At 62.6% G+C, this 57,179-nt stretch carries 51 protein-coding genes and 1 tRNA gene (1 of these 52 running past the window's edge); 25 read left to right on the forward strand and 27 right to left on the reverse strand.

From position 1 onward, the window contains the following. Positions 1 to 208 precede the first annotated feature (208 nt). Positions 209 to 282: transfer RNA gene (locus NKH05_RS22825), tRNA-Gln, on the forward strand. Positions 283 to 547: 265 nt separating this feature from the next. On the opposite strand, the gene NKH05_RS22830 is transcribed toward NKH05_RS22825, so the two are convergent. From NKH05_RS22830 to NKH05_RS22840, 3 genes are all read right to left on the reverse strand, one after another. Next, a complete protein-coding gene (locus NKH05_RS22830; protein ID WP_352999664.1) occupies positions 548 to 979 on the reverse strand; it encodes a YybH family protein in 432 nt (143 codons plus the stop codon). Positions 980 to 1,216: 237 nt separating this feature from the next. After that, positions 1,217 to 1,441: a hypothetical protein gene (locus tag NKH05_RS22835; RefSeq protein WP_352999663.1), complete on the reverse strand. Its 225-nt coding sequence runs from the start codon at positions 1,439 to 1,441 to the stop codon at positions 1,217 to 1,219. Between the two features lie 150 nt (positions 1,442 to 1,591). Continuing rightward, positions 1,592 to 1,978: a hypothetical protein gene (locus tag NKH05_RS22840; RefSeq protein WP_352999661.1), complete on the reverse strand. Its 387-nt coding sequence runs from the start codon at positions 1,976 to 1,978 to the stop codon at positions 1,592 to 1,594. 303 nt (positions 1,979 to 2,281) lie between these two features. Here NKH05_RS22840 and NKH05_RS22845 point away from each other — a divergent pair, with 303 nt between their 5' ends. Further along, positions 2,282 to 3,544: a HEPN/Toprim-associated domain-containing protein gene (locus NKH05_RS22845; RefSeq protein WP_352999660.1), complete on the forward strand. Its 1,263-nt coding sequence runs from the start codon at positions 2,282 to 2,284 to the stop codon at positions 3,542 to 3,544. Positions 3,545 to 3,977: 433 nt separating this feature from the next. On the opposite strand, the gene NKH05_RS22850 is transcribed toward NKH05_RS22845, so the two are convergent. From NKH05_RS22850 to NKH05_RS22865, 4 genes are all read right to left on the reverse strand, one after another. Continuing rightward, positions 3,978 to 4,682, reverse strand: coding sequence for an Abi-alpha family protein (locus tag NKH05_RS22850; protein ID WP_352899799.1), 705 nt, complete (start codon positions 4,680 to 4,682; stop codon positions 3,978 to 3,980). A gap of 231 nt (positions 4,683 to 4,913) precedes the next feature. Beyond that, the gene (locus NKH05_RS22855) at positions 4,914 to 5,306 is read right to left on the reverse strand and encodes a hypothetical protein (protein WP_352999659.1); all 393 of its coding nucleotides are present in this window, start codon (positions 5,304 to 5,306) and stop codon (positions 4,914 to 4,916) included. A gap of 240 nt (positions 5,307 to 5,546) precedes the next feature. Then, a complete protein-coding gene (locus NKH05_RS22860) occupies positions 5,547 to 6,221 on the reverse strand; it encodes an acyl-homoserine-lactone synthase (protein ID WP_352999657.1) in 675 nt (224 codons plus the stop codon). Between the two features lie 83 nt (positions 6,222 to 6,304). Continuing rightward, entirely contained in the window at positions 6,305 to 7,027 is a 723-nt protein-coding gene (locus NKH05_RS22865; RefSeq protein WP_352999655.1) for a LuxR family transcriptional regulator, read from the reverse strand. A gap of 152 nt (positions 7,028 to 7,179) precedes the next feature. Here NKH05_RS22865 and NKH05_RS22870 point away from each other — a divergent pair, with 152 nt between their 5' ends. The 3 genes from NKH05_RS22870 to NKH05_RS22880 are packed head-to-tail and all read left to right on the forward strand — an operon-like array spanning position 7,180 to position 9,913. Beyond that, positions 7,180 to 7,827, forward strand: a complete 648-nt coding sequence (locus NKH05_RS22870; protein WP_353026123.1) for a cysteine hydrolase family protein — start codon at positions 7,180 to 7,182, stop codon at positions 7,825 to 7,827. Then, positions 7,824 to 9,137, forward strand: a complete 1,314-nt coding sequence (locus NKH05_RS22875) for a type I glutamate--ammonia ligase (protein WP_353026125.1) — start codon at positions 7,824 to 7,826, stop codon at positions 9,135 to 9,137. The genes NKH05_RS22870 and NKH05_RS22875 overlap by 4 nt, the downstream gene beginning before the upstream one ends. Next, on the forward strand, positions 9,137 to 9,913 hold the full coding sequence (locus NKH05_RS22880) for an N-formylglutamate amidohydrolase (RefSeq protein ID WP_031193477.1): 777 nt from the start codon (positions 9,137 to 9,139) through the stop codon (positions 9,911 to 9,913). The genes NKH05_RS22875 and NKH05_RS22880 overlap by 1 nt, the downstream gene beginning before the upstream one ends. A 60-nt stretch (positions 9,914 to 9,973) precedes the next feature. Here the strand turns inward: NKH05_RS22880 and NKH05_RS22885 are convergent, their stop codons facing one another. After that, entirely contained in the window at positions 9,974 to 10,756 is a 783-nt protein-coding gene (locus tag NKH05_RS22885; protein ID WP_023717223.1) for a hypothetical protein, read from the reverse strand. Positions 10,757 to 10,905: 149 nt separating this feature from the next. On the opposite strand from NKH05_RS22885, the gene NKH05_RS22890 reads away from it, so the two are divergent. From NKH05_RS22890 to NKH05_RS22915, 6 genes are read left to right on the forward strand one after another with little or no spacing between them, the layout of a single operon-like run. Beyond that, on the forward strand, positions 10,906 to 11,532 hold the full coding sequence (locus tag NKH05_RS22890; RefSeq protein WP_353026127.1) for a DUF4129 domain-containing protein: 627 nt from the start codon (positions 10,906 to 10,908) through the stop codon (positions 11,530 to 11,532). Next, the gene (locus tag NKH05_RS22895) at positions 11,529 to 12,728 is read left to right on the forward strand and encodes a DUF4350 domain-containing protein (protein WP_353026129.1); all 1,200 of its coding nucleotides are present in this window, start codon (positions 11,529 to 11,531) and stop codon (positions 12,726 to 12,728) included. The genes NKH05_RS22890 and NKH05_RS22895 overlap by 4 nt, the downstream gene beginning before the upstream one ends. Then, complete coding sequence (locus tag NKH05_RS22900; RefSeq protein ID WP_353026131.1) at positions 12,715 to 13,671, forward strand: AAA family ATPase; 957 nt, start codon at positions 12,715 to 12,717, stop codon at positions 13,669 to 13,671. Before NKH05_RS22895 ends, NKH05_RS22900 begins: the two co-directional genes overlap by 14 nt. Then, positions 13,668 to 14,975 carry a DUF58 domain-containing protein gene (locus NKH05_RS22905; protein WP_353026133.1) on the forward strand — a complete coding sequence of 436 codons (1,308 nt, stop codon included), beginning with the start codon at positions 13,668 to 13,670 and terminating at the stop codon, positions 14,973 to 14,975. Before NKH05_RS22900 ends, NKH05_RS22905 begins: the two co-directional genes overlap by 4 nt. Beyond that, on the forward strand, positions 14,972 to 16,003 hold the full coding sequence (locus NKH05_RS22910; protein WP_353026135.1) for a stage II sporulation protein M: 1,032 nt from the start codon (positions 14,972 to 14,974) through the stop codon (positions 16,001 to 16,003). Before NKH05_RS22905 ends, NKH05_RS22910 begins: the two co-directional genes overlap by 4 nt. Beyond that, entirely contained in the window at positions 15,990 to 16,856 is an 867-nt protein-coding gene (locus NKH05_RS22915; RefSeq protein WP_353026137.1) for an RDD family protein, read from the forward strand. The genes NKH05_RS22910 and NKH05_RS22915 overlap by 14 nt, the downstream gene beginning before the upstream one ends. Before the next feature lie 668 nt (positions 16,857 to 17,524). Here the strand turns inward: NKH05_RS22915 and NKH05_RS22920 are convergent. Beyond that, positions 17,525 to 18,211 (reverse strand): D-lyxose/D-mannose family sugar isomerase, encoded by a 687-nt coding sequence (locus NKH05_RS22920; protein WP_352481262.1) that lies wholly within the window; start codon positions 18,209 to 18,211, stop codon positions 17,525 to 17,527. A 145-nt stretch (positions 18,212 to 18,356) separates the two neighbouring features. Here NKH05_RS22920 and NKH05_RS22925 point away from each other — a divergent pair, with 145 nt between their 5' ends. Next, positions 18,357 to 19,415: a D-TA family PLP-dependent enzyme gene (locus tag NKH05_RS22925; protein ID WP_352587891.1), complete on the forward strand. Its 1,059-nt coding sequence runs from the start codon at positions 18,357 to 18,359 to the stop codon at positions 19,413 to 19,415. Positions 19,416 to 19,657: 242 nt separating this feature from the next. On the opposite strand, the gene NKH05_RS22930 is transcribed toward NKH05_RS22925, so the two are convergent. The 9 genes from NKH05_RS22930 to hutI all read right to left on the reverse strand — a co-directional run bounded on the left by NKH05_RS22930 (position 19,658) and on the right by hutI (position 39,298). Further along, entirely contained in the window at positions 19,658 to 20,422 is a 765-nt protein-coding gene (locus NKH05_RS22930; RefSeq protein ID WP_352587893.1) for a heme ABC transporter permease, read from the reverse strand. Between the two features lie 263 nt (positions 20,423 to 20,685). Then, positions 20,686 to 21,348, reverse strand: coding sequence for a glutathione S-transferase family protein (locus tag NKH05_RS22935; RefSeq protein WP_352588442.1), 663 nt, complete (start codon positions 21,346 to 21,348; stop codon positions 20,686 to 20,688). A 596-nt stretch (positions 21,349 to 21,944) separates the two neighbouring features. Next, positions 21,945 to 23,714, reverse strand: a complete 1,770-nt coding sequence (locus NKH05_RS22940) for a glucan ABC transporter ATP-binding protein/ permease (RefSeq protein ID WP_023717211.1) — start codon at positions 23,712 to 23,714, stop codon at positions 21,945 to 21,947. A gap of 364 nt (positions 23,715 to 24,078) precedes the next feature. Then, complete coding sequence (locus NKH05_RS22945; protein ID WP_353026140.1) at positions 24,079 to 32,649, reverse strand: glycoside hydrolase family 94 protein; 8,571 nt, start codon at positions 32,647 to 32,649, stop codon at positions 24,079 to 24,081. A gap of 268 nt (positions 32,650 to 32,917) precedes the next feature. Then, positions 32,918 to 33,505 (reverse strand): HutD/Ves family protein, encoded by a 588-nt coding sequence (locus NKH05_RS22950; protein ID WP_023717208.1) that lies wholly within the window; start codon positions 33,503 to 33,505, stop codon positions 32,918 to 32,920. Positions 33,506 to 33,512: 7 nt separating this feature from the next. Then, positions 33,513 to 35,183: a urocanate hydratase gene (gene hutU / locus NKH05_RS22955; protein ID WP_352481266.1), complete on the reverse strand. Its 1,671-nt coding sequence runs from the start codon at positions 35,181 to 35,183 to the stop codon at positions 33,513 to 33,515. 32 nt (positions 35,184 to 35,215) lie between these two features. Continuing rightward, positions 35,216 to 36,025: an N-formylglutamate deformylase gene (gene hutG / locus NKH05_RS22960; protein WP_352481267.1), complete on the reverse strand. Its 810-nt coding sequence runs from the start codon at positions 36,023 to 36,025 to the stop codon at positions 35,216 to 35,218. A gap of 490 nt (positions 36,026 to 36,515) precedes the next feature. Beyond that, complete coding sequence (gene hutH / locus NKH05_RS22965; RefSeq protein WP_352481268.1) at positions 36,516 to 38,051, reverse strand: histidine ammonia-lyase; 1,536 nt, start codon at positions 38,049 to 38,051, stop codon at positions 36,516 to 36,518. After that, positions 38,048 to 39,298, reverse strand: coding sequence for an imidazolonepropionase (gene hutI, locus NKH05_RS22970; RefSeq protein WP_352481269.1), 1,251 nt, complete (start codon positions 39,296 to 39,298; stop codon positions 38,048 to 38,050). The genes hutH and hutI overlap by 4 nt, the downstream gene beginning before the upstream one ends. Before the next feature lie 98 nt (positions 39,299 to 39,396). Between hutI and NKH05_RS22975 the strand changes: the two genes are divergently transcribed. Both NKH05_RS22975 and hutC read left to right on the forward strand, forming a co-directional pair. Continuing rightward, positions 39,397 to 40,749, forward strand: coding sequence for a formimidoylglutamate deiminase (locus NKH05_RS22975; protein WP_353026143.1), 1,353 nt, complete (start codon positions 39,397 to 39,399; stop codon positions 40,747 to 40,749). After that, the gene (gene hutC, locus NKH05_RS22980; protein WP_352481271.1) at positions 40,746 to 41,507 is read left to right on the forward strand and encodes a histidine utilization transcriptional repressor HutC; all 762 of its coding nucleotides are present in this window, start codon (positions 40,746 to 40,748) and stop codon (positions 41,505 to 41,507) included. Before NKH05_RS22975 ends, hutC begins: the two co-directional genes overlap by 4 nt. Positions 41,508 to 41,688: 181 nt before the next feature. Here hutC and NKH05_RS22985 read toward each other — a convergent pair whose 3' ends face one another. Continuing rightward, positions 41,689 to 42,033 (reverse strand): RidA family protein, encoded by a 345-nt coding sequence (locus NKH05_RS22985; RefSeq protein WP_352481272.1) that lies wholly within the window; start codon positions 42,031 to 42,033, stop codon positions 41,689 to 41,691. Between the two features lie 224 nt (positions 42,034 to 42,257). Here NKH05_RS22985 and aztA point away from each other — a divergent pair, with 224 nt between their 5' ends. From aztA to NKH05_RS23005, 4 genes are all read left to right on the forward strand, one after another. Further along, a complete protein-coding gene (gene aztA, locus NKH05_RS22990) occupies positions 42,258 to 43,073 on the forward strand; it encodes a zinc ABC transporter ATP-binding protein AztA (protein WP_352481273.1) in 816 nt (271 codons plus the stop codon). Next, complete coding sequence (gene aztB / locus NKH05_RS22995) at positions 43,073 to 43,948, forward strand: zinc ABC transporter permease AztB (protein WP_352481316.1); 876 nt, start codon at positions 43,073 to 43,075, stop codon at positions 43,946 to 43,948. The genes aztA and aztB overlap by 1 nt, the downstream gene beginning before the upstream one ends. A 22-nt stretch (positions 43,949 to 43,970) precedes the next feature. Continuing rightward, a complete protein-coding gene (gene aztC, locus NKH05_RS23000) occupies positions 43,971 to 44,897 on the forward strand; it encodes a zinc ABC transporter substrate-binding protein AztC (RefSeq protein ID WP_023717198.1) in 927 nt (308 codons plus the stop codon). A 186-nt stretch (positions 44,898 to 45,083) separates the two neighbouring features. Beyond that, positions 45,084 to 45,422, forward strand: a complete 339-nt coding sequence (locus NKH05_RS23005; RefSeq protein WP_023674411.1) for a protein tyrosine phosphatase family protein — start codon at positions 45,084 to 45,086, stop codon at positions 45,420 to 45,422. Between the two features lie 12 nt (positions 45,423 to 45,434). Here NKH05_RS23005 and NKH05_RS23010 read toward each other — a convergent pair whose 3' ends face one another. Continuing rightward, the gene (locus NKH05_RS23010) at positions 45,435 to 45,902 is read right to left on the reverse strand and encodes an Lrp/AsnC family transcriptional regulator (RefSeq protein WP_023717197.1); all 468 of its coding nucleotides are present in this window, start codon (positions 45,900 to 45,902) and stop codon (positions 45,435 to 45,437) included. Between the two features lie 153 nt (positions 45,903 to 46,055). Here NKH05_RS23010 and hppD point away from each other — a divergent pair, with 153 nt between their 5' ends. The 3 genes from hppD to NKH05_RS23025 all read left to right on the forward strand — a co-directional run bounded on the left by hppD (position 46,056) and on the right by NKH05_RS23025 (position 47,839). After that, positions 46,056 to 47,171, forward strand: coding sequence for a 4-hydroxyphenylpyruvate dioxygenase (hppD, locus tag NKH05_RS23015; RefSeq protein WP_023717196.1), 1,116 nt, complete (start codon positions 46,056 to 46,058; stop codon positions 47,169 to 47,171). Positions 47,172 to 47,240: 69 nt separating this feature from the next. Beyond that, complete coding sequence (locus tag NKH05_RS23020) at positions 47,241 to 47,465, forward strand: type II toxin-antitoxin system Phd/YefM family antitoxin (RefSeq protein WP_023717195.1); 225 nt, start codon at positions 47,241 to 47,243, stop codon at positions 47,463 to 47,465. Next, a complete protein-coding gene (locus NKH05_RS23025) occupies positions 47,462 to 47,839 on the forward strand; it encodes a type II toxin-antitoxin system VapC family toxin (protein WP_023717194.1) in 378 nt (125 codons plus the stop codon). The genes NKH05_RS23020 and NKH05_RS23025 overlap by 4 nt, the downstream gene beginning before the upstream one ends. Here the strand turns inward: NKH05_RS23025 and NKH05_RS23030 are convergent, their stop codons facing one another. From NKH05_RS23030 to hmgA, 5 genes are read right to left on the reverse strand one after another with little or no spacing between them, the layout of a single operon-like run. Continuing rightward, positions 47,840 to 48,394: a DinB family protein gene (locus tag NKH05_RS23030; RefSeq protein ID WP_023717193.1), complete on the reverse strand. Its 555-nt coding sequence runs from the start codon at positions 48,392 to 48,394 to the stop codon at positions 47,840 to 47,842. Between the two features lie 4 nt (positions 48,395 to 48,398). Beyond that, on the reverse strand, positions 48,399 to 48,692 hold the full coding sequence (locus tag NKH05_RS23035; protein WP_352495266.1) for a hypothetical protein: 294 nt from the start codon (positions 48,690 to 48,692) through the stop codon (positions 48,399 to 48,401). Next, complete coding sequence (locus tag NKH05_RS23040) at positions 48,689 to 49,711, reverse strand: fumarylacetoacetate hydrolase family protein (protein ID WP_353026146.1); 1,023 nt, start codon at positions 49,709 to 49,711, stop codon at positions 48,689 to 48,691. Before NKH05_RS23040 ends, NKH05_RS23035 begins: the two co-directional genes overlap by 4 nt. A 47-nt stretch (positions 49,712 to 49,758) precedes the next feature. After that, positions 49,759 to 50,658, reverse strand: coding sequence for an MBL fold metallo-hydrolase (locus NKH05_RS23045; protein ID WP_352856170.1), 900 nt, complete (start codon positions 50,656 to 50,658; stop codon positions 49,759 to 49,761). Positions 50,659 to 50,668: 10 nt separating this feature from the next. Further along, complete coding sequence (gene hmgA, locus NKH05_RS23050; RefSeq protein WP_352856172.1) at positions 50,669 to 51,982, reverse strand: homogentisate 1,2-dioxygenase; 1,314 nt, start codon at positions 51,980 to 51,982, stop codon at positions 50,669 to 50,671. A gap of 137 nt (positions 51,983 to 52,119) precedes the next feature. On the opposite strand from hmgA, the gene NKH05_RS23055 reads away from it, so the two are divergent. The 3 genes from NKH05_RS23055 (at position 52,120) to NKH05_RS23065 (ending at position 53,874) form a co-directional block, all read left to right on the forward strand. After that, positions 52,120 to 52,569, forward strand: a complete 450-nt coding sequence (locus NKH05_RS23055; RefSeq protein WP_023717189.1) for a MarR family winged helix-turn-helix transcriptional regulator — start codon at positions 52,120 to 52,122, stop codon at positions 52,567 to 52,569. 212 nt (positions 52,570 to 52,781) lie between these two features. Next, positions 52,782 to 53,123, forward strand: a complete 342-nt coding sequence (locus NKH05_RS23060; protein ID WP_353026149.1) for a transposase family protein — start codon at positions 52,782 to 52,784, stop codon at positions 53,121 to 53,123. A gap of 34 nt (positions 53,124 to 53,157) precedes the next feature. Further along, the gene (locus NKH05_RS23065; RefSeq protein WP_352858562.1) at positions 53,158 to 53,874 is read left to right on the forward strand and encodes an ISAs1 family transposase; all 717 of its coding nucleotides are present in this window, start codon (positions 53,158 to 53,160) and stop codon (positions 53,872 to 53,874) included. Between the two features lie 69 nt (positions 53,875 to 53,943). On the opposite strand, the gene tdh is transcribed toward NKH05_RS23065, so the two are convergent. Then, a complete protein-coding gene (gene tdh, locus NKH05_RS23070) occupies positions 53,944 to 54,978 on the reverse strand; it encodes an L-threonine 3-dehydrogenase (protein WP_023717188.1) in 1,035 nt (344 codons plus the stop codon). Between the two features lie 68 nt (positions 54,979 to 55,046). After that, positions 55,047 to 56,234: a glycine C-acetyltransferase gene (locus tag NKH05_RS23075; protein ID WP_352548954.1), complete on the reverse strand. Its 1,188-nt coding sequence runs from the start codon at positions 56,232 to 56,234 to the stop codon at positions 55,047 to 55,049. Positions 56,235 to 56,499: 265 nt separating this feature from the next. Between NKH05_RS23075 and NKH05_RS23080 the strand changes: the two genes are divergently transcribed. Next, positions 56,500 to 57,179, forward strand: the beginning of a protein-coding gene (locus NKH05_RS23080) for a putative bifunctional diguanylate cyclase/phosphodiesterase (RefSeq protein ID WP_023717186.1). Its footprint extends 1,393 nt past the window's final position; only the first 680 of its 2,073 coding nucleotides appear in the window; its start codon is at positions 56,500 to 56,502; its stop codon lies off the right edge, out of view.

Consider the following 57,179-nt stretch of genomic DNA (forward strand, 5'->3'; position numbering starts at 1 on the left):
AATCGGTGATTGCAACGTCACCACCGTGCCATGGCCGCTCGCCCTTCAGAGCAAGCGCCGTTCTCTCTCCAAAACTTTTTGCAGAACCTTCAGGACACTATCCCGATTGAAATGCCTACGGCAGGGTTGACTATTTTCCGGCGGCGGCTACAAGGCACGCGCGGCGACATCGCCGCCCTGCCGCGTGGTTTTCAACAGCCGCGCCTGCTGGGGAATAGGTTAACGGTAGACCCACGGACTCTGACTCCGTTAGTCCTGGTTCGAATCCAGGTTCCCCAGCCAAGCAATTTCAATTACTTAGCTGCCGAACCCGCTCCTCCAGGAATAACTTCCGTCGAATTACGGTGGTCGAATTACGGTGACAGTGCACTTTTCCCGTGTCGCCCTCTCCAGTATTGCCGCGTCGCCGATGTTACGATTTTGATGCACCCCTTGGGACCGAGATCGGGCAAATCGGCAAAGCCGTGAGAACCCGGGAACAAGGCAGGCGGCGAAAAAAAATTAGTGCACTGTCACGGTAATTCCTAAAACCTCTCCGGCAACCCTTCTACTCCCCGACAATGGACGTCGGCGGGCGTGCCGAGGTTATCGAATCGGCATGACGAAGGACGATCCTCCACGCGCCTTCCTCGCGCCGGAATATGGTGGTGACTCGAAGCGCAATCGGCACCAGTTTGTTGCCACCACCGACCTTGGATTGGAACCGCTCGACCTCGATGATGTATCCCAAGTCGGCTGTCGCATACTCCGAGATGCGCTCAAAGCCGATGGCCTTGCCGTGCCGGTAATTGGTGGCGGCCCGTTCCATGGTCTCAGCGGCCTTTCTCCATCCCTTCGCCGGCGGGCCAAAGGGATTGGCGATAATGACGTCGTCCTGTCGCGAGTAGAGGTTTTTCAAGGGCTCAGGATCGCCGTTTACGAAGGCATCCAGGGCCAGATGATCCTGCTCGATAAATTTCGTCAGGTCGGAGGCTAACATCTTGACATCGCCACATGACTAAAAAGAGAACTCTATCAAGCGGTTCGTCCGCCCTTCGCCTAGGCGTTCGGGCTGCTGTCCGCAGTATAGATCAGAATTACGGTGAGTGCACTTTTTACCATGTCGCCCCCGCCGCATGGTGCACCTTGCCGGCGTTCCCGGTCTGCCGCATCCCCCGGCACCGTACGGGTGAGCCAAGGCATTTCATGGCGTCATTCGCGCCATGTCACCGCCGCATCAAAAGCTCCGCCCCGCCACCGTTCCGAACCCGTTGTTTTCCCGCGCCCATCCCGCCGACGCCAGCAACCCGCGAACAATCCCGGTCGCCGTGACCGAATCGGCAATCACCATGCTGGCCTCGCGCGGCACGCCCGACGCCGCGCAGATAAGGGCGGCAACGCGGTTCCGGTCATTGCCGGCAAGGATAAGCGGCAGCGCAGTCGCGGCCGATATGTTGCGCATGAGCCTCGACGATCTCGCTGGGCTGTGGGGCATGACGAACTCCGCGTGAGGGGATCGCCTTGCTGGCAAGGCTTCGCAGGGTCCTATCAACCGGAATCTTGTCGATCATCGTCCGTCCTCTCCGTTGCCACAGAGGACCGGTTTAGGCTTCTATTCGTTGTAATTGATGAGCTCTAAAACACCCTCTACGTAGGAATGGATATCAATGACGATCTTCCACTGGTCGCGCCGTGTACCCTCCAGTTCGACCGTCCCGTTCATTCCCCACATTGCCTCCGGATCATCTCGCTCATCTTGCGTTTCGTAAACTGGGCGAACATCCTCCGCATGAATAATTTTGTTGCCGCACTCTCTGATCGTCTTGGTGACGTCCGGAGACCCTTCGTAAACACCGCCAAAATCCTGTTGCTCATCCTCTATGCGTTTGAGGTGTTTCTTATAGTCGACAGAGTCTTCCGCCCTGCTAAACGTGTCATCAAACGTTCGGACCAACAGCGCAAGTCTCAACAGCCGTTTCGACAGTTCTGCTTCAGCCATCGTGAAGCAAAGGATGTCGATTTCCGGAAACTGTGGGCCTCGTGTCCATTCAAGCCTGTCCCCTGTCGGCTCATGCTGGCGGTTACGATGTTGTAGATTTCAAAGCACAGCAGGCGAATTTCGCCTCTGTCCGTTAGGTGCGGCTTGAAGGCGTCATGCCAATATGGATTCGTCATCGCTTGCCTCCTTATGACCGGCCACCACTATCAGCATATTTGTGCTTGACGAGGGCCGACTGACGCCGGATGGCAGTTGACCGGTTCTAATTTCGGTCCGGGAGTGTGGATTTCTAGGTTCGCTGTCATGGGCTCGATGATTCAATTGGCTATCGGCCGCCTCGAAATCGAGTGGGGCAAAAACAGCGGTTTCACCGACTACTCCGCCCTGTTCCAAGGCGAGACAGACGTGGCAGATGTTCCCTACTACTACGCAGGTGACGAAGACGACCCCGACTTTGAAGGCGAGATGCGGTGGAAGCCCATCGTCGAATTCAAAGAAGGGTTATCTAAGCCCCTCGTGCAGGTGATCGCCCGTCTCAATCTGCTGGGGCATACCTATGCCCAGTGCGAACCGGAGTTTGCCTTTCTTGCAAAGCTCGTTGGATTTGACGTCACCCGTTTCACTTTCGGGCACCTGCGCGACGCGCTGGCAAATGTCGATGTAAATACCGTTTCAGCCGACTATGGCGAGGGCGGTGAGGACTTCGGAAAGTTTTTCCGCCGCGAACTGGCGCCACGCCTAGGCTTGGTCAAACACTTCGAGGATGACCCGGTTGAATATGGCGCGGTGTCGCATGCAATGGAGAATTTGAGCGCTTATACCGTCATGCATTTGCTGGCGCGAAACCCCTGGGCGAGCGAACTGCACGTACAGTGGGCGTTCAATGATGTCGAGCAAGGTGGATATGCGTCCCGCGAAGACTTCGTTCGCCCGCTTGATCCTAGCAATCGCTTCCTGATCGTAACCGAGGGCAGTTCGGACGCCGCAATCCTGCGGCATGCCCTGAAGATCTTGCGCCCGCATGTCGCGGACTTTTTTGATTTCGTCGACATGGAGGAAGGCTACCCATTCTCGGGCACTGGCAACGTGTTTCGCTTTGTACAGGGACTGATTGGCATCTCCGTCCAAAATAAGGTTTTGGTCCTTTTCGACAACGATGCAGAAGGTGTTGCCAATTACCAACGGTGCAGGGAGCTTAAGGCCCTGCCAAACATGCGAATCCTCAAACTCCCCAATCTTCCCGCCTTCGGTTCGTTCGAGACGATTGGACCGAACGGGGAACAAATAGCGGATATCAACGGGCGCGCGGCCGCAATCGAGTGTTATCTGCATCTGGATCCGGGGGCGAGAGTGCGCTGGACCAGCTATAACGCAAAGTTGGAGGTGTATCAGGGCGAACTTGAAGAAAAGACGCGGTACATGCGCGACTTCCTCGGGCAGCGCGTCAGGCAATCCTCTTACGACTATTCCCGCATAGAAGCCGTCTTGGACACGATCACCGAGAGTGCCGTCGCGATGCGCGAGCCTGAGGTGGCAAAGAACTGGGCGCGCGAATTCGATGCATAAAGCCATGTCCTTTCTTGGCGCTGCTGATCGCTGCGTCTCGATAGAATGAGTTTTTCGGCGTCGGTGGCCATGGGCTATTTCCCCGGCTGTGCGGCGGCGGACCGATATCTCGGAACTTCGATAGATCCTATCGAAGTCGCATCCGCCTCGATGCCGGCCAGTTCGAATTCATGCGTGCCATCCATGGGTTCGCTTGGCGGTGGCATTCTCTTTTAGACTAGCTTCCGCCTGAAAGGTAGCGCTTGGTTACGGCCAGCCGTGGCGCAGAGCCGGATCACAGACGAATCTCGTTTATCCACGGACTGTAAAAACCCCACTGCCCAGTTTTTCGCCGGCAGAAAAAATTACGTCCGTTGGGGCGCCGCGGGCCTGTAATTGTGCAGCTTTGACAAGTTTGCGCCCGCCCCCTTCTAACGTCTGGTCGTTGAAGGCTTTACCCGGCCCCAGGTTCCTCGATCGCGGCTTTTAGCATCATCAACAGCGGCATCGCGGCGAACTCGCCTAGAGACGTTTCTATGATGAGCCTACATGGCCGCCGATGGTCTTCGTCTTCGTCCCACCCTATGGGGTCAGGACCATTTTCGAACGCGAAAAGGCCGAGTGCCGTAAGCCGCGACAAACTCTGGTTGAGCACTGCCTCTTCACCAAAGAAGTCCGCGGGTTTCTTAATGAGCGGGTCAGCGCGGCGTTGGCTCAATTCCTGGGATGATATTCCAGAAAGGATATTGAGGTCGTCGGGTTCAAGGTACCGGATGATGCCGATCAGCTGGCGGTTTGCAGTGACTCTTGGGTTTGCAGGATTCAGCGCATTTGCGAAATACGTCGCCCAAACATCCTGCAGCGTTTCGTCGGATTCATCTGAAATCCCTTCCAGCAACGGCACACCGTTGCGGAAATCGATCGCCTTAAAGTTGGAAACACCGAGCTGCTTTAAACGCGCCTGCGTTTTGGCGACAACATTAGCGCGATTCATGACACGATAAGCAGCCGCCTTGTCGGCCATTGCCTCGGAAATATGATCGATTGCCTTCCCAAATGTCTTGGCAAAAAAGCCGCCGGCTTCGCTTGCAGCGTCAATGCCTTTTTGGCCGAGCTTCGCAATCTCCTGTGCCGCTTTGGCCTGTTCGTCGGCGATCATGGTGCTTCCCCCGCTTGTGCGCTCGAATTACGGTGACAGTGCACTTTTTACCATGTCGCTCCCGCCGCATGGTAAAAAGTGCACTGTCACCGTAATTCCTCTTTTGTCAGGCACAACGAACGTGGTCATTCGATACGCTACGTCGTTGAGCGAATGGAGCCAAGCCAAGAGCTGCTTGGCCCTACCAAATCAGCGACACGAAACGAATGCTCCGGCTAGCAAAGCAGCGAGCTACGCGTTGTATCTTATTGTGTCAAAATATGCCGTCCCATCCGGACGGCGCCCGCCAGCTGTTACCACTAGGGCTGATGCTTCTACAGCCCGCCTATAGCCTGCGACGGTCACTCCGTCCTTGGTGAACCATCCGCCTGTTTCGTTGCTGCCATCCTTGAATATGGTAATCGAGTCGACATCGTCGCGACCCTCTACTTTGTGCGGCTTACCATCATAGAACGCAGTGTATTTCCACTGGTAAGGCTTTCCTCCTTCAGTGCCCTTTACAGCCAACGTGTAGCCATTCTCGAGCTCGTCATACTTTCGCGTCTCGGTATTTGGGCTGAAGCCACCGGTAAATATGCTTTTTCTAGATTCTAGCTTCCATTCGGTTCCGAATAAATTAGGCATTGTTTTCTCCTCCACTATTTAAGCGCGTAATAGCGCGTTCACCTACATATTGGCCTTCTTCTTGTCTTTATGTGTTCATTTATCGCTCCTTGTCCGGCGAAAGCTGCATTAAAGCATCGAAAGTATATCACAGTATACCTTGACCAGTGCAATTTTGGCCACCATACTCTTGGCAAACTTTAAACTTCTGGTCTGCAAACGATCCTGATGCGTTTCCTCCCATTTTTGAGAAACGCCAGTCTATAGAAGTCTGATTCCCTGCTCATGAAGCGGCCTGCCACAGGGTTCTTCGATAAACCGCACCTGCGATCCACGCCTCACCAGCAGCGAATGCTCAATCCCAAGTATCTTCCGCACACTCGCCAGCGCCGCCTCATTCACATCGATATACGCGACGATGTACCACTCGCCGTTTTCTTCCCTGGCCATGCCCATCGGCTCGGCGCGCCACTTCAGCGCGCCGTGGTGCGGCATGAAGTAGGTTTCCTGGATGCCGCCGACGGCGCTGAGGCCCTCGTCGAGAGCGTATTCCATCACCGCGCAGCACAGCTGCGTCAGCGTGCCCCTCAGTCCGGCAGTGCGTTTGTCGGGAACGACGAATGTGCGCGTCCATTCGGCCCAATCGGGACGCCTCGGGACGCCCGATTTTTCGCACATGTGAGAAAAAACCTCCGAGACCATGTGCGGCTCGCTCGTTGGGATCAATCGAGCCGAAGTCACTACGCGACCGTCTTCAATACCAAGCAGGTAAGTCGCCGCGTCGGTATCGAATTGGTCCAGCTCGCGACCGTCCGGGCTCGGAGGGCGCCAATGTTTCTGGTGCACGAAGAAGTCGTGCCGGCGGCGCAGAAACTCGTCGAATTCGTTTTCATAGAGATGCTTGTTATGCGCATTGACTACGTGGGCCGTTATCATGGCGCGATCCCCCGATCGTTATCGCAGGGATACTCGCAGTCGCGCTAATATACGTCACCTGTCCGATGGGACAGTAGACGCGCTTAGGGATGGATCAGGCGCCGGCGCACCGCCTCGACGACCGCTTGCGTGGTCGTGCCGACGCCGAAAGCTTCCCTGGCTCGTGTCGAGTGCCATTTGACCGTACGCTCGGTCAGGCCGAGGATCTGTGAGGTTTCCGATGAGGTCTTGCCGGCCGCGGCCCACAAGAGCACCTCTTTTTCCCGGTCGGTCAGCAAGCCTTCATCGTCATAGTCGTCATTCGCCAATGCCTGGATCGACATGCCGGCATAGACCGCCATGGTCACCAGTTGCACCTGATGGCGCGGCGACAGGGTGCAGGCCTTCGCGGAAGAGGCAAACGACAGCACGGATTGCCAGTGATGAACGCTGAGCATCGGTACGGCGAAGCCGCTACAGATGCCGAACTCCGTCGCCTCGCCGGCAACGCGTCGTGAGCCTTCCGTATCCGACCACTTTGCCGGGACTTCGGACCACAGGAACGGCTTCAGGGTCTTTGCCGAGTAAATGCAAACACCATCAGCCGCGGCATGCTCGGCCTCGACATAGCGTTCGAACCAGCCGGCCGGCCAGCCATTCAGTTCGACCATCGGTGCAAGCTTCTGCCCACCGAGCGGCACCCCGCTCAGGATAAGGTGCTCGAAGCCGAGATTCCTCACGGTTTCAAGCAGGTCGCTCAGCAGCGGCCCGGTGGCTGTGTGTTTCCTGCAGCGTTCGACAAAGTCGAACACGTCTGAATCGATCATGACAGAGACCCCCGTCTCCACGCCCGAAAACAAAGCTTACCTTAAATTAGAGACTTCGAATACTCCCAATAAGTGTGTCCGCCACGCAGGACGCGTGGACCAAAATCAGCTAAATCAGCCGGATTGTGATCAGCAACACAGGACCAAAAAGCATGACGCCATCATTGCCGAAACGAAACGAGCCGTTCCGGGCCGGCGAAACCGCGCTGCTGCTGGTCGACTTGCAACGGGTCTGGCTGGAGCCGGGTGCCGATCCGGCGCATCCGGAGCGCGGTCCCGACCACTATTTCTACCGGCAGACGGCGTCGCAAACGATCCCCAACCAGGAACGCCTGCTGGCGGCGGCGCGGGCCAACGGCGTCGAGGTGATCCATACCATCATCCAGAGCCTGACCGAAGACGGCCGCGACCGCTCGCTCGACCACAAGCTGACGCCGATCCATATCGCGCCGAGCCGGCCGGAAGGCCTGCCGGTGCCGTCGCTGGCGCCGGTCGGCGACGAGATCATGCTGCCGAAGACGTCGTCGGGCGTCTTCAACTCGACCAACATCGACTATGTCCTGAAGAACCTCGGCGTGCGTTATCTGATCGTCGCCGGCATCATGACCGACCAGTGCGTCGACATGGCGGTGCGCGATGCCGCCGATCGCGGCTACCTCGTCACCTGCGTATCGGATGCCTGCGCCGCCGCCTCGCAGGAGCGCCATGATGGCGCGCTAAAAGCCTTCGGCGGCTATTGCTGGGTCACTGATACCGCCACCGTTACGGGCCGTTTCGAAGCCTTGGGAAAAGCTGCATGACCGTCGAACCGCTGGTTGCCGTCGTCACCACCGACCTTTCGGCGATCACGCGCGGCCGCTCGGTCGTCGAAAGCAAGCTGCAGAAGATCGCCGCGACCGGCGTCGGCTGGCTGCAGGCCAATCTGTCGCTGACGCCGTTCAACTCCATCGTCGACCCCAATCCGTGGGGCTCGTCCGGCGATGTGCGGCTCATTCCCGATCTCAACGCGCGGTTTCGCACGGCGCTGACCGGATCGGCGACGCCTTTCGACATGGTCGCCGCCAACATCGTCGAACTCGACGGCAGCCCGTGGGTCGGCTGCACGCGGACCATGCTCAAGGATGCGCTGGCGGAGTTGAAGGCGGCGGCCGGACTTTCCGTCATCGCGGCGTTCGAGCATGAATTCCATATCGAGGGCGACTTCGGGCCGGCTCATTCGATGTCGTTGGCAGCACTGCGGCGCGCCGACCCGTTTGCCGCCAATCTGATGGCGGCGCTGGCGGAAGCCGGCGTCGCGCCGGAAGTGGTGATCGCCGAATTCGGCACCGACCAGTTCGAGGTGACGTGCGAGCCGGCCGATGCGCTTGCCGCGGCCGATCGCGCCGTCGCCATCCGCGAGATCACGCGCGAAGTCGCGCGATGTGCCGGCTGGCGGGCGAGCTTCGCGCCCAAAACCGCTCCCGATGCCGTCGGCAACGGCGTCCACATCCATTGCAGTTTCGTCGACGAGGTCGGCAACCCGGCGACCTACGACCCGGCCCAGCCGGGCGGCCTTTCCAGCCGTGCCGCTTCGTTCTGTGCCGGCGTGCTGCGCCACCTGCCCGCGATCACCGCCATGACGGCGGCGAGTGTGTCATCCTACTACCGGCTGAAGCCGCATAGCTGGAGCTCGTCCTACACTTGGCTTGCCGATCGCGACCGCGAGGCGAGCCTGCGCATCTGCCCGACGGTGACGATCGGCGGGCGCGATCCGGCGCGGCAGTACAACATCGAATACCGGGCAGCCGACGCCACCGGCAATCCCTATTTGTCGCTGGCGGCGATCGTGCGCGCCGGGCTGGAAGGGCTGAAGGCCAAGCTGCCGGCGCCGCCGCTGGTCACCGGCGACCCGACGCAGATGAGCGCCGCCGAACGCAAGAAGCTTGGCCTCGTACGGCTGCCGGAAACGCTGCCGGCGGCACTCGACGCGCTCGTTGCCGACAAGACCGTGACAGGATGGTTCGCGCCGGTGTTCGTCGAGACCTTTGTCGGCCTCAAGCGGCATGAGACCGAGCGCCTTGCCGGGCTTGATCCAGTGGCAGTCTGCGACCTTTACCGGACGCTGTATTGATGGCTGAGCCGCTTGCCAACGCCATCCTACCGGAAGGTTGGCCACCCGCGGTCGACGCAATCAACGAAACGGGGCGTTCCGATATCGTTCTGATATGCGAGCACGCGTCAAATCACATCCCGGCCGAGTATGCGCGGCTTGGTCTCGACAGCAGCCATTTGCAGCGCCATATCGCCTGGGATATCGGCGCCGCCGAAGTGACCCGCCTTCTGTCGAAGCTGCTCGATGCTCCGGCCTTCCTCAGCTCCTATTCGCGGCTTTTGATCGATCTCAACCGGCCGCTTGGTTCCAGCGGCAGCATTCCGGTGCTATCGGAGGACACTGAGATCCCCGGCAATGTCGGCCTCGATCCGGAGGAGCGAAGCCGGCGCGCCGAGATCATGTTCGCGCCGTTTCATGACCGCGTCGCTGCCCATCTCGACGAGCGGGCGAAGCAGGGCAGAGCGACACGGATCGCGACGATCCACTCCTTCACGCCGGTCTACCTCGGTGTTGGCAGGCCCTGGCATGCCGGCGTGCTTTACGACCGGGCAATCGATTTCGGCCAGGCAATGCTTGCCGGCCTGGGCGCCGGCATCGGGCTCAACGTCGCGGCAAACGAGCCTTACGTGATCAGCCGCGAGGGCGACTACGCCATACCGGTCCATGGCGACGATCGCGGCATTCCAGCCGTCCTCGTCGAGATCAGGCAGGACCTGCTGGCGGGCCGCTCCGGCATCGAGGAATGGGCGCACCGCCTGGCAGCAGCGTTGCCGGCACAGACAAAGGCGTTGTGACCGAGCTCGGCTGCTCGACCGCAACGCAAGATGCCAGCCCGTGAAAAGCCTCCACCGTCCTCAGGAGAAGATTTGCGACAGTTCTTCGACGCTGGTGCCTTCCTTGACCTGCCGCAGCTCGACATAGCTGACCGCCGTGGCGACCGACAGCACCATCGACAGCACGGTCGACACCAAGGCTGCCGCCACATCGGCAATGATCCCGCCAAACATGACGATGACTGCCAGCATCACCCACTGGATGACCATCGCGATGACCATCAGAATCAGGAAAAGGCCAAATAGCGGCCAGCGGTTGCCCTTGGTCAGGACACGGCTGCGCGACATCGAACCGAACACGCCAAGCCGCTCCTGGATCAGAACCGGCACCGCCACGCACCATCCGAGCCACAAGATGATGCCGGGAACCAGCAAAGCTATCGACGCCAGGCCCGCACCCAGGCCGACGAGCAGGCCAATACCAAGGGTCGGCAGCAAATTGCGGATGGCTATCTGAATGCAGTCGCCAAAGGTCGGCCGCTTGCCGTTCAAGTCCTCGATCGTTGCCCGCACCAGCGCCGACTGGAGCAGCAGCGCGAAAACGAAGGATAGCAATCCCGCAATAACCGTAATCCATGAATTCTGAAACATCATCGAGGGATCGGCCGCGGCGCCGGGGTCGCCCTGCAGAACCGCATCTAGTTGCGGTTGGCTCCACAGCCGAAGAATAATCGCCGGCAAGCCTGAAAACAGCAGCGCGAGCCCAAGGCATAAGCCGATGTTGCGGCCGATCACGGCGAAGCTGTTGTTGAACACTCTGCCGATCTCGAATTTCTCAGGCCGTTCCAGTGTCGTTGAAGCCATGATTCCCCCCGTGTTTCGCCGTAACAGTATCACGGCGCCCTAATAGCAATTCTGCCAAGATTAACCGTGGGCGTCCAGCCCACTTGCAATTCTTGTGCTGCATTGTCAGTGTCGGCTGGGAACTGCAGGTTGCAGGGGAGCGGGTGACGGTGGCACAGCCAGGCACAGCGGAAGCCGAATGGCTGACCAATCTGCACAAGCAGCTGATCGCCGATGAGTCGATCCAGTTCGACCTGCCGGCCTATGTGCCGCCCCAGCCGCCCGACTGGCTGAAGCCGCTGCTCGATCTTTTGTCATCGCTCGGTCCCTACATGATCTATCTGTTCTGGGGGGCGGTGATATCGGGCGCCGCAATCATCCTGCTTTTGGTCTTCCTCGAGGTGAAAGGCATCGCCTGGCACCTGCCGTGGCAGCGCGCGCGGCCCGAGGCCGAGGCCGAAGAGACCTGGCGTCCCGACGCGGGCGCCGCGCAGATCCTGCTGTCGGAAGCGGATGCGCTGGCCGCACGCGGCGACTATGACGAGGCGGTTCACTTGCTGCTTCGGCGCAGCGTCGCCGATATTGCCGGCCGGCTGCCGGACTTCCTGCGCCCGTCGCTCACCGCGCGCGACATCGCCAATGCTCCTTCCCTGCCGGGAAGGGCACGCCATGCGTTTACCGAGATCGCCCGCATTGTCGAGACGGCGCTGTTCGCGCGCCGGCCGGTCGGCGCGGAAGGCTGGCGGCAAGCACGCGGCGCCTATGAACGTTTCGCCTTCCGGGATGCCTGGACGTGAGCGCACCGGCGGTCGAGGCGCAGGAGCCGTTCAATCGAAAGACACTGTTTTGGGGGATTTTCGCCAGCCTGCTTGCGGCTGCCGGTTTCTTCCTGCTGTCCACCTATGCCCCCGATTTCCGGCAACCCGGCAATGGCGGCGCCACGCCGCTGTCGAAAAGCGGCGTCGGCTACGCCGGTCTGGCGGAATGGCAGAAGCTGACCGGCGAACCGCCCTTCATGGCGCGGACCGAGGACGATCTCGGCACCGACATGCTGCTGATCGTCACCATCTCGCCCGACAGCGATCCGGAGGCTCTCGACCACATCCTCAACCTTCGTCAGGACCAGAACACGCTCTTCGTGCTGCCCAAATGGCAGATCCTGCCGCTGCAGGAGCACAAAGGCTGGAATATGAAATTCGGGCGATTGCCCGGTTCGGTGGTGAACGAATGGCTTGGCCGGATCGCCGATGCAAAGATCGGTGCTGGCCAGAGTACGCCAAAGCAACTCGACATCGAGGGCCAGCTCGTCAACACCCCGGACGAATTGCAGTGGGTAGCGGACGAACACCCGGTCATTGCAGCCGGCAAAGGCCAGGCCGTCCTGACGCAAGTGGAGAACAAGCCGTTCTATATCCTGACCGACCCCGACCTGATCAACAACGCCGCCCTCAAGGATCCCGACAAGGCGGCAGCGGCGCTCGGGCTGATCGCCTTGCTCCAGCCGGACGACGGGCCGGTGATGTTCGATCTGACGCTGCACGGCGCGGGGCGGAAGTATGATCTGGCCAAGCTTCTGGTCGAGCCGCCCTTCCTGGCGCTGACACTGACGATCCTGGTCGCTGCGGCGCTGGCGTTCCTGCATGGCCTCGGCCGATTCGGCCCGCCGCGTGCCGACCAGCGTGCAATTGCTTTCGGCAAGCGTGCGCTGGTCGATACGACGGCGATGCTCATGCGGCGTGCCGGCCGGCTGGACGAGCTGGGAAGCCGCTATGCGGCCTTGATGCGGGTGCGCGCCGGCGCGCTGCTCGGGGCACCGCAAGGGTTGCAAGGCACAGCGCTCGACCACTGGCTCGACTCTCGCGATAAGGAGCAAGCTGGCGGCTTCACGATGCGCTCGCAAGCCGCCGGCGAGGCCAAGAACTTGGCGCAGATGCAACAGGCAGCTGAGCGGCTGCACGACTGGACAGCAAGGAGGCTCGGTGAACGTCGATGATGTGAAGGCCCTGGCGACACGGATCAGGGAAGAAGTGGCCAAGGCGATTAGCGGGCAGCACGATACGGTCGACCTGATGCTGACCGCCTTGTTTGCAGGCGGGCATATCCTGCTCGAAGGCCCTCCCGGCACGGCCAAGACAATGACCGCGCGCTGCTTCGCCCGAGCGCTTGGGGTCGCCTACGGGCGGATCCAGTTCACACCGGACCTGATGCCCGGCGACATCGTCGGGTCGAACATCTACAACTTCCAGACCGGGCAGTTCACGCTGACGCGCGGCCCGATCTTCTGCGATCTCCTGCTTGCCGACGAAATCAACCGCACGCCACCCAAGACGCAAGCCGCACTGCTCGAGGCGATGCAGGAACATGCGGTCACGTTCGACGGCACCACGCATTCGCTCGGCCGCAACTTCATGGTCGTCGCGACCCAGAATCCGATCGAGCACCAGGGCGTCTACCCCCTGCCCGAGGCGCAGCTCGACCGCTTCCTGTTCAAGCACCGCGTCAGCTATCCCGGCCCCGAGGAAGAACGAGCCATCATCGTCCATCACGGCGGCGGCTCCGCCTCGCACGACATCGCGCAATATGGCATCGAGGCGCAGACGGACCGCGAGACGCTGCAGGAGGCACTTGCAACCGTCGGCTCCGTCACCCTCGTCGACGATGTCATCGGCTATATAGCGGCGCTGGTTCGGGCTACGCGCGAAAATGCCGATCTGGAAGTGGGGGCCAGTCCACGCGCGGGCGCCATGCTGGCGCGGGCGGCGCGTGCCCGGGCGGCGCTGGACGGACGCGCCTATGTGATCCCCGACGACGTCAAGGCGCTGGCAGTGCCGGCGCTGCGCCATCGCGTCATCCTTTCGCCTGCCGCCCAGATCGACGGCCGCCTGGTCGAGCAGATCGTCTCCGACCTGGTCGACCAGACGGAAGCACCACGTTGATCTATCCCAGCGGCCGAGCAGTGTGGGCAGCAGCGGCCGGCGCGGTGCCGGCCTTCCTGGTCGCGCTGGCACTGCCGTCATTCTGGTATCTGGGATTGCTGTGGAGCTGCCTGCTGCTTGCCTTCCTGGCGGTGGATGCCGCGGCCGGACGCGGGCGGGCATCGCTGAATGCCAGCATCGATGCGCCGCAGCAGGTCGGTGTCGGCGGCGAGTTCAGCGTGCAAATCGCCGCCCGTCACTCGGGGCCGCGCGCCGCGGAGGCTCGCGTCGGCCACGATGCGCGTCTGGCGCCGGTGAGCGACAGCGGTGGGACATTGCTGCCAACCCCCGGAGGCGGGTCGCTCGACCTTCGCTTCCAGGCGCTGCGGCGTGGGATCGCCAGCTTCGACCGTCTTTGGGTGCGCTGGCGCGGGCCGTTCGGGCTGGTCTGGAACCAGGTCGTGCTGCCGGTGGAAAGCAAGGTTGCGGTGCTGCCCGACGTCAGCAGCGCCCGCGGCGAGGCGCTCACGCTGCTGCAGCGTGCGACCCTCGCTGAAGGCCATGCGCAGCGCCGCGCCGGCCAAGGCCGCGAGTTCGACGCGCTCAAGGATTACCAGCCGGGCATGGGCCGGCGCATGATCGACTGGAAGCGCAGCGCCCGCCACGGCAAGCTTTTGGCGCGCGAGTTCCGCATCGAGGAGAACAACAATATCGTGCTGGCCATCGATAGCGGACGCCTGATGTGCGAGCCGGTCGACGGTGTGCCGAAGGTGGATCGGGCGGTGACGGCCGCCCTGTTCTCGGCATTCATCGCGCTGAAGGGCGGCGACATGGTCAGCCTGTTCGGCTTCGATGCAAGGCCGCGCGTTTCGAGCGGCGCGGTACGCGGCCCCGCCAGCTTTGCGATGATCCAGAAACGGGCCGCCGAGATCGACTATTCCAGCGAGGAGACAAACTTCACCTTGGCGCTGACGACGCTGGCGGCGCGGCTCGACCGCCGTTCGCTGGTCATCATCTTCACCGATTTCGTCGATCCGATCAGTGCCGAATTGATGCTGCGCACCGTGGGCCGGCTCACCGAACGGCATCTGGTGCTGTTCATGCTGATGAAGGATACCGAACTGGAGGGCCTGGCCGACATGCCGCCACGCTCCGGCGAGGACGTTGCCCGCGCGGTCGTTGCCGGAGGGCTCTTGCGCGAAAGGCAGGTCGTCATCGGCCGACTGCGGCTGCTCGGGGCGCATGTCATCGAAGCCAACCACAACCGGCTGGGTCCCGCGCTGGTCGAGCGTTATCTGCAGTTCAAGCAGGAGGATCTGTTGTGACGGCGCCAGTACCCGGCAGTGCGGTACGTGGCGACGCGGTACGCCAGTCGTTGGCCAGCTTTCGCCGCGAGCGCGAGGCCGACTGGAAAGCATTCGAGGCACTGCTGGCGCGTGTCGAGAAGCGTGCGCCGCGCACGCTTTCCGAAGAGGAGCTGCTGTCGCTGCCCCTACTCTATCGATCGGCGCTGTCTTCCCTTTCGGTGGCGCGGGCGACCTCGCTCGACAACGCGCTGGTCGCCTATCTCGAAGCGCTGTCGCTGCGCGGTTATTTCTATCTCTACGGCGCACGTCGCGGGCTGCGGCAGCGCCTCGCCGATTTCTTCCTGCACGACTGGCCCGAAGCCATTCGCGACCTGTGGCGCGAGACATTAGTTTCGGTCGCGCTGATGGTGATCGGCATTGGTGCAGGCGCCTGGCTGGTGGCATCCGACAAGAGCTGGTTCGACGCGATCATCCCGTCCAGCCTGGCGGGGGGCCGCGGTCCCGATGCCTCGGCCGAACTGCTGCGCAGCATGCTTTATGATGGCGACAATGGCTTTCTCTCAGGCTTTGCCGCCTATCTGTTCACGCACAACGTCCAGGTCGCAATCCTGGCCTTCGCCCTTGGCTTTGCCTTCGCCGTGCCGACGGTGCTGCTGATGCTGTTCAACGGCTGCATGATCGGTGCGTTGTTCCAAGTCTATTGGTCCAAGGGACTTGGCATGGAGCTCGGCGGCTGGCTGGCCATCCACGGCACCACCGAATTGTTCGCAATCGCTTTGGCCGGCGCGGCCGGCATGCGCATCGGCACCAGCATCGCCTTTCCCGGCGAATTGACACGCATGGCGGCAGCGGCTCGTGCCGGACGCATCGCCGCGAATGCTATGGTCGGGGTCTCGGTCATGCTGCTGTTTGCCGGGCTGCTCGAGGGCATTGGCAGGCAGACCATCACCAGCGACGTCACGCGCTATGCCATTGGCGGCGGCATGCTGGCGCTATGGATCGCTTATTTCTACCTGTTCCGGGCGGTGCGGCATGGCGATCGGTAGGCGCGCCGCCTTCGCGGCTATACGGCCGCTGATCACGCCCGAAGGCGTCGATCTTCGGATAAAGCTGGCCGACGCCGGCACGCGGGCCTCCGCCTTCCTCCTCGACATCGTGTTTATCGCGGTGGCTGCAATCGTGATCACGATCGTCGCACTGTTCGGGGTGGGAGGCCTTGGCAGCGAGGGGTTTCAGCCGCTCTTCGTCGTCTGGATCATCCTGATCTTCTTTCTGCGCAACGCCTACTTCATCGTCTTCGAAGCGGGCCGGCGCGCGGCGACGCCCGGCAAGCGGATCGTCGGCATCCGGGTCGCATCGCGCAACGGAGACGGCCTGTCCATCGACCAAGTCATCGCCCGCAACCTGATGCGCGAGATCGAGGTGTTCCTGCCGCTGTCGATCATCGTCGGACGCAGCGGCACCGACCTTGCCGACACGCTGACGACGGTGTTCGGACTGGTGTGGACGCTGCTGTTTGCCTTGTTCCCGCTCTTCAATCGCGACCGCATGCGGATCGGCGACCTGTTGGCAGGGACCTGGGTGGTCGAGGCACCGAAGCGCGCCTTGCTTGAAGATCTGTCGGCACGGCAGGATCCGGCGGCCGGCGCGTTCCGGTTCAGCCACGCCCAGCTCGACGCCTACGGGATTGCCGAGCTCCACAAACTGGAGGAAGTGCTGCGCCGCGACGATTATTTCGCCCTGCGGACGGTTGCCGAGACGATCGGACGCAAGATCGGCGCGGCACCCCAAGCCCATGACGCGCGCGCGTTCCTGACGGCGTATTATGGGGAGTTGCGGGCACATCTCGAACGCAAGCTGCTGCTGGGCAACCGCAGGGCCGACAAGCATCAGCGGTAGGTTCGCTTTCGCAGCCCTTCTATTGGAGAACTACGATGGCTTGGGTTTGGTACGATCGATTGGATACGTCGTTTCAGCCGGCGACTTTTGACTACGGTTCTCCAGTAACCCCCGTTGATGCGATGACCTCCGTACCAATCGAGGAATCTCGTGGTCGGCCGGTGCTTCGTGCCAGATCCAATTTAATCAATTTTGAAAGCCTTCACTGCCCACCAACTGGCAACCCTCCGGCTGTTGATGATACGTGGCAGGAAATAATTTTGAAATTCGTGCCCCAAGAGTTTGTTCAATTTTATCCAATAACCTTAGTGGCCCGCGACGGAACGACTAACAAGTTTTCTTGGGTTCTGCCACTCAGCCGGGTTCGCTGCATAGATCCAGAACGATCTGATGTTGCCAGCGCGGTGGAAGGAGGTAACGTCTTACATATAATTTCTTGTAATTTTTACGTACACTTTGAGCACTGCTTAGGCAGTATTCATCTGGCAAGAGATGAGCAGCAGTTAAATCATATAGTTTTGTCCGAAGAATTGAGAACTGCACTCGCCGTAACAGGCGAGTCCTCAATGTTTTTTCGACCAGGCGACGTTCCCACGTTGATTAGGCGGAGGGTCCATTGACTAAAGATAGCGCAAACTTTGCCAACCGGCCAGACCGCCCGTCGCTTCTCACCCCACCCAGTTCTCATAATCAGACACCAACAGGTGCAGCGGCGCTGTGTCCTCGTCAATGTCCGCGAAGCGGCCGATTGGTTCGCGAAAGACATTGTCGGTGAGATCGTCGTTGACCGTCGAAACCTCGCCGATCAGCACGTCCTTGCCTTCGGCCCAGAAGGCGTGCCAGACGCCCGGCAGCAGCGTCACGCTCTGGCCTGGGTCGAGCTTCAGCAGCCCACCCGCAGGCAGCCTGTGGATGGTTCCGTCGACAGGCACCGTTACTTCGGCCTTCGGGTCGATGCCGCCATCGCGGTCATGCATGAACAGCTCCAGCACCAGCTTGCCGCCGCCACGGTTGATGATGTCTTCGGCCTTGATGTTGTGGCGATGCATCGGCGACAGCTGGTCCTTGCGCGAGATCATGATCTTCTCGGCATAGAGCATGCCCATGCCCTTCTTCATGTCTTCGTAGCGGCCGTTGCGGACGGTGAACAGGAACAGGCCGAGCTCGTCGAACTTCTCCTGGCCATAATCGGTGATGTCCCAGCCGAGCCGGGAGGAGAAGATCGCCGACGAATCCTGCCGGCGCGCCTTCATCTCTTCGGGGCTCCAGTAGGCGAAGGGCGGCATGATGTAGCCGAACGAGCGGATGAAGGCGTCGGCGTCGCGGATGATGTCGTTGATGGCGGAGCGTTTCATGATCGTGGTTCCTTCCCGTCGCTTTGCGAGCGCTAACGCAATAGCCGAACGTCAATTCGGTGTCGATGCAAACTGCTGTCGCTGGCCCCATGACATGCGGTCCGATCAGGGCCATAAGGTCAACCAATTTTCCGATGGTGAGACCATGCGCAGCATAGACGACCTCGATACGCCGGCGATCCTGATCGATGCCGGCCGCGCCGAAGCCAACATCGCGCGGGCGCAGGCCCATGCCGACCGGCACGGGCTGAAACTCCGGCCGCACATCAAGACCCACAAGCTGCCCTACTGGGCAAAAAAGCAGATCGCGGCCGGCGCCGTCGGCATCACTTGCCAGAAGATCGGCGAGGCCGAAATCATGGCCGACGCCGGCCTGACCGACATCTTTCTGCCCTACAATATCCTCGGGCGGGCGAAGCTGGAGCGCCTCAAGGCGCTGCACGGCCGCGTAACACTGTCGGTGACAACGGACAGCATGGACACGCTGATGGGACTTGCCGCCACCTTTACCGATCCCGGCCACCGCCTGCCGGTGCTGGTCGAATGCGACACCGGCATGGGCCGCTGCGGTGTGCAGTCGGCCGGCGAGGCAGTCGCGCTGGCGAGCGAGATCGACAAGGTCCGGGGGCTCGTCTTCGGCGGCTTGATGACCTACCCGGGGGCGGGCCGCGCCGCAGAGACCGAGGCGTGGCTCGCCGATGCGCAGCAAGCACTTGCCGCATCCGGCCTTGCCTGCGAGCGTATCTCCAGCGGCGGCACGCCCGACATGTGGCGCTCGGGCGAGCATTCCGTCGTTACCGAATACCGGCCTGGCACCTACATCTATCTCGACCGCTACCAAGTCGCCAAAGGCGTCGGCAGCCTCGACGATTGCGCGCTGACGGTGCTGTCGACGGTGGTCAGCCGTCCAACGCCGACACGCGCCATCCTCGACGCCGGCAGCAAGGCGCTGTCCAGCGACACGCTGGGGCTCGCCGATTTCGGCGAGCTGCTGGGCATTTCAGGCGCAAGGGTGACCAGCCTCAGCGAAGAGCACGGCAACGTCACGCTGTCAGGCGACGCCGAGCTTCGCATCGGCGAGCGCGTGCGCGTCGTGCCCGACCATTGCTGCGTCGTCACCAATCTGTTCGACGAGGTGCATCTGATCGAAGGCGACAAGGTGATCGAGACTTTGCCGGTCAAGGCGCGAGGACGGATGGGATGAACCAGGCCGGAGCGCGTGCGGAGGCTTTAATGTATAGAATTTTCCGGACGCCGGAGGGACAGCACCCCCCTCTGTCCTGCCGGACATCTCCCCCGCAAGGGGGGAGATTGGCAGCTCCGCCGCCCGCACCCACTTTGATACGTTGGTAATTGGCGAAAGCAGAAGCAACATCCGATCTCCCCCCTTGCGGGGGAGATGTCCGGCAGGACAGAGGGGGGTGGGAAGAAACTCGACGGATAAGATCAGCCGGGTTGCCGTTCAGCTTGCCTTGCCGCGACGCGGCGCATCGAAATGACACGGCGGCGGCGGATCTCGGTGCGCATTGCCATCAGATGCAGCGCGAAGAACAGCACGGTGAAGCCGAGTGCCATCACCAGCAAGGGCCACAACAGGCTTGGATCGATGGTCGGCCCGCCAAGCCGGAACACCGAAGCCGGCTGATGCAGCGTGTTCCACCAGTCGACCGAAAATTTGATGATCGGAATGTTGATGAAGCCGACCAGGGTGATGATGGCGGCGGCCCAGGCGGCGCGCCCGGCATCGTCGAGCGCTCGGGTCAGCGCGATGATGCCGAGATACATCAGGAACAGGATGAAGACCGAGGTCAGCCGCGCGTCCCACACCCACCAGGTGCCCCACATCGGCTTGCCCCAGATCGAACCGGTGATCAGCGCAAGGGCGGTGAAGACGGCGCCGATGGGTGCCGCCGATTTCAGCGCCACGTCGGCCAGCGGATGGCGCCAGACCAGCGTGCCAAGCGCCGAGACCGCCATCAGCGTGTAGCACATCATGGCAAGCCAGGCGAAAGGCACGTGGATATACATGATGCACACGGTGATGCCTTGCTGGAAATCCTCAGGCGCCGTGAAGCTCATATAGAGACCGACAGCGAGGATGATGGCGGCCACGCTCGCCAACCACGGCACGACCTTGTCGACCAGCCCGACGAACCGCGTCGGGTTGGCAAGGTCCATCCAGCCGGAGAGGCGTGAAGTCGTGTCGCTCATGCGGCTTTACATAGACCGCCGGCGGAGTTGCGGCAACCACGGCGCCGGCGGTCTCTCCTTCTCCCCTTTGTGGGAGAAGGTGGATCGGCGCGTGGCTCCGAGCCGGATGACGGCTCATGTCGAGCCTGAATCAGAACTCATCGCAATATGAAAGCCGCCAGTCGGTAAGCAACCCAATCGGGGCGTTTGATCGCGCCGAAGTCGACGCCAAAAGCGGTCAAGCTGGAAGCGTCGAGCATTGGTCAAACGCTCGGCGGCAGACTTCAAACCTGCTGTCGGCAGTTGGTTGATGGGGCGTTGATCGCAAATTGCGAGGCGAAAGCCCGGATATAGGCGGGCCGTGCTTCCCCGCGCGCTACATAGGCAGCCAAGTTTTGATATTCGTCCAAAATGCCTGACATTCTTAGTCGCAGCAGCACTGATACCATCAATAGGTCGCCCGCGCTGAACGCATCATCGAGCCAGTCGGCGACGCCCAAGTGAGCCGAGAGTTTGTCCAGCCGAGCGCGAACACGGTCCTTTACCAACGGCAAGCGCTCCTCGCTCCAAGGCTTGTCACCTTCGAATATTCTTGCCGTCGTTAATTCCAGGATCGGCGGCTCGACGGTGTTTAGTGCGGCAAACATCCACGTGATCGCGCGTGCGCGGGCATCGCGATCCTTCGGCAGCAGGCCCGCATGCTGCTCGGCAAGATGAAAGACGATCGAGCCGGTCTCGAACAGCGAGAGAGAACCTTCCTCATAGGTGGGGATCTGGCCGAAAGGATGGATTGCCAGATGGTCAGGCGCCTTCATCCCTGCGAAGGAAACAAGACGAACCTCATAAGGCTGACCCACTTCTTCGAGCGCCCAGCGAACGCGCGTATCGCGCGCCAGTCCCTTGCCGCCATCGGGTGATCGTTCAAATGCTGTGATAGTGATTGTCATCGTATCCGTTTCTTTGCTTGGGCAAATTTCTTCGGCTTCCTATCGTGAGACGAATGAGCCTCCCCGAAATCGACATCGGTCTTGACCTATTTCATTGCAGGGCGCCGCTTCCGATCAGAGGTCGTGATAGCGCGATGGGCCAATTCGGCGAGGCTGCGCGTAGGGGCTGCCTTGTTCCATCGACCGCTTTTGCGAGCTTGCGCCCTGAACGCAGACCGAGGCCCTTCCGGTCAATCCCGATTTACGGGTTCACATCCTGATCTGCAGTGCGCTTACATCTCCATTTTTGGATGAAGATTTTGCGCCAAGCTGGAGTTGCGGGATCTGAACGCCGTCTGCGACACAATTATCGCCTAGGTCCGCGATGAGAGCTTGCAGCCGTGGCGGTGACGCGGTCTCCCCTTCTCCCCTGTGGGAGAAGGTGGATTGGCGCGCAGCGCCGAGACGGATGAGGGATGCTGGACGGAGTAAGGCGCTACTCGGTGCGCCGCAGTCTGGATTTTGGATGAAGGTGTGCGCCGAGCTGGAGCGCACCTCATCCGTCGCCTACGGTGACACCTTCTCCCACAACAAGGGGAGAAGGTGAACCGTGCCACTCAGGCGGCTTCGTTCACCGGATGGCTGAGGCGGCGAACCTCCTCGTCGTTGAGCAGGCCGCCAGCACGCAGCAGGCTGGCGAAGCGGCCGTTGCGCAGCGACAGTTCGGTGAACCCGCCCATCTCGACCACCCGGCCCTTGTCCATGAACACGACCAGATCGGCATCGCGAACGGTGGTCAGGCGGTGGGCGATGATGAAGGTGGTGCGGCCGCGCCGCAATTCGTCGATGGCGTCCTTGACGCGGTCTTCCGTCTCGACGTCGAGCGCGCTGGTCGCCTCGTCGAGAACCAGGATGGGCGCGTCCTTCAGCACGGCGCGGGCAATCGCGATGCGCTGGCGCTCGCCACCGGACAGCTGTCCGCCGCGTTCGCCGACGACCGTGTCGTAGCCTTCGCTCTTCGACAGGATGAAATCCTGCGCGGCGGCGGCGTTGGCAGCGGCATGGACCTCGTCATAGGTCGCCTCCGCACGGCCGACGCGGATGTTGTCCTCGATCGAGCGGTTGAGCAGGCCGGCATCCTGGAACACGGTGGCGATCGAATGGCGCAGCGACTTGCGGGTCACCGTGCGGGTGTCGATGCCATCGATCAGGATACGGCCGCCGGACGGCGTGAAGACGCGCTGCAGGAGGTTGATGAGCGTCGTCTTGCCGGCGCCCGTCGGGCCGACGATGGCGACGGTCTGGCCGGCCTGGACCTCGAACGACGCGTCGTCGACGCCCTGCCCGGAATTGCCGAACTCGAAGCAGACATTCTCGAAACGCACATGACCCGTGACGTTGACGAGGTCGCGCAGCCCGTCGGGCTCGGCGGCATCGGAAGCGGAGTCCTCGAGATGATAGAATTCCTCGAGCTTGGCGCGTGCCTCGGAAATCTGGTTGGCGAAAGCCGACATCTGGTCGAGCCGGGCAATCAGCAGCGTGGCAAAGCCGGTAAAGGCGATGACGTCGCCGATGCGCAACTGGCCGTGCGTCACCAGATAGGCGCCAATCAAGAGCACCACCATCATCGAAATCGTCGACGACAGCCGGTGCAGCGCGTTGGCCATCGCCCACCAGTCGAGCACCGGGTTCTGCGCGTCGAGCAGGTTCTTGACGTAGCGCTTGAGCGCCTCGGTCTCGTGGCCGATGCGGTTGTAGCTCTGCAGGACCGCGACGTTGCTGACCGAGTCGGTCACATGCGCAAACACCTTGTGGTAATGCCGCTCTACGGCCGCCTGGCCTTCCTTGGTGCGCCGCATCACCAGCCGTCCGATGCCGACATAGAGTGCGCCAAGCGCCAGCAGCACCATCGACATGCGGATATCCATGCTGAGCGCCGTGGGCACCAGCAGAACCAGCGCGACCGCGGTCGACAGATGCTGCCGCATGAATTCGAGCCAGAGGCTGAACAGGGTCTCGACCGCGCGCAGGAGCGTGTGCAGGGAATTGGAGGTGCCGCGCTGATGATGCCAGGCAAGCGGCATGGTGATCACGCGCTCGAACGACTGGCAAAGAACCTCGCTACGCCGCTGGTGGGCAAAGCGATCGGCGCCGCGCGCCACCAGCACGAAGGCGATGATGTTGAACGCGCCGAGGCCGGCCCACATCGCCAGCGTCGAAAATACCGAGCCGCGGTCCGAAATGGCATCGATCACCCGGCCGAACATGATCGGCTCGAGAATGGCGATAATGGCAAGCGCGACATTCGCCCCGCAGATAAACGCAACGCGTTTCCTGTCGGCAGCGAGATAACCAAGGGCTCGCCAGTAGATTTGCAGAAGTGACACTTCAGCTACTCCGCCAATTATTTATGGTGCAGTGCGTCATTTTTTGACTCGTATCGGTTGACGCGTCGCAAAACAATGCTCGTCTACCTCTTCCGTTCCCATTCCGCGAACAAAAGATGACGACGCTTCGAAATTTGCCGTGATCGTCTAACAGTTTGAGATAAAAGGTGAAATGTCAGCGTTGCGGCAAAATCATGGCAGCTGGAAAGCACTGCCACAATTTTAATCAGCAAGACCCCGGGCACGACGTCTAAAGTCGTGTGCAGGCATTCAGCAAGTTCAAACGCAAATATAACCGGTAGAGGCACTTGGAGTGCCCGTGCGTTCCCTAGGGAAGCGCAAGGGACGCTCCAAGCCCTTGAATCTAGGCCGGTATTCTGACGATCACCTCGGCGTTGTCTCCGGCTTTTGGCTCGAAGGACGAAGATTTGGCCTTCGTGCCATTCACTTCAAGTGAGATGGCCCGAGCCTTTTTGTCGCGGACGACGCGTACCTTGATCTCGGCGCCCAGCATCTTCAGGGTCGCCGAATAACCGTCCCAATGGCTGGGAAGTCTCGGCGTGAATTGAATGCGCTGTCCGCGACGCTCGATGCCGAGAATGCTCTCGACCGCCGCGCGATAAAGCCAGCCCGCCGAACCGGTATACCAGGTCCAGCCGCCGCGGCCGCCCTTGTCCTGCCCGGAATAAACGTCGGCCGCGACGACGTAGGGTTCCACCCGGTAGCGCTCTGCCGCGGCTTCATCGAGTGCATGGTTGACCGGATTGAGCATCGAAAGGCAACGGTAGGCATCGTCGGTGCGACCCATCTCGGCGAGCGCAATGACGAACCATGTCGCCGCGTGCGTGTATTGGCCGCCGTTTTCACGGACCCCCGGCGGATAGCTCTTGATGTAGCCCGGGTCCTTTTCCGTCCTCGAGAATGGCGGGGTGAACAGCTTGACGATCTTGAGGTCGTCGTCGACGAGCGTTTTCAGCGCCTGCCCCATTGCCGTCGTCGACCGCGCCGGGTCGCCCTCGCCCGAAAGCACGCTCCAGGACTGGGCGATCGAGTCGATCTTGCACTCGTCCGATTTGCGCGAGCCGAGCGGCGTGCCGTCGTCGAAGCTGCCGCGCCGATACCACTCGCCATCCCAGGCGGTGCTTTCCAGCGCCCGCTTCAGCATCTCGGCGTGCTTTGTCCAGGCCTGCGCGCGCTTGGCATCGCTCTGCGCCTTGGCGACAGCGGCAAAGTCGCCCAGCGTCTTCAGCAGGAACCAGCCCAGCCACACGCTCTCGCCCTTGCCGTGCTCGCCGACGCGGTTCATGCCGTCGTTCCAGTCGCCGCCGAGGATCAGCGGCAGCCCGGCCGGGCTGCTGCGCTTGACGGCAAGATCGAGCGCCCGCGCGCAATGGTCATAGAGCGAGGCTGTCTTCTTCGAGATTTCCGGGATGAAGAAAGCATCGTGCTCGCCTTCGCCCAGCGCCTGCCCCTCGATGAAAGGCAATTGCTCCTTCAGGATCGCGGTATCGCCCGTCACCAGCAGGTAACGCGCCGTGGCGTGGGCCAGCCAGACCACGTCGTCCGAGATCATGGTGCGAACGCCTGCCTCTGTGCGCGGCAGCCACCAATGCTGCACGTCGCCTTCGGGAAATTGCCGCCGCGCCGCATTGAGGATCTGGTCACGCGCCAACTTGGGGTCATGCGCCAGCAAGGCCAAGGTGTCCTGCAGTTGATCGCGGAAGCCGAAGGCACCGCTTGCCTGATAGAACGCAGAGCGGGCACGGATGCGGCAGGCCAGGCTCTGATAGGGCAGCCAGTGATTGACCATGGCGTCGAGTGCCTTGTCCGGCGTCTCGACCTGGATGGTGTCAAGAAAGCCGCGCCATGTGCGCTCGTTGTCGGCCAGCCGCTGATCGAAATCCCTGGAGCGATGGGTCTGCACCAGCGCGCTGGCCTCCTCGGGCGAGGCCGCGTCGCCGAGCAGCCAGAGCAGCGTGACGTCGCCACCGGCAGCGACGTCGATGTCGCGTGCGATGGCCGCGCAGGGATCGTCGCCGGCCTCGACACGGCCCGACAGGCCGGCGCCGCTCAGCACGGCATGCGGAAACTCGCTGGAGCCCAGCCTGCCGATGAATTCGCCGCGGTCGGCGGTGACCGAATGCACCGCACCGTCGGCGGCCAGAAAGGCGATCCGTTCGCCAAAATCGAGCCCATAGGGATTTTGCGCCAGCAGAGCGCCGGTCGCGGCATCCCGGGACGGAACGATGCTTGCCGCGGTGCGCGAACGATGGCCGCCAAGAACCCATTCAGCATAGGCGTAGACGCGTAGCCGCATCGGCGCCGAACCCGAATTCTGGATGCGCAGCCGCGATATCTTCACCGGATCGACGGGATCGACGACATGGGTCAGGTCCATCGACAGCGGCCCGCGTTTTGAACGGAACGTCGAAAAACCCTGCCCGTGCCAGGTTTCGTAAGTCATTGTCGGGTCACGCACCACGGCAGCCAGCGGCGAGAACGCTTTGCCACTGGCATGATCGTAGATATAGATGCCCTCGCCCGGCCGGTTGGTGACCGGATCGTTCGACCACGGCGTCAACTGATAGTCGCGGCTGTTGCGGCTCCAGGTGAAGGCAGCGCCTTCAGCCGATATGTGGAACCCGAACGATGGGTTGGAGATGACGTTGATCCACGGTTGCGGCGTCGTGCGCCGGCCGGCAAGACGCACGACGTAGTGGCGTCCGCCGCCGTCGAAGCCGCCGAAACCGTTCCATTGGTCGAGCCCGCTGCCGTCGACGCGGGCCTCGATCAGTGCCTGGGCGGCAAACGCTTGCGCCGTCGGCACCGGCAAGGACGGCTCGCGAAGCGCTGCAAGTTCTGCCGGCTGGAGGGCGGCGTCTCGCGCCTGCAGTGCCGCGGCCTCGGCGCGCTCGATCTGGTCGAAGATTGTGCCGTTGCGCGTATGCAGCACCACCCGGGCGACGGCGAGCAAAGTCCTGTAGGTCGTTTCCTCCATCAGATCGCGGCGCACCGCGAAGATGTGCTGGCGGGGTCCAAGCTCCTTGCCGCGCAACCGGCTGTTTTCGCACAGCGTCTCGACCGCGCGCTGCAAGTCCTGCACGTATGACGAAGCCTGCTCGTTGACGACAACAAAATCGATCATCATGCCGCGGGCGCGCATGTATTCCTGGAAGCGAAGCGCCTGGGCGACGATCTCCAGATCGGCGACATCGGCGATCCTGACCAGGAAAATCGGAAAATCGCCGGATATGCTGGTCGGCCACAGGCTGGACTGCCTGCCGAGCCCGGAGGCGATGGATTCGCCGGGCAGGCGCAGGAACGGATCGGGATAGATCAGGTAGCGCGCCAGCTTCTGCACATTGGCGGCGTCGGACAGGCTGAGGCCGAGGTGACGGGTCTGCACCTGCGAGCGCGTCCAGGCGAGCATCGCCTGGCGGGAGAAGCTTTCGGGATGGTCGAGCCGTGCGATAGCGGCATCCAATTCGGCGCGATCGGCGCCGACGACGGTCCAGAACGTCAGCGAAATCTTCTTGTTGGCCGGCACGCGCACCTGCCGGCGAAGCGAGGCGATCGGATCCAGGGTGAAGCCGGAATGGCCGCCAAGCTTGGCGCCGGGATCAAAGGCAGCCGCGTCCGTGATGGTGCGGCCGCGGCCGATGAAGGCGCGCCTGTCGGTTTCCGCCTCGGCATCCCGCGCCGATCCAGACGGATCGGTGACGAAATGCACCATGGTGACATCGGGCTCGTCCTTTTCGCGCTTGCGCCTGGTGGCGAAGATCGCGCCGTTGTTCGGCGCGATCTCAGTTTCCACGAACATCTTCGAAAAGGCCGGATGCGCATTGTCCGACGGCTCGGAGCCCAGCACCAGTTCGGCATACGAAGTCACTTCGATGTGCCGGTCGGCGGCGCCGTCATTGTAGAGCGTTACTCGCCGGCCCTCGCCATTGCCTTCCGAGATGACGATGCACTCGACCTCCGAACGCAGCGACCCAATCGATTTGACGAAGCTCGCCTTGTCGTCGGAAAACAGCGTCTGCACACGCTCGTCGGCGGCGCGCTTCGGCTCGGCGGTGGCCGACCACCAGTCGCCATTGCTGGCGTCGCGCAGGAAAATGTAGGAACCAAGGCGGTCCTCGGTCGGATCCGGCTGCCAGCGCGTGACGGCAAGTTCGCCCCAGCGGCTGTAGCCCGAGCCAGTGGCGGTGGCCATGACCGAGTAGCGGCCGTTGGACATGACACTGGTCGAGCGCAGCGCCCTGAGCGGATCGAGCACGATACGCGTATCCGGGCTCTCGAGTTCGGTCTCGTCCTTGGAACGCTCGTCGGCCTCGGTCCTGACGGTCGCCGTCGGGATGTCGCGCGGCGCCCTTTCCTGCAAGAGCAATTCGGCCGACTCGATCACCGGATCGCTGTGGAAGCGGTCGCGCAGGCGCCCTTCGAAGATCGCATCGGCAACGGCGGCGATCGACATGCCCGAGTGGTGGGCCATGTAGTTCAGCACGACGGCGTGGTCGGTACCCTCGGGGACGCGTTGCGGCGTGAAATCCACCGCGTCGTAAAAGCCATGCCGGCCCAGTGCGCCCAGCCGCCTCAGCCTGGCCAAGTTCTGCACGGATTCATGCGGCGTGAACTGCGCTGCCAGCACGGTCGCGTAGGGCGCGATCACCGTGTTTTGGCCAAGGCCGCGCTTCAGCCCGAGCCCGGGCACGCCGAAATTGGTGTACTGATAGGTCAGTTCGCGGTCGCGGGCGTTGTAGGCCGCTTCCGAAATCCCCCAGGGAACGTTCTTCGACCGGCCATACTGGATCTGGCGCTTGATGATGAGCTTGCTGGTCTGGTTGAGAATGCTGCCTTGCGGCTCCTTCATCACCAACGGCGGCATCAGATACTCGAACATCGAGCCGGACCAGGACATCAGCGCGCCCTGGAAGCCGATCTCGACGATCGGCCGGCCGAGCCGGAACCAGTGCTCGGTCGGCAAATCGCCCTTGGCGATGGCGAACAGGCTGGTCAGCCGCGCTTCGGAGGCCAAAAGGTCGTAGCAGCTTTCGTCGAGCTGATGCTCTTCGACCCGGTAACCGATCGACAAGAGCTTGCGTTCGGGCCGCATCAGGAACGAGAAATCCATCTCGAAGGCGAAACGGCGCGTGCGCTCGCGCAAGGTCAGAAGCTTAGCCCGCAATGCCGCGACGGCGTTTTCGTCGCTGTGCGCGTCGTGGACATGCGCCTCGCAGGTGGCTTCGAGCCTGGCCGCCCAATCGGCGATGGTGTCGCTCTGGGTCGATGCGGCCTCGGTGTGGATGGCTGTCGCGAGCTTGCGTATCTCGCCGGCCAGGACGGCCAGGTTGATAGTGCGGATCGACGCCATCTCCGGCTGCGCCTTGATCAATTCCACCGCCCGCCGCATGCCGTCGAGACGGTCGGCGAGCCGCTGGCGCAAGGGCCGCAATTGACGGCGGTCGTCGGGCAACTCCTCAAGGCTTTCGTCGAGGATGGTGACGGTGTCGAGGATGCCTTCGAAGTCGCCCTGCACATGCACCGACGGCGCTTCCGCCCATTCGGCGCAGGCAGCGGCCACGGCCACCAGATGGCCGGCGAGATTGCCGCTGTCGACGGCAGAAATGTACAGCGGATAGAGCGGCTTCAACGTCGTGGTGTCGTACCAGTTGAAGAGATGGCCGCGATCGCGCGGCATGCTCTCGATGGTCGACATGGTCGCGTCGATGCGGTTGACGGCGTCGGAGAGGCTGATCCAGCCGAAATCGCGTGCCGAAATCACGGACAGCAGGTAGACGCCGATATTGGTCGGCGAGGTGCGGGGCGCCACCACGGGGGCCGGGCTTTCCTGGAAATTGTCCGGCGGCAGATGGTGATGCTCGGCCGTCACGAAGGTCTCGAAATAGTGCCACGTTCGCCGCGCCACGGTGCGCAGCGCGTGGATATCGGCGGCCGATATGCGCAGGCGATCCTCGGTTTCGGCCGAACGGCTGATCCAGCAGGCGATGGCGGGCGAGCCGATCCAGAACAAGGCAAAGAAGAAGGCGACGAAGGCGCCGGTGGAATCGGCCAGCACCGGCACAGCGAGGCCGACGACGCCAATGATCACCGCGCCGTACATGATGCTGTAGTAGGAGCCGAGATCGTTGTCGCCGCCCTTGTGTGCCTGCGAGGCGGTGCGCCATTCGAGCAGGTTCTGGCGGCTGACGAACAGGCGGTAGAGCGTGCGGATGATCGCGTCGCCCATCATCCAGGCAAGATGCGCCATCAGCACGATCTTCAGCGCCACCAGGGCGGTACCGAAGGCAACGTCGCGCGCCAATGCCGAGAAATGGCCGCGCGGCGTCTGGTCGCCGCTCTTCGGCAGGATGGCGTTGACGATGTCGAAAGTGGGCGCCATGAACAGCGTGAGGATCAGCAGCGCCTGCCATTGCGCCGCCTGCGTGAATGGCAGCAGCGTCCAGCCGGCGATCGCGGCCATCACCCAGAAGATCGGCGTCACCGAGCGGCGCAGATTGTCCACCATCTTCCAACGCGACAGCGCCGGCACGTTTGAGCGCGGGCCGAGGATGAAGCCCAGAAGCTGCCAGTCGCCGCGTGCCCAGCGATGGTGGCGCGATGCGTCGACCGAATAGCGGGTCGGATAGTCCTCGACCAGTTCGACGTCAGTGACCAAGGCCGATCGCGCCAGCGCGCCTTCGAGCAGATCGTGGCTGAGGATGGTGTTTTCCTCGATACGGCCCTTCAGCGCCGCCTCGAAGGCATCGACATGGTAGAGACCCTTGCCGGTGAAGGAACCGTCGCCGAAGATGTCCTGGTAGAGGTCCGACACGGCAAAGACGTACGGATCGAGCCCGCGATTGGCGGAAAAGACACGCTGGAAGAACGACGCCTCGTCGCCGCTGGTCAGCGACGCGGTGATGCGCGGCTGCAGGATGGAATAGCCGGCCGTGACCTCGCGCCGGGCCGCGTCGAAATGCGGACGGTTGAGCGGGTGGCAAAGCTTGCCGGCCAGCGCAGCGACGGCGTCGCGGGTTGTGCGGGTGTCGGCGTCCAGCGTCATGACGTGGACGACGCTCTCCGGCAAGGGCACTTCCAACGGCAGGAAGGTGGTGTCGCTGTCGCCGCGCAGCAAGAGGTTCAATTCGTGCAGCTTGCCGCGCTTGCGCTCCCAGCCCATCCAGACGCCTTGCGAGGCGTTGTAGAGCCGGCGCCGATGCAGCAGATAAAAGCGCGGCGCGCCATCCGAGGGATAGCGGGCGTTCAGTCGGGCGATTTCGGCGCGGGCGAATTCGAGGATTTCGACATCCGCCGTATCGATCTCGGTCTTCGAGTCCGGCCAGTCGGAAAGCAGCGCGAAATGGATCTCGCCCGCCGTGTTGGCGAGGTGATGCACTTCGATGTTGCGGATGTTCTCCTCAACGTCGTCGCGCGAGCCGATCAGCGACGGCACCACCACCAGCGTCCGTGCCTCGGGCGGTACACCATGCCTGAAATCATAGCCGATGAGACGCGTCGGCTTCAAAAACAGCGAGACGACGGTGTTGAAGAATGCGAGCGCGCCTTCGCTGGCCGGCACCGCGAACAGGGCCAGCATCAGGACGATCGACGGCACTGACAGGCCGAGATTGGCGAGCGCATTGCCGGAGACGACCAGAAGCAGGACGGTCAGCGCAAACACCGGCACGACGATGCCCAGCCATCCGGTCTTGCGGAACGTCCGGTTGATCGTCTTGCCGATGGTAGGCCGGTAGCCGATCGACCGCTCCAGTTCCATCCGGCGCGGACCGACCAGAAAGAAGCCGACGTCGGTGTGAGCGATCGGACCGGTTTCGGAGCCCGGCGCATCGGCAGCATGGCCGGCGAGTTCAATCGCCCGTTCGGCAACGCGAAATTCGGAAAGATCGGAACGGCGTGCCAGCTCCTCGATCGCAGTCCGGTATTGGTCGCGCGAAAAGAAATCGAGCGCCGCGAAATCGGTGCGCTCGCGCAGCAAAGTGTCGATGCGGCTGACGCCCTCGAACCACACCGTCCAGTCGATGTCATTGATGAGGCGCAGGCCGCGGATGATGTTGCCGGTGGTCACATTGCCGCTGGACAGCGTGCGGTGCTCGCTGAGGATGATTTCCTCGGCGTCGGAGCCCGTCCTTTCCAGCTCGCCCTCCAGCCATTCCAGCGCCCTGCCGGCATTTTGCGAGCCGTCGCGCAGCCGGTAGAGCAACTGGGTTGCGAAGGTGGTGTCCTGCGCATGGGCGCTGTAGCCGGAAAGTATCGTCTGCCGGTCGGCGCTGTCGTCCGTCGCCAGCACACGGTCGGCGACCTCGTTGGCGATCTGGCGCAACTCCCGCGTGCGATTGACGCGCACCGCGATCCGGCGAAGATTCTCGATCAGGACAAAGCGCAGCAGCGACGGCAGCGCCCATAGTTCGCCGATCTTCAGCGGCTCGACGGACTGGAAGCCTTCGACGATCGCCTTGAACATGGCCGACGAGACGGAACTGTCGGAATGCGCGACATAGGTCCATGCGACCGCCAACGCGCGCGGCACGCTGGATCCGTCGGACAGTTTCAGCGTCGGCAACTGGCGATAGAAGCGGCGCGGCAGGTCGCGCTTGACCTGGAAAATGGTCTCCTCGACCAGGTAGTTGTTGTCGAGCAGCCACTGTGCCGCGGGCGTGATCGTTTCGCCCCTCGCCTGGGCAGCGTTGGTGGAACGGTAGACATCGAGAATCTTCCTGGCGCTGTCGCGGATGCGCGCCTGAAAATCGAAAGGCGTCAGCCCGAACAAATCCTTGGCATCGCCATTGGCAAGGGCTGCGCCCAACGCGCGCAGCCGATCTTCCGTCAGGAAATGGGAGCGTATCGGCTCGTCGGTGACAGCCGGGAAGCTGGCGCTCGTCTTTTCGATCTGTGCGAGATTGGTCTGGATATTCATCTAAGGTTCCGTGTTGGGGACGCAGTGCGGCGTCACCGCCACGGCAATGTCCCTAAAACCGGTCCAAATGCAATTGGTTGCATCGCAACACTTGGCCGAATGTTTGTTTCCGCACCACGACAAGGTGTCGTCTTTCGACAACTTCCAGGCGAGCGCCTCCGAGCATCGTTTCGGCTTCTGATCGGCGGAAGATTCAGGCTTTTTCGTGATGCAGGGACCAGCTTACGCAATATTTGACCGGCGTCTCGATCATGTTTGGAAACAGGCGTTAATCGTTGCCGGCAATGCGATCGATGCGGATCACGAACAGCATCGCCGGCCGGACGGGATCAAGGCGCAGTTCCGGCGCTTGCGGCCCGAGCAACAGCGCATCGAGCGGCCCCAGTTGCACGGGCGCGGCGCCGGCCACCCTAAGCTCGCCGTCGAGGGACAGGATGAGTGTTTCATCGGCTCCAAACCGGATTTTCGTCGGAGCCGAAATCAACAGGCGCTCGATCTGGTGGATCGCCCGGGTCCGGCGGGTCATGACGTTGAGGTCGGTGATCGGACCGGCGATCAGCGTCGCTTGCGTTGGCACGTCGGCCGGAAAGGCAAGCGGTGCGGAAGCCTTGGTGATTTCGACCGGCGGCCGGCCGGCGATATCGAGGACCATGCCCTCGCCTTCCAGCAAGGCCAAAGTCCGGTCGACGCCGGGAAAGCCGGAAAACGGGCCGCCGCCCTCGACCAGCGCCATCGAGACGCGCCAGTCGAAATCGTCGAGCCCAGCACCTGCCGGCGAGACGGCAATCTCCGTCGTCACGCCGCCGCCGTTCTTCCACGGCATCGACCGGTATTCCGAGGCCCGAAGGATGCGCAAGGCGCGCTCAGCCCAATATGCCGGGCAGGTTGAGCTGGTTCTCCCTGGCGCACTCGATCGCGATGTCGTAGCCGGCGTCGGCGTGACGCATGACGCCCGTCGCCGGATCGTTCCACAGAACCCGCTCAAGGCGCTTGGCCGCCTCACGCGTGCCGTCGGCGACGATAACCATGCCGGCATGCTGCGAAAAGCCCATGCCGACGCCGCCGCCATGGTGCAGCGACACCCAGGTGGCACCGGACGCGGTGTTGAGCAAGGCGTTGAGCAGCGGCCAGTCGGAGACGGCATCGGAGCCGTCCTTCATCGCCTCCGTCTCGCGGTTCGGCGAGGCGACCGAGCCGGAATCGAGGTGGTCGCGGCCGATGACCACCGGTGCCTTCAGTTCGCCGCTGGCGACCATCTCGTTGAAGGCGAGGCCGAGCCGGTGGCGGTCGCCAAGGCCAACCCAGCAGATGCGGGCCGGCAACCCTTGGAAGGCGATGCGCTCACGCGCCATGTCGAGCCAGTTGTGCAGATGGGTGTTACCAGGAGTCAGCTCGCGCACCTTGGCGTCGGTTCTGTAGATATCCTCGGGATCGCCGGAAAGTGCTGCCCAGCGGAACGGGCCGATGCCGCGGCAAAACAGCGGACGGATATAAGCCGGCACGAAACCCGGGAAGGCAAAGGCATTCTCAAACCCCTCCTCCTTCGCCACCTGGCGGATGTTGTTGCCGTAGTCGAGCGTCGGCACGCCGGCGTTCCAGAACGCCACCATCGCCTCGACATGCTCGCGCATCGACGCGCGGGCAGCCTTTTCGACCGCCTTCGGGTCGCTGGTGCGCTTCTCGCGCCATTCGGCCAGCGACCAGCCCTTGGGCAGATAGCCGTTGAGCGGGTCATGCGCCGAGGTCTGGTCGGTGACGATGTCGGGGCGTACGCCGCGCCGCACCAGTTCCGGCACGATGTCGGCGGTGTTGCCGACCAGGCCGACCGATTTCGCCTCACCGGCTTTGGTCCAGCGCTCGATCTTCTCCAGCGCCTCGTCGAGGGTGTCGGCGCGCTCATCGACATAGCGGGTGCGCAGCCGGAAATCGATGCGGTCGGGATCGCATTCGACCGCCAGGCAGCAGGCGCCGGCCATGACCGCGGCGAGCGGCTGGGCACCGCCCATGCCGCCGAGGCCGCCGGTCAGGATCCATTTGCCTTTGAGATTGCCGCCATAGTGCTGACGGCCTGCCTCGACGAAGGTCTCGTAGGTGCCCTGCACGATGCCTTGCGTGCCGATGTAGATCCATGAGCCGGCCGTCATCTGGCCGTACATCATAAGGCCTTTTCTATCGAGCTCGTTGAACTTCTCCCATGTCGCCCAGTGCGGCACGAGGTTCGAATTGGCGATCAGCACGCGCGGCGCATCGGCATGGGTGCGGAACACGCCGACCGGCTTGCCGGATTGCACCAGCAGCGTCTCGTCGTCGGCAAGCGTCTTCAGCGAGGCAACGATGCGGTCGAAATCGTTCCAGGTGCGCGCCGCCCGGCCGATGCCGCCATAGACGACCAGTTCGTTGGGATTTTCGGCGACGTCCGGATCGAGATTGTTCATCAGCATGCGCAACGGCGCTTCCGTCAGCCAGGTGCGGGCGTTGAGCTCGCTGCCGCGCGGGCTGCGCACTTCACGGATATTGTGGCGAGGATCGGTCATGATTGTCCCTTTCGAGTGAGGTGCGCCGTGCGTCAGCGTTCAGCCCAGGCGATCGCCGTTTCCAGGATCTTTCTCAGCGTGACGCGGATCGGCGCTGCGAATTCGGCGTCGTAAGGCACCGGCCAGTTATCCGGTTCGCCCTTGCCTTCGGGCTCGCGCAGATAGCCACGGTTGGAGAGCTCCATCTGCAGCGCGTGGACGCCGGCTTGCGGCTGGCCGAAATGACGCGTGATCCAGCCGCCCTTGAAGCGGCCGTTGACGACAAAGCTCTCGCCGGTTTCTGCGACAATCTGCGTGACTTTCTCCTGCAACGCCGGATCGGCGCTCTTGCCGTCATTGGTGCCGAGATTGAAGACCGGCAATTTGCCTTCGAACAGGCGCGGCAGCACCGAACGGATCGAGTGGCAGTCATAGACGACGATCTTCCCGTGCAAAGCGCGCAGCCTGTCGATCTCGGCCTGCAACGCGGCATGATAGGGCACGAAGAATTTTTCGCGGCGTTCGTCGATCTCAGACGGCCCCGGCTCCTCGCCTTCGCGGTAGAGCGGATCGCCGTCGAAGGTCTCGGTCGGGCAGAGCCCAGTCGTCGTCTGGCCGGGATAGAGCGAAACGCCAGACGGATCGCGGTTGACGTCGATGACGGTGCGCGAGATCGCCGTATGCACCACCGTCGCGCCAAGGCTCTCGGCGAAATCATAAAGCTTGTCGATCCACCAGTCGGCGTCACGGCGGCCGAGCCAGGGCGAGATAAGTCGGTTGTCGAGGCCGGCCAGATCGATGCCGGTATGCGGGATCGAAACCAGCAGGGGTGCCGTGCCTCGGGTGACGGTGAGCCAAGTCATGAGAAGTCTCCGCGCGTTGGAGCTCTACGGCGCCCCCCTCTGCCCTGCCGGGCATCTCCCCCACAGGGGGGGAGATTGGCAGCTGCGGCGCCTCGCTCAGTCCTGCAACGTTGGAGATTGGCGAAAGCCAGTGTAACGGCCAATCTCCCCACTCGTGGGGGAGATGCCCGGCAGGGCAGAGGGGGGCGCGGCAGAACGCGACCTTGCAATTGTCCGTGAACACCGACCTCGCTTTTTGCCGGCCGTGTCGTATTTTGTTCTTGCTTTGTGCCGGCAGCTATGCTACTAATATGGGTATGGTGATGATTGTCACCGACGACCCGCCCTCGAGGCGGGTTTTTTGTTTTTGACTTTGAAAATTTCGGTATTGCCGGGCTGAGGTTGGCGGGACAGCGCCGCCCTCTGTCCTGCCGGACATCTCCCCCACTTGGGGGGAGATCAGCTGGCGTCGAGGGTTTCGCCAACGTCCGAGCTGTGGCGGCGTACAGTCTCACGACGTCACTCCCGGCAGCTTTACCGCGCTTGCCGCTTCCACCGCCGCGCCGCTGCGTACCAAGGCGATGGCCTTCTCCATGTCGGGATGGAAGTGCCGGTCGTTGTCGAGATGCGGCACCTCTGCCCTGACCAGCCGGCGCACCGCCTCCAGCGCCGCGCTCGAGGCCAGCGGGGCATGGAAATCGCAGCCTTGCGCGGCGGCCAGCAATTCGATGCCGATGACGGCCGTCGCGTTCTCGACCATGCCGATGAGCCGGCGCGCGCCGTGCGCCGCCATCGAGACATGGTCTTCCTGGTTGGCCGAGGTCGGGATCGAATCGACGCTGGCCGGATAGGCCTTTTGTTTGTTTTCCGAGACGAGCGCCGCGGCTGTCACTTGCGGGATCATGAAACCGGAATTCAGACCCGGCTTGGGCGTCAGAAAGGCCGGCATGCCCGACAGCGCTGGGTCGACCAGCATGGCGATGCGGCGTTCCGACAGCGAGCCGATCTCGCAGACGGCGAGCGCGATCATGTCGGCGGCGAAGGCCACCGGCTCGGCGTGGAAATTTCCGCCAGAAAGCGCTGTGTCGTCCTCGGCAAAGATCAGCGGATTGTCGGTGACGCCATTGGCCTCGGTGCCGAGCGTATCGGCGGCCTGACGCAGCACGCTGAGTGCTGCGCCCATCACCTGCGGCTGGCAGCGCAGGCAGTATGGGTCCTGCACGCGCTCGTCGCCGACGCGGTGCGATTCACGGATGGCGCTGCCGGCCATCAAATTGCGCAACGCCTCGGCCGTCTCGATCTGGCCGCGATGTTTCCTGAGCAGATGGATGCGTGGATCGAAGGGCGCGTCGGAGCCCTTGGCGGCATCGGTCGACAGCGCGCCGGCGACCAGTGCCGACTGGTAGAGCACTTCCGCCTCGAACAAAGCTGCCAGCGTATAGGCGGTCGAAAACTGGGTGCCGTTGAGCAGCGCCAGGCCTTCCTTGGCGCCCAATGTCACCGGCTCCAGGCCGTGCGAAACGAAGGCGACCTTGGCGGGAAAGCGACCATGCGGGGTAAAACATTCGCCGACGCCGATCATCACCGCGGTCATGTGCGACAGCGGCGCGAGGTCGCCGGAAGCTCCAACCGAGCCTTGCGCCGGCACCACGGGAATAACGTCGTTGGCCAGCATCGCCTCGAGCAGCTCGATCGTCGGCGGCCGCACGCCGGAGGCGCCCTGGGCCAGGCTGGCCAGCTTCAGCGCCATCATCAGCCGGCAAATTGCCACCGGCATCGGCTCGCCGACGCCGGCGGCATGTGACAGCACGATGTTTCGCTGCAGCGTCTCGAGGTCGGCGGCGGGGATGCGCACGCTGGCCAGCTTGCCGAAGCCGGTGTTGATGCCATAGACCGGCTCGCCCTTGGCAACGATCCTGGCGACGGCCTCGGCGCTGGCCTTGATCTTCGGCCGGCAGGCATCGTCGAGCCTCAGTGCGGCGCCGCGATAGATGGCGCGCCAATCGGCCAGCGTGGCATTGCCTGGCCTGAGCTTGAGTTCGGTCATTGTCCCCTCCAGATGCGGGCATGCAGCGGATTGAAGCCCATGCGGTAGACGAGTTCGGCCGGGCGCTCGACGTCCCAGATCGCCAGATCGGCGGATTTTCCGGCTTCCAGCGTGCCGGTCTGTCCAAGCAGCCCGAGCGCGCGGGCAGCCTCGCGCGTAACGCCGGCAAGGCATTCATCGACGGTCAGGCCGAACAATGTCGCCGCCATGTTCATGGTCAGCAGCAGCGAGGTCAGCGGCGAGGTGCCGGGATTGTTATCGGTGGCAACGGCCATCCTGACGCCATGCTGGCGAAACAGGGCGATCGGCGGCTTCTTGGTCTCGCGGATGAAGTAGTAGGCGCCGGGCAGGATGGTCGCCACGGTTCCTGCCTTCGCCATCGCCGCCGCGCCCGCCTCGTCGGTATATTCGAGGTGATCGGCCGATAGCGCACCATAGCGTGCCGCAAGTTCCGCGCCGTGCAGATTGGACAGCTGGTCCGCATGAAGCTTGACCGGCAGGCCCGCCGCCTTGGCCGCATCGAACACGCGAGAAATCTGCTCCGGCCAAAAGGCGATGCCTTCGCAAAAGCCGTCGACGGCATCGGCCAGGCCCTCGGCAGCGACGGCCGGCAAAATCTCGTTGGCGACAAGATCGATAAAGGCGTCCTTGTCGCCTTTTGCTTCGGGCGGCAGCGCATGAGCGCCGAGGAGAGTGGTTCTGACCGTCACCGGCCGCTCACCGCCCAGCCGTCGCGCGGCGCGCAGCGACTTCTTCTCGTTTTCGAGGTCGAGACCGTAGCCGGATTTGATCTCGACGGTGGTGACGCCTTCGGCGATCAGCGCGTCGAGGCGTGGCAGCGACTGGGCGACCAGCTCGTCCTCGCTCGCGGCGCGCAGTGCCTTGACCGAGGAAACGATGCCGCCGCCGGCCTTGGCGACCTCCTCATAGGTGGCGCCGGCCAGCCGCATCTCGAATTCATTGGCACGGTTGCCGGCATGGACCAGATGGGTGTGGCAGTCGATCAAGCCAGGCGTGATCCAGCGGCCTTCGCAGTCGGTCGCCTCGGCGTCTTTGCCAAGTGCTCTGGGGCGGAGCGCTGCCGGCATGTCGGCTTCCGACCCGGCATAGACGATCCGGCCGTTGCGCACGGCGATTGCACCGTGCTCGACGACGCCTAACCCGGCGCTGCTATCAGCCATGGTCGCGAGGCGCGCATTGCGCCAAAGGCGAAGCTCCCGTGCCCGGTTTTTGCTCTCTCCAGCCATCATCTTTTCCGTTTCAATCGGGAGTTATTATGTATATACATATCAAAAGGCACTGCAAGCGCTATCATCACATGGCCAACCGGGATTTGGAGAAAGACGTGACGGCGATTTTTGCGGAACAGGCACTTCTGCCCGACGGCTGGCGCAGCGATGTGCGGATCGTAGTCTCCGACGGCAAGATCGCAACGGTCGAGGCGGATACCTCGCCTCTGCCTGGCGACGAGCGCCATTCTATCCTTTTGTCCGGCATGCCGAACCTGCACAGCCATGCCTTCCAGCGCGGCATGGCCGGCCTTGCCGAATTGCGCGGCCCTTCCGCCGACAGTTTCTGGAGCTGGCGCGAGGTGATGTATCGTTTCGCGCTGTCGATGACGCCGGACCAGGTCGAGGCGGTCGCGGCGCAACTCTATGTCGAGATGCTGGAGGCCGGGTTCTCGCGCGTCGGCGAGTTTCACTATTTGCACCACGACCGCGACGGGCGGCCCTATGCCAATATCGCCGAGATTGCGGAGCGCATCGTTGCCGCAGCGTCCGAGACAGGCATCGGGCTGACTTTGCTGCCCGTCTTCTACGCGCATTCCTCTTTCAACCGCGCTGCGCCAAATGAAGGCCAGCGGCGATTCATCAACGATGTGAACCAGTTCTCGCGGCTTGTTGAGAAAAGCCGCGAATCCCTTCGCGCGTCGACTCAGGCTGTCGTCGGCGTGGCCCCACACAGCCTGCGTGCCGTGGCACCCGAGGAACTGGAAAACATCACGGCGATGGCGCCGGAGGGGCCGATCCACATCCACATCGCCGAGCAGATGAAGGAGGTCGAGGACTGCCTTGCCTGGTTCGGGGCGCGGCCGGTCGAATGGCTGCTTGCCAATGCCAAGGTCGACCAGCGCTGGTGCCTCATCCACGCCACCCACATGACCGACACCGAGACGACCGATATGGCGAAAAGCGGCGCCGTTGCCGGCCTCTGCCCGATCACCGAGGCCAATCTCGGCGACGGCACCTTTGCCGCGCCCCTTTTTATGCAGCATGGCGGCCGCTTCGGCATCGGCTCGGATTCCAACGTGCTGATCGGCCTGCCCGACGAGTTGCGCCAGCTCGAATATTCGCAGCGCCTCGCCCACCGCGCCCGCAACGTGCTGGCGGTGGCCGGCGGATCGACCGGTCGCGCGTTGTTCGATGCGGCGCTCGAGGGTGGCAGTTCCGCGCTGGGCGCCGGCGCCTCGCGGATCACTGCCGGTGCCTCGGCCGATCTCGTCTCGCTCGACGGCAAGCATCCATCGTTGGCGGGCAAGGCAGGTGATGCGATCCTCGACGCCTGGATTTTTGCCAACGGCACCAAGATCGATTGCGTCTGGGTGCATGGCAGGAAACTGGTCAGCGACGGCAGGCATGCAAGACGCGATGCCATTGCCGAGCGCTTCCGCAAGGTGATGACGGCGCTTTCGGCATGAGCATGATCGAGGCGATAAGCGCGGATTCTGGAAGCGCGGACGGCGGCGAGGCCCTTTCGCTACACCGGCGCATCCTGTCGGACATCAGCGAACGGATCCTGTCCGGCGCCTGGGCGCCCGGCCACCGCATTCCGTTCGAGCATGAACTGACGGAAGAATACAGATGTTCGCGCATGACGGTGAACAAGGCGCTGTCGCAATTGGCCAAGGCCGGGCTGATCGAGCGCCGGCGTCGCTCCGGCAGTTTTGTCCGCCGGCCGCAATCGCAGGCGGCCGTTCTCGAAATCCACGACATCCGAATCGAGGTCGAGGCACTTGGCCTGCCCTACCGCTACGAGCGCGTGGCGGGAAGCAGAAGGCGCAGCAGTGCCGACGATCGCGCCCTGCTGGAACTCGACGTCGCCGGGCCGGTGCTGGCGCTGGAATGCCGGCATTTCGCCGGCAACCGGCCGTTCGCCCACGAGCAGCGGCTGATCAACCTGGCTGCCGTGCCGGAGGCCGCCGAAGAGGCGTTTTTCGACACGGCGCCCGGTCCGTGGCTGATCGGCCGTGTGCCATGGAGTGCGGCCGAGCATCGCATCCGCGCGGTTGCAGCCGACAAGCATATCGCGGCGGCTCTCGACATCGCGACCGGCGCGCCGTGCCTGGTGATCGAGCGGCGAACATGGAGCGCCGAGCACCCCGTCACCCATGTCCGGTTCACCTACGCGGCCGAGAGCCACACGCTGGTGGCGCGGTTCACGCCGTCGCAGGGGTGAGCATTTCAACTGAGGGTCAGACCCCCTCACCCGGATTGCCGACCGAATTGCGAAGAGCATTCGGGGCAATCCGACCTCTCCCCGAGGGGAGAGGAGATCGCTGGTGCCAGCGCCAGTCTCTTCTCCCTCGGGGAGAAGGTGGCCGCGAAGCGGCCGGATGAGGGGGAACCTACGGAGCTGCTCAAATCGCCGCGGTGACAATGATCTCGACCAGATATTCCGGTCCGGCAAGCTTGGCCTCGCCGGTGGCGCGGGCCGGCGTGTTGCCCTGCGGTACCCATTTGTCCCACTCGGCGTTCATCTCGGCAAAGGTGCTCATGTCGGCCAGCCAGATGATCGCCTGCAGGATCTTGGTCTTGTCGGTGCCGGCCTTGGCCAGCAATTCGTCGATCGCCGCCAGAATGTCTTTTGTCTGGGCGCCGACGTTTCCACCCGGCTTGCCGACCTGACCGGCCAAATAGACGGTGTTGCCGTGGATCACGATCTGGCTCATGCGCGGGCCCACATCGATGCGACGAATGCTCATTGGATATTCCTTCTCTTGTCCGGCTTTCTCTTGTCGGCTGCGCCTGTTTAGGATCGCTGCTGGCTTCGAGCAAGGCCGCTCGAGCGGAACCTCTTGAGCCAAGCCAAAGCGGACAACATGACGGCCCGGCCGCAATTCCGCCCGATTGGCTTGTTGACTAATGTAATAACATCACATATCGAATCCGCCCCTGCAGCACCGATCGTCGCCCCATGGATCGTCACATGAGCCAAACCTGCCTGACCTTCCGCGACCTGACGCTGGGCTATAACAGCCATCCTGCGATCCACCACCTCAATGGTACGATCCGCAAGGGGTCCTTGACGGCGGTCGTCGGCGCCAACGGCTCCGGCAAGTCGACGCTGATGAAGGGCATCGTTGGCGTCCTGAAGCCGATGGCCGGCGCGGTGATCCGGGCGCCCGGCGTGCGCGCCGCCTACCTGCCGCAGCAGTCCGAGCTCGACCGCTCCTTTCCGGCCCGGGTCGTCGACCTGGTTTCGCTTGGCCTGTGGCCGCGGCGTGGCATGCTCGGCCGCTATACCAGGGAAGATCGCGACTCGGTCAGCAAGGCGCTGATGGCCGTCGGCCTCGGCGGTTTCGAGAAGCGGCCGATCGACACGTTGTCGGGCGGCCAGCTGCAGCGCACGCTGTTTGCCCGCGTGCTGTTGCAGGATGCCGAGCTCATCCTGCTCGATGAGCCGTTCAATGCCGTCGACACGAAGACCGTCGGCGACCTGATCGCACTGATCAAGCGCTGGCATGGCGAGGAGCGTACGATCATGGTGGTCGTCCACGATCTCGACCTGGTGCGGCAGAATTTCCCCGAAACACTGCTCCTGGCGCGCCAGCCGGTCGCCTGGGGCGAGACCAGAGAGACGCTGCGGCCGGAGAATTTGTTGCGCGCGCGCCGCTTCCACGAAGCCTGGGAGGACAACGCGCCATGGTGCGAGCCTGGCGAGCATGATCACAGTGTGCACGATCACAGCAGCCACGAGCATAGCCATGACCATCATCACGGCTCCGGGCCGAGGGCGGCATGATGGACGTGCTTTACGGTCTTTTCGTCGCCCCGTTTGCCGACTACGCCTTCATGCAGCGGGCGCTCGCCGGTTCGATGATGCTGTCGCTCGGCGCCTGCCCGGTCGGCGTGTTCCTGATGCTGCGGCGCATGAGCCTGTCCGGCGACGCCATGGCCCATGCCATCCTGCCGGGTGCTGCCGCCGGCTTCCTGTTTTATGGCCTGGAGATCCTGCCGATGACCATCGGCGGACTGATCGCCGGCATCATCGTGGCGCTCGGCGCCGGCGCCGTCTCGCGCTTCACCATCCAGCGCGAGGACGCCTCGATGGCGGCCTTCTATCTGATTTCGCTGGCGATCGGCGTGCTTATGGTGTCGATCCGCGGCTCCAGCGTCGATCTCATGCATGTGCTTTTCGGCACCGTGCTGGCGCTGAACAACGAGGCGCTGACGCTGATCGGCGGCATCGTCGTGGTGACGCTGGTCAGCCTCGCCATCTTCTGGCGAGCGCTGGTCGCCGAATGCCTCGACCCCTTGTTCCTGCGCTCGGTCAGCCGGATGGGCAGCCCGGTGCATTTCATCTTTCTCGGCCTCGTCGTGCTCAACCTCGTCGGCGGCTTCCAGGCGCTCGGCACCTTGCTGTCGGTCGGGCTGATGATGCTGCCGGCAGCGGCGGCCCGCTTCTGGACCTCGCGCGTCGAGCCGATGTGCGTGCTGGCGACAGTGATCGGCTTTGCCTCTTGCATTGCCGGGCTGCTGTTGTCCTATCATGCGTCGCTGCCCTCCGGCCCGGCCATCATCCTGTCCGCCGGCGTCGTCTATTTCGCCTCGATCCTGTTCGGGACGCGCGGCATCCTGCGCGCCCGCATCATCCATCACCGCCACAGAACTGCCTGATCCCAACGAAGGAGACTTGTCCATGCTGAAATCGATCCGCGCCGCTTTGGCCGTGAGCGTTATAACATTAACCGCCTTTGGCGCATCTTCGGCTTTCGCGGAGCCGTTGAAAGTGGTCGCCAGTTTCACCATCATCGGAGACTTCGCCAAGAATGTCGGCGGCGACCGGATCGATCTGACCACCATCGTCGGGCCGAACGGGGATGCGCATGTCTACGAGCCGAGCCCAGCCGATGCGGTGGCGATGGCCAAGGCCGACATCGTGCTGGTCAACGGCCTGCATTTCGAAGGTTTTCTGCAGCGCCTGGTCGACGCCAGCGCAACCAAGGCGACCGTCGCCGTGCTGACCAAGGGCGTCACGCCGATCAATTTCAAGCCCGAATTCGCCGAGGCCGACGCCCACGCCGATGGTGAGACGGCAACCGATCCGCACGCCTTCCAGTCGATCGCCAATGCCAAGATCTATGTGAAGAACATCGCCGACGCCTTCTGCACGGCCGACGCTGCGGGTTGCGACAGCTACAAGGCCAATGCAGCCGCCTATACGCAAAAGCTCGATGCGCTCGAGGGCGAGGTACAGGCAGCGATCCAGTCGATCCCGCAAGAGAAGCGCGTCGTCATCACCTCGCATGATGCCTTCGGCTATTTCGAGCAGGCCTACGGCTTGACGTTCCTGGCCCCGGAAGGCGTGTCGACCGAGTCGGAGCCCTCCGCCGCCGACGTCGCCAAGCTGGTCAGCCAGGTGAAACAGGACAAGGCGGCGGCGATCTTCGTCGAGAACATCACCAATCCGCGGCTGATCGAGCAGATCGCCAGCGAGACCGGCATCAAGGTGGGCGGCACGCTCTATTCCGATGCGCTCTCACAGCCCGACGGCCCGGCCTCGACCTATATCGACCTGATGCACAACAACATCGCCCAGATCAAAGGCGCGATCCTCGGCAGCTGAGCCGACCGATCCGGTTCATCCAGCCGGGCTGGCGCATGATGCGTCCTGGCGACATGCGGCGTTAGCCCGGCTGGATTTCCGGCATCGAAATCTCTATCTGCGCGGATGGATTTCTTTTCGCGCGGATTGCCGACCGGGTCAGGGAGTGGCAAGACTGCCGCTAACCAGATTGCGAGGACCCCAGCCATGGAATACCGTCAGATCAGCGAGGACTATTCGGTCTCGGGCCAGATCCAGCCCGAGGATGTCGCGACCATCAAGGCCGCCGGCTTCAAGAGCGTGATCTGCAACCGGCCGGACGACGAGCAGCCCGGCCAGCCATCGGCCGACACCGTCAAGGCGGCGGTCGAGGGCGCCGGGCTCGCCTTCCGCTACATCCCCGTCATCAGCGGCCAGATCACGGCCGAGAATGTCGAGGACCAGGCTGAGGCGCTCGACGAACTCGAAGGCCCGGTGTTCGCCTATTGCCGGTCCGGCGCCCGCTGCACCAATCTCTATGGGCTGATCCAGCAATCGAAGGGGTGAACGTTCGCGCCCTCAGATCGGCAGCGCGCCGGTCTCCTTCAACGTCTCCAGCACGATCGCCGTCTTCACATGCTGCACCGATTCGTGCGGGAGCAGCACGCTGTTGACGAATTCCGACAGCGACTTCAGGTCCGGCGTCACCACTTTCAATATATAATCCATCTCGCCGGTCAGCGCGTGCGCTTCCTGCACTTGCGGCAGCCGCGCCACTAATTCGCCGAAACGCCGCGCATTGTCGCGGTTGTGGGTGGCGAGCGTCACCGAAATGACGTTGACCAGGGAAAAGCCGAGCTTGTCGCGGTCGAGCACCGCCCGGTAGCCCTTGATATAACCGTCCTCCTCCAGCCGCTGGCGACGGCGCGAGCATTGCGACGCTGACAGATTCACTCGTTCCGACAAATCGTTGTTGGTCAACCGCGCGTCGGCCTGCAGCAGAGCCATTATCTTGCGGTCAAACTGGTCAATGCGCGCTTCATCCATGGATTTCGACCCGGTCATGCACAAGTTGCGCATGATCGGAACATTTCAAGCGTTTGAATGCAAGCAATTTGCACTCGCTCCGCGCTATGATTGGGCTCAGATATGGCCGATGCGGCCAATGCCAGATTTCGGGCCAGATTTCGGAGCAATGCCATGGGTCCCTTCCCGCACGACGCACCGCCCGCCAAGATCAGCAAAACCAATCCCGCCGGCACCGACGGCTTCGAATTCGTCGAATTCGCGCATGCCGAGCCGGAAAAGCTCGCCGAGCTTTTCACCCGCATGGGCTACGTGCCGGTGGCCAAGCACCGCAGCAAGGACATCACCGTCTGGCGGCAGGGCGACATCAATTATGTCGTCAATGCCGAACCCGGCTCGCATGCGATGAAATTCGTCGACAAGCACGGCCCTTGCGCCGCCTCGATGGCGTGGCGGGTGGTCGATGCCAGGCATGCCTTCGACCACGCCGTTGCCAAGGGCGCGACGCCCTATGAAGGCGCCGGCAAGTCGCTCGACGTGCCGGCAATCGTCGGTATCGGCGGATCGCTGCTCTATTTCATCGAAACCTATGGCGAGAAGGGCTCGGCTTACGACGCCGAGTTCGACTGGCTGGGCGAGCGCGATCCCAGGCCGGAAGGCGTCGGCTTCTATTATCTCGACCACCTGACCCACAATGTCTATCGCGGCCAGATGGACAAATGGTGGGATTTCTACCGCGACCTGTTCGGCTTCAAGCAGATCCATTTCTTCGACATCGACGGCAAGATCACCGGCCTGGTCAGCCGCGCCATCACCTCGCCCTGCAGCAAGATCCGCATCCCGCTCAACGAGTCCAAGGACGAGACCAGCCAGATCGCCGAATATCTGAAGAAGTACAATGGCGAGGGCATCCAGCACATCGCCGTCGGCACCGACGACATTTACGGCGCCACCGACAGGCTGGCCGCCAACGGCCTGAAGTTCATGCCGGGCCCGCCCGAGACCTATTACGACATGTCTTATGCCCGCGTGAACGGCCATGAAGAGCCGATCGAGCGCATGAAAAGGCACGGCATCCTGATCGACGGCGAAGGCGTCGTCGACGGCGGCACGACCAAGATCCTGCTGCAGATTTTTTCAAAGACTGTGATCGGGCCGATCTTCTTCGAGTTTATCCAGAGGAAGGGCGACGAAGGTTTTGGCGAGGGCAATTTCCGCGCTCTGTTCGAATCCATCGAGCAGGACCAGATCAAGCGCGGCGTGCTGAAGGTGGACGGCAAGGCAGCGTAGCCAGTTCGGCCGAGGTGCCTTGTGGTTTGATCAGTTATGACCTAAATTCTGGTCATAAAGGATCGAGTCATGAATGTTTCCATTGCCGAAGCCAAGGCCAAATTGTCGGAACTCGTCAGCCGTGCGGAAGCCGGCGAGGAGATCGTGCTCACACGCCACGGCAAGGTGGCGGCGCGTATCGTACCTCCGGCAGTGGCCGAATCCCTGCCGCGTATCGGCGCATTGAAGGGCAAGATCTGGATTGCGGACGATTTTGATGAACTCGGTCCCGAGTGGGATGAGTACGTGAAATGACGGTCGGCCCGTTTCTCGCCGACACACACATCATCCTCTGGTCGATTTCGGACGATCGGCGTCTCAGCGAGCACCACCGCGCTATTCTGGCTTCGGAAGCGGTGGTGTTCGCGAGCGCGGCTAGCGTCTGGGAAATTGCCATCAAACGCTCGATCAGAAAACTCGATGCGCCGGACGACCTGCCAACGCTGCTTCCAAGGATGCAATTTCAGCCGCTCGCCGTAACCTTCCAGCACGCAAACGCCGTCGGCAGCCTACCCCACCACCATGGTGATCCGTTCGACAGACTTCTGATTGCGCAGGCGCAAATGGAGAATCTCACCATCCTTACATCCGACCCGCATTTCGCCAGTTACGATGTGGCTTTGGCATAATTAGCCAAGCAGTTGGTCTCGCAGTCCCAGCCGCTCGACTTCGGCTTTCCTCAACTTAACATCGTAATCGAGGAAGAACTCGTCGAGTTGTGGCGGTTTCACCGAGGTGCCAGACAGCATCGCGTGCACCTGGCCGCGATGATGGATGTCGTGGATGAAGAGATGGGCGAGCAAATCGCCGATCCGCTCCGGTATCATGCCGTCCTCGCGCCGATCAGTGACGACGCGGCGTTCGAGATCGTCCGCCGACAGGCGGTCGCAAAAAGCGATCAGCCGCCGGTCGGCCTCCGCCCGCTTGCCAAAGAGCGCGTCCGCTTCGTCGAAGCGCAAGAACTCATCATAGGCCGCGGCGCCGACGCCGCCCTCTTCGAGAAAATCGAGATAGAGGTGATCGACCGCCAGAATGTGGTTCAGCGTTGCCTTGATCGACGGGAAGAAGCTGGTTCGCTCGGCTTCGAATTCACCAGGCTTAAGCTGCAGTACGGCGCCATAAAGCCGGTCGTTCGACCAGAGATTGTTGCGCGCCATGCGGCGGAAATGGTTCAGCAGGTCCATGACTTCACGCAGCTGACCGGACCAACGACAAGCCTGCCCCCATTAGCAGGAATCCAGCGAGAACAATCAGCAGCAGCCCGATCATGCGCCGCCGCATGCCTTGCGTTTCCTGGTCACGCGCGACGTTCGTGTTGGTGACGGTGTGAAACATCATCGTCTTGCGCGGAAAGCCGCTGCGGTTGGTCAGGCCGGGCGAGCGCGCCTCGATGCGATAGCTCAGCCGGATCGCCTGGATGAAGATCGCCAGCATGACAAGGGCCCAGACACCGCACAGGAGATAGAATGTCTCGCCTGTCATTCTCTTGCCCCCTCGTATTTCTCGACCTTCTGCTTGATGGCGCCGAAGATCGAATGCCCGCCCCTGTCCTTCATCTCGATGCGCACGGTATCGCCAAAGCGCAGAAACGGCGTCTTCGGTTCGCCGGCTTCGATGGTCTCGATCATACGCAACTCGGCGATACAGGAATAGCCGGCGCCGCCCGCCGAGACAGGCTTGCCCGGCCCGCCATCGAGCTTGTTGGAGACGGTGCCCGAACCGACGATGGTGCCGGCGGCCAGCGGCCGCGTTTTTGCGGCATGGGCAATCAGCGCCGGAAAGTCGAAGGTCATGTCGATGCCGGCGTTCGCCCGGCCGAACGGTTTGCCGTTGAGATCGACCAGCAGCGGCAGGCTGACCTTGCCGCCGTCCCAGGCATCGCCCAGTTCGTCCGGCGTCACCGCAACCGGCGAAAAGGCTGATGACGGTTTCGACTGGAAGAAGCCGAACCCCTTGGCAAGCTCGGGTCCGGTCAGGCCGCGCAGCGTCACGTCGTTGACCAGCATGACCAGCCGGATCGCTGCCCGCGCCTCGTCGAGGCCAGCGCCCATCGGCACGTCGTCGACAATGACGGCGACCTCGCCTTCCAGGTCGATGCCAAGGGTCTCGTCGATCATGCGGATTGGGTCGCGCGGTGCGAGGAAGGCGTCCGAGCCGCCCTGGTAGATCAGCGGATCGGTCCAGAAGCTTGCCGGCATCTCGGCGCCGCGCGCCTTCCGCACCAGCTCGACATGGTTCACATAGGCCGAGCCGTCGGCCCATTGGTAGGCGCGCGGCAGCGGCGAATGGGCGTCGTGCTCGTGAAAGCGAGCCGACGGCACCGCATTGTTCTCCAGCGATTCGGCCATGGCAGCGAGATGCGGCGCGATCCGACGCCAGTCATCGAGCGCGGCCTGCAGCGTCCGCACCAGGAACGACGCATCGGTAAACCGCGTCAGGTCGCGCGAGACGACGACGAGTTTTCCGTCGCGCGTCCCGTCCTTCAAGGTGGCAAGCTTCATGCGGTTTCCTCTCCTGGCGCAGCTTTGGTGCTGCTTTGATTTTTGTTCTACGCATGATCTCGTCCGAAAACCGGTTCCCACTTTTCGGGATCATGCTCCAGCCCCACAACAAGGCCGTCGCGGGCGATCGTCAAGTCGCCGGCCCATGTTTTCCTGACGGCGGCGATCCAGTCGGCCTCGCCGATCTCGGGATCGTCGGCGGGAATGAGGTGGTTGAGGACCAGCCTTTTGACGCCTGCATCACTGGCGATGCGGCCGGCTTCCTCGGCAAAACTGTGGCTGGCAAGCAGGTGTTCCCTCAGCCTTGCGCCGTTGCCCGTCTTCGCGACCAGCCGCTCGATACCCTCTTCCAGCATGGCCTCGTGGACCAGGACATCGGCGCCCTCGGCGAAATCCGCCAATGGCGGAAAGAACGCCGTATCGGACGAGAAGACGATGCTTTGCCCGGCTTGCTCGAAGCGCAGCGCAAAGCAGTCCGTCACCGGCGGGTGGTCGACACGCAAGGCCGATATTTTGAGACCGCGCTCTTCCGCCACCTGGCCTTCACCAAACTCGACAATCGAGACCAGGTCGCGGAGATCCGGCCGCCCTTCGTCGGCGATGCGGATCTCGATGTCGAACTCCATCGCCTGGCAAAAGCGCTGCCAATAGTAGCCGATGCCGGGCGGGCCGAATACGGTAACCTTTGTCCCCAGGCCGGCCGTCCATGCGGTGTGGATCAACGGTCCGAGTTCCAGCACATGGTCTGAATGCAAATGCGTGATGAAGATCAGGTCAAGCGCCTTCAGACTGACGCCGGCATCGGTCAGCCCGCGCGTTACGCCCAGCCCGCAATCGACGACGAGGGTGCGGCCGCCAATCTCCAGCAGCGATGAACTCGGCCACGGTCCGCCCGGCCGGAGCGCCGGACCACCCTTGGAGCCAAGAAGCACCAGACGATCCATCATGCGACGGCGCTCAAGACCAGTCGCCCTCGGGCGTGCCGTTGAAGCGTTTCTTCAGATCGGCCCAGCAGTCGATATAATTGTCCTGCCGGGTTTCGAGCTCGGCGCCATAGCGGGTCACCATCTGCGGGAAGCGTGTCTCGAACATGAAGGCCATGGTGTTGGCGAGCTTGACCGGTTTCAGCTCCGCGCGCGAGGCCTTTTCGAAGCCAGGCGCATCGGGTCCGTGGGCCAGCATCATGTTGTGCAGGCTGATGCCGCCGGGCACAAAGCCCTCTTCCTTGGCATCGTACTGACCATGGATCAGGCCCATGAACTCGCTCATGATGTTGCGGTGATACCACGGCGGGCGGAACGTATTTTCGGCAACCAGCCAGCGCGGCGGAAAGATGACGAAATCGATATTGGCAGTGCCTTCCTCGCCGCTCGGCGCGGTCAGCACGGTGAAGATCGATGGGTCGGGATGATCGAACAGGATCGCGCCGACGGGGGAAAACGTCGCAAGATCATATTTGTAGGGTGAATAGTTGCCGTGCCACGCCACCACATCGAGCGGTGAATGATCGATCTCGGTGACATGGAACTGGCCACACCATTTCACGATCAGCCGACAGGGCGTGTCCTTATCCTCGAACCAGGCGCAGGGCGTCTTGAAATTGCGCGGATTGGCCAGGCAATTGGCGCCGATCGGGCCGCGATCCGGCAGCGTCAGCTTGGCGCCGTAATTCTCGCAGACATAGCCGCGCACTTCGGCATCCAACAGTTCGACCTTGAACACCAGGCCACGCGGCAGCACGGCGATCTCGCCTGGCGTGAGTTCGATGACGCCCATCTCGGTGATCAAGCGCAAGGCTCCAACCTGGGGCACGACCAGCAACTCGCCGTCGGCGTTGAAGAAATGGTCGTCGGCCATCGAACGGTTGGCGACATAGACATGTGCCGCCATGCCGGTCTGGCCGAGCACGTCGCCGGCGGTGGTGATCGAGCGCATGCCGGCGATGAAGTCTGTCGGCTCTTTCGGCATCGGCACGGGGCTCCAGCGATACTGGCCGAGAGCGAGCTGGTGGTCGCCGACGTTCGGCGCGCTTTTCCACAGCGGATAATTCGCCGCTTTGAAGCGACCGGTATGCCTGACGCTCGGCCTTATCCGATAAAGCCAGGAGCGCTCATTGGTGCCGCGCGGCGCAGTGAAAGGAGAGCCCGAAAGCTGCTCGGCGTAGAGGCCGTAGGCCGGCCGCTGCGGCGAGTTGCGTCCTTGCGGCAGCGAGCCCGGCAAAGTCTCGGTCTCGAAGTCGTTGCCGAAACCCGGCATGTAGGAATAGGCCATGGCATCCTCCCTGGATACTGACAGAGCGCGCTCCTCGCCTCCGATGGCTGCGGCACTCAAGCATTGACCAAACTGGTTTGATCTGTAACCATTGAAAATGTAACTATCAACCACGGCGTCTGCCGGGATACAAAATCATGGACGTCCTGGAACTCGAAAGCTTCCTGCCCTACCGGCTCTACCGTCTCGCCGATGCCGTCAGCCGGGAATTCTCCAGGATATACAAGGACCGTCACGGCCTGACCCGACCCGAATGGCGCACGCTGGCCGGGCTCGGCCAGCACGGCACCATGACCGCGACGGAACTCGGCGAGCAGTCGGCCATGCACAAGACCAAGGTTTCGCGAGCCGTCGCCGAGCTCGAACGGCGCCGCTGGCTCACTCGCACACCGGATGGAAAAGACAGGCGGGTCGAGCATCTGACGCTGACCCGAGCTGGCCTTGTCGCCTATCGCGAGATGGTGCCGCTGGCTAAAGCGTTCGAGCTGGAATTGCTTGCGAGGCTGAGCACGGAACAGCGAGCGGCCGTTGTCAGCGGAGTGGCGGCCCTGGAGATGGCGTTGCCGGATCGACGAAAGGAGCTGTGAAAGCTGCTACGCAGCGATCGTTCACACCCCCTCTGTCCTGCCGGACATCTCCCCCTCAAGGGGGGAGATTGGACGTCGCTTCGGCTTTCGCCAATCTCCAAAGAAGAGCGATGTCGGCGAAGCTGCCAATCTCCCCCCTTGAGGGCAGGGGAATCGCATATGGCGATTTTGGGGTTGAGTTTAGGCTGAGAAAGGATTCTTTGGAGAGGCAGGTGAGCGAAGGAGCGACTGCCATTTCCTGCCTTGAGAGCTACTTTGGCGCGGTGCCTGATCCACGCGCGCCCAACGCCACGCACCGGCTTGGCGACCTGATCGTGATGATGATCGCAGCAAGCCTGTGCGGCGCCAGCAATGCGACGGAATTTGCCCTGTTCGCGCAGGAGCGCAAGCAGGCGCTGTCGCGGCTGATCGACTATGACGCAGCCCCCAGCCACGACACCTTCTCGCGGCTGCTGCGCCTGCTCGACCCGGAGGCCTTCGGTCGCGCCTTTGCTGCCTTTGCCGCAGCTTTCGCCCGAGCCAGCCGAGAGACGCCCCGAGGTGGTGTCGCTTGACGGCAAGGCTTTGCGGCGGGCCTACGAGAAGGGCTTGGCAGCCAGTCCGCCGTTGACGGTGTCGGCCTTCGCCACCGAGACCCGGCTGTGCCTGGCGGCAGTCTCGCCGAGCGATGGTGAGAACGAAGTCGAGGCCGCGCTCAAGGTCGTCGAACTCATTGATCTTACGGGCAGATTGGTCACCGCCGATGCGCTCCACTGCCACACCCGCATGGCTGCGGCCATTACCCAAAGAGGTGGCGATTACCTGCTTGCGCTGAAGGGCAACCGTCGTCATTGGCTGCGCCGCGCCAACCTGCAACTGGCCGACGCCACCCCTTCCATTGCCGAGCGCACCGAGACCAGCCACGGCCGCAACGAGTGGCGGCAGGCCGAGATCGTGGCGGCGGCCGAGCCGCTGATGCCTGGCCACCAGGCCTTCATCCGCATCACCAGCCGGCGCGATCAGGCCAGACCTTTGATGCGCCTGTTCATGGCCTCCACGCTCATGTCGCCGCAGCGGGCGCTCGACCTCACCAGAGCTCATTGGCAGATCGAGAACGGCCTGCATTGGATGCTCGATGTCCATCTCGATGAGGATCTCAGCCGTGCCCGCAAGGACAATGCTCCCGCCAACACAGCCCTTCTCAATCGCCTCGCCAGAAACATCCTTCAGGCCGCCGATGCTGCCAAAGTTCCCATCAGCCATCGCATCAAGAAATGCGCCTGGAACGACGACTATCTCATCAATGCCATCACTCATATGCGATAGCCCTGCCTTACAGGGGGAGATGGCCGGCAGGCCAGAGGGGGGTGCTGTCCCGCCAACATTTCTGATCGCCTACCAGTCCATCACCACCTTGCCGGAATTGCCGCTCTTCATCGCTTCGAAGCCGGAAACATAGTCGTCGATGCCGATGCGGTGGGTGATCAGGCCGCTGACATCGAGAGGACCCTGCACCAGCGCAATCATCTTGTACCAGGTCTCGAACATCTCGCGGCCGTAGATGCCCTTCAGATGCAGCATCTTGAAGATGACCTTGTTCCAGTCGATTTCGAAGCCGGTCGGCGCGATGCCGAGAATGGCGATCTTGCCGCCATTGTTCATGGTGTCGATCATGTCGCGGAAGGCAGGGGCTGCGCCCGACATTTCGAGGCCGACGTCAAAGCCCTCGGTCATGCCAAGCGCCGGCATCACGTCGCGCAGCTTTTCCTTCGATGCGTCGACGACATGCTGAACGCCAAGCTTTTTCGCCAGTGCCAGGCGCACCGGGTTGATATCGGTGATGACCACTTTTCGCGCGCCGACGCACTGCGCCACCAGTGCACCCATGATGCCGATAGGCCCGGCGCCGGTGACCAGCACGTCCTCGCCGACGAGATCAAAGGACAATGCGGTGTGAACAGCATTGCCTAAGGGATCGAAGATCGCCGCGATCTCGTCGGGCACGTCGTCGGGGATCGGCACCACATTGTGCTGCGGGATCGCCAGGTATTCGCCAAAGGCGCCCGGCCGGTTGACGCCGACGCCGAGCGTGTTGCGGCACAAATGCCCCCTGCCCGCCCGGCAGTTGCGGCAATGGCCGCAAACGATATGGCCTTCGCCGGAAACGCGCTGGCCGAGTTTGTACTCGGTCACCGCCGCACCGAAATCGGCGACGGTTCCGACAAATTCGTGGCCGGTAACCATCGGCACCGGCACGGTCTTTTGCGCCCACTGGTCCCAATTATAGATGTGGACGTCGGTGCCGCAGATCGCCGTCTTCCTGATCTTGATCAGCACGTCGTTGGGGCCGATCTCCGGCACCGGCACTTCTTCCATCCAGATGCCCGGCTCGGCCTTGGCCTTGACCAGCGCCTTCATCATGTTCGACATTCTTTTGTTCCCCAGAACCTTAGTCGCTTGAACCTCTTGATCCGGAATCGCTTTTCGGTTCCGGCCGTTCAGGAAATCACGCCGAGTTCCCGACCGACTGCGGCGAACGCCTCAACCGCGCGATCGATGTCTGCGCTGGAATGGGCGGCCGACATCTGCGTGCGGATGCGCGCCTGGCCCTTCGGCACCACCGGGAACGAGAAGCCGATGACATAGATGCCGCGCTTCAGCATCCGCGCCGCCATCTCCTGCGCCAGCGTCGCATCGCCAAGCATCACGGGGATGATCGGGTGGTCAGCGCCGGCCAGGGTGAAGCCGAGCTTGCCCATCTCGGACCGGAAATGCCCGGCATTGTCGTAGAGCCTCTTCCGCAATCCATCCCCGACTTTGATCAGTTCGAAGACCTTTATCGAGGCGCCGGCGATCGCCGGCATCAGCGTGTTGGAAAAAAGATAGGGCCGCGAGCGCTGGCGCAGCCAGTCGACCACCGGCTTCCTGCCCGACGTGTAGCCGCCCGACGCTCCGCCCAATGCCTTGCCGAGCGTACCGGTGATGATGTCCACCCTGCCCTCGACGCCACAATGTTCGGCCGAGCCACGGCCATTCCTGCCGACGAAACCAACTGCATGGCTGTCGTCGACCATCACCATCGCATCGTATTTGTCGGCGAGGTCGCAGACGCCCTTCAGATTGGCGATGGTGCCATCCATCGAGAACACGCCGTCGGTGGCGATCAGCCGGAACCGGCAGTCGCTCGCGTCTTTCAACCGCGCCTCCAGATCGGCCATGTCGTTGTTGGCGTAGCGGAAGCGCTTTGCCTTCGACAGCCGCACGCCGTCGATGATCGAGGCGTGGTTCAGCGCATCGGAGATGACCGCATCCTCCTCGCCGAGCAGCGTCTCGAACAGGCCGCCATTAGCATCGAAGCAGGAGCCGTAGAGGATAGTGTCCTCCATGCCGAGGAAATCAGAAATGGTCGCCTCGAGCTGCTTGTGTTCTTCCTGCGTGCCGCAGATGAAGCGCACCGACGCCATGCCGTAGCCGTAACGGTCGAGCGCCTGCTTGGCTGCTTCCCGCAGTTCGGCGCTGTCGGCGAGGCCGAGATAATTATTGGCGCAGAAATTCAGCACCTTCTCGCCGCCCACCTCGATCTCGGCCGATTGGGTCGAGGTTATCACCCGCTCGGATTTGTAGAGACCTGCCGATTTCAGTCCTTCAAGCTCGCTGTCGATGTGGGAAAGGAATGCTTCGGTCATGATCAGGCCCTGTTGAGATCGATGAGGACTGTCGCGCCGCGCGGACGAAAAATCCATCGCAAAAGCGACCGCTTCGGTGGCGGCAATGGCACGGCAGAGGCCACGATGTTCAAATGCAGAGGCGCCGCGAAAGATTGCAATAACCACTTTGCGGGTTTCCCGCCACGGTCGTCGCCGCCGGCCTGTTGCCATCCCAAAGCTGTTAACACTTTGAAGCCAAAGGTTGTCGCACAAGAATTCGTTGGCGAGAGGGCCGACTCGGAAAATGTCGCAGCAGCCGGTGCACGCCGTTTCGGGCAGGCTTATACTCCTGATCAAGTCCGGCTACTGGCTGGCTCTGCTGATCATAGCCGCCATGGTAGTGGCGTCCTTCATCCTGCTGCAACAGGTGATGGCGACCCAACGGCACAATCAGGCGCTGCTCGATATCGTCAGCACACAAAAAGCCCTGTCGCAGCGCATCGTCTTCCTTGCCGGCGCAACAGGCAGCGCCTCGCGCGATCAACAGCACGCCCTGGTTAGCGCGCTCAAGCAAGCGACAGTGGAGTTCGAGAAGAACTACGATCTGCTGCTCGAGCGGACCGCCGCCGATCCGGTGTCGCCGGCAAGATTCGATCCGAAATCGATCGAGAGCGTGCTTTTCGCCAAGCCGTACCATCTCGACTATTTCTCGGTCGGGCTTATCGCCAACGGCGAGCGTCTGATCTCTTCATTCGAATCGCGGCTCAACACGACCGGCAGCGGCGGCTACAAGGGCGGAGAGGAGCGCGTTAATCTGGACGCTTCCGTTGCCAACGCAACATTGTCGGGCTACGCAGCACTCGGCCAGCGCATCAGCGCCTACGCGGACCAGCGCTCCGAAAGGCTCCTCGATCTTCATCGCACATTGTTCCATTCGACCATCGGCGTCATCCTGCTGGTGGCACTTTTCATTTTCCGGCCGAT

The organism is Mesorhizobium sp. M1399, assembly GCF_040317735.1.
Lineage (GTDB): Bacteria > Pseudomonadota > Alphaproteobacteria > Rhizobiales > Rhizobiaceae > Mesorhizobium.

Excerpts from the sequence above, each read along its gene's own strand:
- NKH05_RS22880 (WP_031193477.1), top strand. The coding sequence starts at position 9,137 with ATGGCTGAGCCGCTTGCCAACGCCATCCTACCGGAAGGTTGGCCACCC.
- NKH05_RS22850 (WP_352899799.1), bottom strand. The coding sequence starts at position 4,682 with ATGATCGCCGACGAACAGGCCAAAGCGGCACAGGAGATTGCGAAGCTC.
- NKH05_RS23030 (WP_023717193.1), bottom strand. The coding sequence starts at position 48,394 with ATGGACCTGCTGAACCATTTCCGCCGCATGGCGCGCAACAATCTCTGG.
- NKH05_RS22985 (WP_352481272.1), bottom strand. The coding sequence starts at position 42,033 with ATGAGCATTCGTCGCATCGATGTGGGCCCGCGCATGAGCCAGATCGTG.
- NKH05_RS22840 (WP_352999661.1), bottom strand. The coding sequence starts at position 1,978 with ATGGCTGAAGCAGAACTGTCGAAACGGCTGTTGAGACTTGCGCTGTTG.
- NKH05_RS23075 (WP_352548954.1), bottom strand. The coding sequence starts at position 56,234 with ATGACCGAAGCATTCCTTTCCCACATCGACAGCGAGCTTGAAGGACTG.
- hutH (WP_352481268.1), bottom strand. The coding sequence starts at position 38,051 with ATGACCGAACTCAAGCTCAGGCCAGGCAATGCCACGCTGGCCGATTGG.
- aztB (WP_352481316.1), top strand. The coding sequence starts at position 43,073 with ATGGACGTGCTTTACGGTCTTTTCGTCGCCCCGTTTGCCGACTACGCC.
- NKH05_RS23040 (WP_353026146.1), bottom strand. The coding sequence starts at position 49,711 with ATGAAGCTTGCCACCTTGAAGGACGGGACGCGCGACGGAAAACTCGTC.
- NKH05_RS22870 (WP_353026123.1), top strand. The coding sequence starts at position 7,180 with ATGACGCCATCATTGCCGAAACGAAACGAGCCGTTCCGGGCCGGCGAA.
- aztA (WP_352481273.1), top strand. The coding sequence starts at position 42,258 with ATGAGCCAAACCTGCCTGACCTTCCGCGACCTGACGCTGGGCTATAAC.
- hutG (WP_352481267.1), bottom strand. The coding sequence starts at position 36,025 with ATGACTTGGCTCACCGTCACCCGAGGCACGGCACCCCTGCTGGTTTCG.
- NKH05_RS23055 (WP_023717189.1), top strand. The coding sequence starts at position 52,120 with ATGGACGTCCTGGAACTCGAAAGCTTCCTGCCCTACCGGCTCTACCGT.
- NKH05_RS22930 (WP_352587893.1), bottom strand. The coding sequence starts at position 20,422 with ATGAGCGACACGACTTCACGCCTCTCCGGCTGGATGGACCTTGCCAAC.
- NKH05_RS22885 (WP_023717223.1), bottom strand. The coding sequence starts at position 10,756 with ATGGCTTCAACGACACTGGAACGGCCTGAGAAATTCGAGATCGGCAGA.
- NKH05_RS23035 (WP_352495266.1), bottom strand. The coding sequence starts at position 48,692 with ATGACAGGCGAGACATTCTATCTCCTGTGCGGTGTCTGGGCCCTTGTC.
- NKH05_RS23025 (WP_023717194.1), top strand. The coding sequence starts at position 47,462 with ATGACGGTCGGCCCGTTTCTCGCCGACACACACATCATCCTCTGGTCG.
- NKH05_RS22920 (WP_352481262.1), bottom strand. The coding sequence starts at position 18,211 with ATGAAACGCTCCGCCATCAACGACATCATCCGCGACGCCGACGCCTTC.
- hutI (WP_352481269.1), bottom strand. The coding sequence starts at position 39,298 with ATGGCTGGAGAGAGCAAAAACCGGGCACGGGAGCTTCGCCTTTGGCGC.
- NKH05_RS23045 (WP_352856170.1), bottom strand. The coding sequence starts at position 50,658 with ATGATGGATCGTCTGGTGCTTCTTGGCTCCAAGGGTGGTCCGGCGCTC.
- aztC (WP_023717198.1), top strand. The coding sequence starts at position 43,971 with ATGCTGAAATCGATCCGCGCCGCTTTGGCCGTGAGCGTTATAACATTA.
- hutC (WP_352481271.1), top strand. The coding sequence starts at position 40,746 with ATGAGCATGATCGAGGCGATAAGCGCGGATTCTGGAAGCGCGGACGGC.
- hutU (WP_352481266.1), bottom strand. The coding sequence starts at position 35,183 with ATGACCGATCCTCGCCACAATATCCGTGAAGTGCGCAGCCCGCGCGGC.
- tdh (WP_023717188.1), bottom strand. The coding sequence starts at position 54,978 with ATGTCGAACATGATGAAGGCGCTGGTCAAGGCCAAGGCCGAGCCGGGC.
- NKH05_RS23010 (WP_023717197.1), bottom strand. The coding sequence starts at position 45,902 with ATGGATGAAGCGCGCATTGACCAGTTTGACCGCAAGATAATGGCTCTG.
- NKH05_RS22835 (WP_352999663.1), bottom strand. The coding sequence starts at position 1,441 with ATGCGCAACATATCGGCCGCGACTGCGCTGCCGCTTATCCTTGCCGGC.
- NKH05_RS22915 (WP_353026137.1), top strand. The coding sequence starts at position 15,990 with ATGGCGATCGGTAGGCGCGCCGCCTTCGCGGCTATACGGCCGCTGATC.
- NKH05_RS22860 (WP_352999657.1), bottom strand. The coding sequence starts at position 6,221 with ATGATAACGGCCCACGTAGTCAATGCGCATAACAAGCATCTCTATGAA.
- NKH05_RS22865 (WP_352999655.1), bottom strand. The coding sequence starts at position 7,027 with ATGATCGATTCAGACGTGTTCGACTTTGTCGAACGCTGCAGGAAACAC.
- NKH05_RS22945 (WP_353026140.1), bottom strand. The coding sequence starts at position 32,649 with ATGAATATCCAGACCAATCTCGCACAGATCGAAAAGACGAGCGCCAGC.
- NKH05_RS22935 (WP_352588442.1), bottom strand. The coding sequence starts at position 21,348 with ATGACAATCACTATCACAGCATTTGAACGATCACCCGATGGCGGCAAG.
- hmgA (WP_352856172.1), bottom strand. The coding sequence starts at position 51,982 with ATGGCCTATTCCTACATGCCGGGTTTCGGCAACGACTTCGAGACCGAG.
- NKH05_RS22875 (WP_353026125.1), top strand. The coding sequence starts at position 7,824 with ATGACCGTCGAACCGCTGGTTGCCGTCGTCACCACCGACCTTTCGGCG.
- hppD (WP_023717196.1), top strand. The coding sequence starts at position 46,056 with ATGGGTCCCTTCCCGCACGACGCACCGCCCGCCAAGATCAGCAAAACC.
- NKH05_RS22855 (WP_352999659.1), bottom strand. The coding sequence starts at position 5,306 with ATGCCTAATTTATTCGGAACCGAATGGAAGCTAGAATCTAGAAAAAGC.
- NKH05_RS23005 (WP_023674411.1), top strand. The coding sequence starts at position 45,084 with ATGGAATACCGTCAGATCAGCGAGGACTATTCGGTCTCGGGCCAGATC.
- NKH05_RS23020 (WP_023717195.1), top strand. The coding sequence starts at position 47,241 with ATGAATGTTTCCATTGCCGAAGCCAAGGCCAAATTGTCGGAACTCGTC.
- NKH05_RS22925 (WP_352587891.1), top strand. The coding sequence starts at position 18,357 with ATGCGCAGCATAGACGACCTCGATACGCCGGCGATCCTGATCGATGCC.
- NKH05_RS22830 (WP_352999664.1), bottom strand. The coding sequence starts at position 979 with ATGTTAGCCTCCGACCTGACGAAATTTATCGAGCAGGATCATCTGGCC.
- NKH05_RS22845 (WP_352999660.1), top strand. The coding sequence starts at position 2,282 with ATGGGCTCGATGATTCAATTGGCTATCGGCCGCCTCGAAATCGAGTGG.